The following is a 56,817-nucleotide window of genomic DNA, read 5'->3' as shown; positions in this document are numbered from 1 at the left end:
CAGCGCACGTCGTGCGCCCAGCCGAATTTTTCGAACAGCCAGATCAGCCGGGCGGACATGTCGATCTGCCCGCGCTTGACCCCGTGCCGGGCCGAGGTCGGGTCGGCGTGGTGCAGGTTGTGCCAGGACTCCCCGAAGGAGAAGATCGCCAGCGGCCAGAAGTTCGCCGAGCGGTCGCGCGCGGCGAACGGGCGCTCGCCGATCATGTGGCAGATCGAGTTGACCGACCAGGTCACGTGGTGCAGCACGCAGATGCGCACCAGCCCGGCCCAGAACAACGCGGTCACCCCGCCCCACAGCGACCAGGACAGCAGCCCGCCGAGCAGGGCAGGCCCGGCCAGCGTCAGCAGGGACCACAGCCAGAACAGGTCGTCCACCTTGCGGATCGCCGGGTCCTTGACCAGATCCGGGGCGAACCGGCTCTGGTTGCTCTGGTCCCGCTCGAACAGCCAGCCCATGTGCGCGTGCCAGAAGCCCTTCGCGATGGCCGCCGGCGAGGTGCCGTAGGCCCACGGGGAGTGCGGATCGCCGTCGCGGTCGGAGAACGCGTGGTGCCGCCGGTGATCGGCCACCCAGGTGATCACCGGGCCCTGCAGCGCGAGGCTGCCCGAGATCGCCATCACCACGCGCAGCCACGGCTTGGCCTTGAACGAGCCGTGCGTGAAGTGCCGGTGGTAGGCCACCGTGATGCCGAGCCCGCTGATGCCGTAGAAGGCCACGAACAGCGCGACGTCCAGCCAGCTCAGCCCCCAGCCCCAGGCGAACGGGACGGCGACGAGCAGCGCCACGATCGGCAGCAGCACGCCGAGGTAGACGGTGATCTGCAGGCCCATCGAGCGATGCCCGCCGATCATCGGCTTGGCGCCGTTCGGGGGCTTTCCGGCGGGCTGGGAACGGTCGAGGGTGGCCGTCATACGTTCACTTCTTCCTGCAGTATGGTCCTGGAAAGGGTGCCCTTACCTACGGTGTCGTAAGTTACGGTACAGGAGGTTTCCCGCACTGGGGAGGCCCGGAATGTCCGGCTCCGCGCCCGATCCGGACGGTTCCGGCGCGGAGCCGGGCGCGGGTGGATCACCCTCCTGCCACCACGGTCGCCGATCATCGCTATTCTGACCAGGTTCGATCCGCCGTAGTGTAATCGGCAGCACTTCAGATTTTGGTTCTGACAGTTCAGGTTCGAATCCTGGCGGCGGAGCTGTCCTGGCAGGGTGCACGACGGGCGCGGGCGATGGGAGTGGGCGGCTGAGCGAGGAAGCGAGCGGCGCCACGAGCGCTCGGCGCCCGACCCTGGCAGAGATGTCCGATGCGTGGCTGGTCGGTCGCGCACGGGAACTGATCGCGGCCGTGCAGCGCCCGGCACACGAAAGCCAGCTGGCGATCGTCGCGATCATGGACGAGCTGCTGGAGGAGACCCTGCGCCGCGGGGAACCCACGCTCGTCGCCGAGCTCCTGCGAGCCTCCGCCTTCTCCCGGCTGGTCACCCGCGGCCTCGCCGCGGAGGCCGAACCGCGGCTCGACGAAATGCTCGCGCACACCCGGCGCCACGGGCTGTCGCTGCTGCGCGCGGACGCGCACGCGCTGCGCGGGCGGCGGCTGGTGCTCGCCGCGCAGGAGGACGCCGCGCTCACCGAGATCGCCCGGGCGCTGGCGATCCTGGACGACTCGACCATCCCGGACCGCCAGGTGGGGGTGCGCAACTGGAACCGCATGCAGTCCAACGCGCTGATCGACTGCTGGACCGTGCTCAACCAGCTCGGCGTGTACGAGGCGGCGGAGGAGGTCATCGGCCGCGCACACCAGGCGATCCGGGAGAGCGCGAGCCCGCACGAGATCACCCTCCAGCTGATGAACCGGGTCAAGATGCTGCTCGGCTGGGGCCTGCGGCTGGAACGCGTCGAGCGCTACGACGAGGCGGCCGAGAAGTTCCGCACCGCCTCGTCGATGGCGGTCGCCGCGGAGGGGCCGTTCGCCGAATCGCTCTTCCCGCGCAAGGCCGGCGTCGCCGCGGTGGACCAGGTGGGCATTCTGGCCGCCGCACTCGCGCTGCACCACCCGGCCGCCGAACATGTCGAACGGTTGCAGCGGCTGTATGACGAACACCACTTTTCGGCCGAGCAAGATCTGGTCCTGGTCGCGCTCGGGCGTTGCCTGGACGAAGCCGGGCGGCGCACGGAGGCGCTGAGCTTGATGCGGGAGGCACAGCGGGAAATCTCCGAAACGCCTTCCCAGCCCTCGATGCGGCTCACCATCACGCGCGAGCTGGCCCGGCTCGACCCGGAGGCGTCGAACCAGTCCCTGATCGACTACGCCACCGCGCTGGAGATGGAGATGTGGTCGCTGCGCGAATCCCAGATCGCCACGCTCAACGCGCGCCGTGAGCACGAACGGCTTTCGGCCGAACACGGTGCGATCACCCAGCAGGCACTGCAGGATCCGCTCACCGGCCTGCCGAATCGCCGCGCGCTCGACGAGCGGCTGCGCGCGCTGTCCTCCTCGGCCGATGCCCAGCCGCTCGCCGTCGCGCTGGTGGACCTCGACGGCTTCAAGGGCGTGAACGACAAGCAGTCGCACGCGGAGGGCGACAACGTGCTGCGTGTCGTCGCGAGCACGCTCCGCGACACCCTGCGCGGAGACGACGTGGTCGCCCGCTACGGCGGCGACGAGTTCATCGCGCTACTTCCCGGCACGCCGGCGTCCGCGGCGAAGATGGCGCTCGGCCGGGCGGCGAGTTCCGTCGCGTCGCTGCCGCATCACCTTTCACACGGCGTCACCCTCTCCATCGGATTGGTCTCCCTGCGTCCGCAGGAGCGGGCCGAGCAGGTGCTCGCGCGCGCGGATGCGGCGATGTACCAGGCGAAACGGGGCGGCGGGAACCAGGTCGCCTCGGCCAACTCGATGGCCGGGGACGGGGCCGTCGGACACTCCGCGGAGAGCTTCGCGGCCGACCCCGCGTGGGCCGCCGAGGACCCCACGTAGGATTCTTGCCTGACGTCAGCCGTCCGGTGAATCGTTGGGAGCCTTGTGACCACCCCGCTGAGCACGTTGATCCTCGCCGCGGGTGAGGGCACCCGCATGCGCTCGTCCACCCCGAAGGTGCTGCACCCGATCGCCGGGCGGCCCTTGGTGGAGCACGCCGTCCGCGCCGCGGCCGGGCTGGGGCCGCAGCACCTGGTCGTGGTGATCGGCCACGGGCGGGACGCGGTCGGGGCCGAACTCGCCCGCGTCGGCACGGCGCTGGGCCGCGAGGTCGCCACCGCGGTGCAGGAGGAGCAGAAGGGCACCGGGCACGCAGTGTCCTGCGCACTGCACGAGCTGCCAGAAGGGCTCACCGGCACGGTGCTGGTCAGCTACGGCGACGTGCCGCTGCTGGACACCGAGACGCTGGGCGCGTTGCTGGCCGAGCACAACGGCTCGGGCAACGCGGTGACTGTGCTCACTGCCGTCGTCGCCGACCCGACCGGTTACGGCCGCATCGTGCGAGACGGCGAAGGCGCGGTCACGGCCATTGTGGAGCACAAGGACTCGACGCCGGACCAGCTGGAGATCACCGAGATCAACTCCGGCGTGTACGCGTTCGACGCGGCGATGCTCACCGAAGGCCTGTCGCGGCTGTCCACGGACAACGCGCAGGGTGAGCTGTATCTCACCGACGTACTCGGCATCGCGCGCGACGACGGCAAGGGCGTCGGCGCGCTGATCGTCGACGACCCGTGGGTCACCGAAGGCGTCAACGACCGCGTACAGCTCTCAGTGCTCGGCGCGGAATACAACCGCCGCATCGTGCGGCGCTGGCAGCGCGCGGGCGTCACCGTCATCGACCCGAACACCACCTGGATCGAGGCGGACGTCACGCTCTCCCGTGACGTACTGATCGAGCCGAACACTCAGCTCAAGGGCGCCACTTCGGTCGGCGAAGGCTCCGTCGTCGGCCCGGACACCACGCTGACCGACGTGAAGGTCGGCGAAGGCGCCTCGGTGGTCCGCGTACACGGCTCCGGTGCGGAGCTGGGCGACGGCGTGAACGTCGGCCCGTTCACATACCTCCGGCCGGGCACGAAGCTCGGCGCGAAGGGCAAGCTGGGCGCGTTCGTGGAGACGAAGAACGCGGACATCGGCACCGGCTCGAAGGTGCCGCACCTGACGTACGTCGGCGACGCGATCGTCGGTGAGCACAGCAACATCGGTTGCTCAAGCGTGTTCGTGAACTACGACGGGGTCAAGAAGTATCAGACCGTGGTCGGCTCGCACGTGCGCATCGGCGCGGACAACACGCTGGTCGCGCCGGTGCAGATCGGGGACGGCGCTTACAGTGGAGCGGGCGCGGTGATCCGCGACGACGTTCCGCCGGGTTCACTGGCGGTGTCGGCGGGCCCGCAGCGCACCATCGAAGGCTGGGCGGTCCGGCGCAGGCCGGGTACGCCCGCGGCGAAGGCGGCCGAGGCCGCGCTCGCCGCGCAGGACACCGTTGTGTCCGAGTCAGCAGCAGGAACCGACCGGGAGTCACCAGCATGAGTCCGAAGTCAGGGACGCCGAAGAAGAATCTGATGCTCTTCTCCGGCCGTGCGCACCACGAGCTCGCGGAAGAGGTCGCCAAGCACCTGAACGTGACGATCACGCCGCAGACCGCGCACACCTTCGCCAACGGCGAGCTTTTCGTGCGGTTCGAGGAATCGGTCCGCGGGACCGACGCGTTCGTCATCCAGGCGCACACCACGCCCATCAACGAATACGTGATGGAGCAGCTGATCATGGTGGACGCGCTCAAGCGCGCCAGCGCCAAGCGGATCACCGTGGTCATGCCGTTCTACCCGTACGCGCGCCAGGACAAGAAGCACAAGGGCCGCGAGCCGATCTCCGCGCGGCTGATCGCGGACCTGTTCAAGACCGCGGGCGCGGACCGGATCATGACCGTGGACCTGCACACCGCGCAGATCCAGGGTTTCTTCGACGGCCCGGTGGACCATCTGATGGCGCAGTCGGTGCTCGCCGACCACATCCGCGGGACCTACGGCAACGCCGACATCACGGTCGTCTCGCCGGACTCCGGCCGGGTGCGACTGGCCGAGAAGTGGGCGCAGCAGCTGGGTGACCGGCCGATCGCGTTCATCCACAAGACGCGCGATCCGGACAAGCCGAACCAGGCCGTGGCCAACCGCGTGGTCGGCAAGGTCGAGGGCAAGCTGTGCGTGCTGATCGACGACATGATCGACACCGGCGGCACGATCGTGAAGGCCACCGAGGCGTTGCTGGAGCAGGGCGCCGCGGACGTGGTGATCGCGTGCACGCACGGCATCCTGTCCGATCCGGCCACCGCGCGGCTGTCGGAGTGCAAGGCGCGCGAGGTCATCGTGACGAACTCGCTGCCGATCCCGCCGGAGAAGCGGTTCCCCGGGCTCACCGTGCTGTCCATCGCGCCGATGCTGGCCGAAGCGATCCAGCAGGTCTTCGAGGACGGCTCGGTCACCTCGCTGTTCGACGGCGCCGCCTGAGCCGCCGCGGGCACCCGGCGCGCCGGATGCCCGCCTACGCCGATGGTGAACCTGGTGCCGAATCCGGCCGGGGCTGGCTAGACTGTCTCGAAAGTGGCTTGCATGGCGGTGCGGGTAGCGGTGCCGGTTGACGGCCCACAGCAAGCGGCTCCGCCGCTTATAAAACAGAACCTAGTTTCGGCGGTATGAGCGAATTCACTTTCGGCGTGAGCCTGCTGAGCACCACCCGGTGGGCGGAAAAGTGCCGCCGGGCCGAAGAACTGGGCTACGACCACATCGCCGTGCCCGACCACCTCGGGCCGGGACGGCCCGCCCCGTTCCCGGCGCTGGTCGCGGCCGCCGCGGTCACCGAGCGGGTCCAGGTCGGCACGCTGGTGTCGAATGTGCCGTTCTACACCATGGCGTTGTTCGCGCGCGATGTGGCGAGCACGAACCAGCTCGCGGGCGGGCGGCTGGTGCTCGGCGTCGGCTCGGGCCACATGAAGCGCGAGTTCGACGACGCCGGCCTCCCCTGGCAGAAGGCGGCCGACCGGATCACCTACCTCGCCGAGGGGCTCGACGAACTGCGCACCCGGCTGGACGGCGAGGGCGGCATGCCTCGCCTGCTCATCGCCGGCAACAGCGACGGCGTGCTGCGGCTCGCGGCGGAACAGGCGGACATCGTGGGCTTCGCCGGGCTGCGCCAGAAGCGCGGCGCGGCGCCGGGCACGTTCGTGCTCGACAACGCCGAGGTGATGGACGAGCGCGTCCGGTATTTCCGTGCCCTGGCCGGGGAACGCGAGATCGAATACAACATGCTCGTACAACGCGTGGTGATCACCGACGATCGCGCGGCGGTCGCCGAAGAATGGGGGGCCGCCGACACCGAGCACACCGACGGGGCGGTCGAGGAGCTGCTGGAAACGCCACAGCTGCTGTTCGGCACCGAGGACGAGATCGTGGCTCAGCTGATCGCCCGGCGCGAACGATACGGGTTCTCCTACATCACGGTGTTCGAGCCGATGCTGGAGATCTTCGCCCCGATCGTCGCCCGGCTGCGAGGACGATGAACGCAGCGGCCTTGGCAGTGCCGGAGGCTGCCAACGCCGAGGAGTCAGTAGGCGACGGAGAACCGGGCACGCGGATGCTTCGGCTGCTCGATCTCGTCCAGGTAGGCGATCGCGAAGTCCGCGCCGCTGATCCGGGAGTGCCCGTCCGCGGCGGTCAGCAGGACATCGCCGCCCACGCGGAATTTGCCGGTGCGTTCGCCGGGGATCCAGGCACCGAACTCGGCGGCCGGGCTCACGTAGAACCAGTCGACGCCCTCCGGCAGCGCGCGCAACGCCTCCAGGACCTCAGCGTGGCTGCCCGCCTCGCCCTTGTACTCGGCCGGGAAGTCCGGCGTGTCGATCAGCCGCGGGCCGTTTTCGCTGACCCGCAACGAACCGGCACCGCCGACGAACGACAAGCGCGCGTTCGCCGCACGGGCTGCCTTCACGAGAGAGGGCAACGCGTCCAGCAGCCCCTGCCCCTGTTCGTCCGCGGCACCGTGGGTGGCCACCACGAGCACGTCCGCGCCTTTGGTCACTTCGGCGACGAACGTGGCGTCGTGAATCGACCCCGAACGCGCGTCGACGCTTTCCGGCAGCCCCTCTGCCTTGCGTGCCACCCCGACCACGGAATGCCCGCGCCGCAACGCTTCCTCGGTGATCAGGCCACCCGCGTAGCCTGTCGCGCCGAGCACCACCAGCTTGCTCATTTTCGCCTCCACTACCGAATATCCGCTTTCGACGGCGAGGGTAGAGACGAATCTTCGGCTACTTCAACGAAACTGACGCACCTGCGGGTGAGCGTGCAGGTCAGCCGCCGAGCGCGGCGAAGGTGGTGGCCAGCTTCGCCTTGAGCCCGTTCGGGTCGACCGGTACGCGGACTTCGCCGACGGCGGCCGGCTTCGCCTGCACCTGGTAGCTCGCGGTGCGATTCGGCAGGACGAACTTGACCGAGCAGGACATGCTGACGGTCGATCCGGCCGCGGCGTCGGTCTGCGCGGTGCAGGTCTCCACCCCGAGCGTCTCCGCGCTGATCTCCACGGAAAGCTTGAGATGCACCGTCGGCTTGCTGCCCGGCTTGCCGCCCACGACGTTGTTCGCCACGTCCACAGTGGTCTTGCAGGAACCCACGAAGTCCTGACAGTTCAGCTTGTCGCTCAGCACCGTCACGCTCGCCTGGGCGAGCCCGTCGAACGGCTGCCCAAGCCCGTCGACCGCGGCGTCGAAATCGGTGTGGAACTGCTTCAGCTCGGCCCCGGCGAGCGGCCGCACCCGGAACGCGGTGCCGAGCTTCGGCCCGCTGCGCGGATCCAGCAGCGCGGGCGAGAAGGAGACCACTCGGTGCGGTTGCGCCGTGCTCACCTGAAGCGCGCCGAGGCTGCCCAGCTCGTAGACCTCGGTACCGTCGGCCAGCTTCTGCCGCTGCGGCGGACCGGCGCGATACAGCGTGGGGAGCGCGTTGCGCAGCGCATCGGCCAGCTTCGGCGGAGACAGCCGCGCCGCCGGGTCCATCGGCAGCTCCGTGCCCACTGTCTGTACCCAGCCGGTGCCGAACTGTGTGCTGTTCTCCTCGAGGCCGTGCGACTTCCAGTACTCCGCGTCCGCCGAGAGGTACAGCTGTCCGTTCGGCTCGACGAGTTGCACCCGGCGCCCCTCGAACGGCAACGCACCCAGGCCGTCGCCACTGCGGGTGACGCGGAAGCCGAGTTCGGCGGGGTTGCCCGAAGCATCCTTGACGGTCGTGTCGTATTGCAGCGCCGGTGCCTTCGCCAGCTCCTGCAACGCAGCGTCCACAGCGGACTGCTGCTCCGCACGCTGCTGCGCGAGCTGCCGGTCGGCCGCGGACAGCCCGGCGGCACCCGTCACCGAAACCTGGCAGCCCGACAGCAGCCCGCCCAGCAGTACCACCGCCACCGCAGTCCATCGAGCACGCATCACGCCCCTCTTTCCGCGGGCATCATGCCACCCCGGACGCGCTCCCGTCCGGATCGGAATCGTGTCGTCACCGACCCGTTGGCGACGCTCGCCCACCCACCGCGTTTCGCCGGACCCGCGCTGGTCTACACTTGGCGAGTTGTCTCGGCGAGGCGGGCGCACTTTCGCAGTGCCCGGCGTGATCGACGCGGCGGCTCGAGAAGCCCCGTGGTCCGCTCACGCCCGCGAACTCGCCGCCGTGCACAACCGCCCCCGGGCAGAGATCGACGATCCCCGCCGCCTGCCGTACGTCTTTGTTGCTGAAGGAGTGCTAGACCGTGTCCGAGGTACGTCTTTCCGTCGAACCGCGCACCGAGTTCGGCAAGGGTGCTGCCCGCCGCACCCGTCGCGCCGGCAAAATCCCCGCGGTGCTCTACGGGCACGGCTCGGACCCGCGGCACTTCGCGCTGCCGGCCATCGAGTTCGCCCGCGTCGTGCGCGAGAACGGCAGCAACGCCGTGATCACCCTCGACCTGGAAGGGGCCAGCGAGCTGGCGCTGACCAAGACCATCGTGGTGCACCCGCTGAAGAACTACATCGAGCATGTCGACCTGCTGGTCGTCAAGCACGGCGAGAAGGTCACCGTGGACGTGCCGGTCGTCGTCACCGGCTCCGCCGCCCCGGGCACCCTGGTCGCGCAGGACCTGGACACCCTCCAGGTCGAGGTCGAGGCGCTGCACATCCCGGACCAGTTCGAGGTCTCCGTGGACGGCCTGGAGGCCGGCACCCAGATCACCGCCGCCCAGGTCACCCTGACCCCCGGCGCCGTGCTGGTCACCGACGGCGAAGCGCTGGTCGTCGCCGTCAACGAGGCCCCGCGCGGTTCCGCGGACGACGAGGCCGGCGAAGGCGAAGAGACCGCGGCCGAAGCCGCCGAATAAACTCACCGCGTGAGTCAAGACCTGCCTGGGGCCGGCGAGCTGATTCTGCTCGCCGGCCTCGGTAATCCTGGGCCGCAGTACGCGGGCAACCGGCACAACGTCGGGTTCATGGTGCTCGACGAGCTGGCCGGCCGGATCGGCGGGAAGTTCAAGGCGCACCGCAGCGGCGCCGAGGTCTGCGAGGGCAGGCTGGCCGGCCGCCGCGTGGTGCTGGTGAAGCCGCGCTCGTTCATGAATCTCTCCGGTGGCCCGGTGACCGGCGCGGCCCGGTTCTTCAAGGTGGCGCCGTCCGGGATCGTGGTGGTGCACGACGAGCTGGACGTGGAGTTCGGCGCGCTGAAGCTGAAGCTCGGCGGCGGCGACAACGGGCACAACGGACTGCGGTCGATCACGAAGTCGCTCGGCACCCGTGAGTACTACCGGGTGCGGTTCGGCATCGGCCGCCCGCCCGGCCGCCAGGATCCGGCCGATTTCGTCCTCAAGGACTTCTCCACCGTCCAGCGCAAGGAGCTCCCGTTCGAGGTGAGCCGGTGCGCGGACGCCACCGAGGCACTGGTCGCGCACGGGCTCGCGGCGGCCCAGAACGAGTTCCACGCGGGGTGAGCAGGCACTGCTCCCTCTGAGTGATGGACCATTGCGTTCCGTGGTTTTCTTCTCACTCGATGGACGGCTTTCCGCTCCCTGATCGAGTCGTCCGCTGCCCTGTGGGCTTCCGGGTGCCCGGCCGAGGGGTTAGGACGGATCAAGGAGTTCGTCCCATCCCGACCCGGAATCGGAGAATGATCCATGACGTTCACCGCCGAGGACCTCGCCGAGGTCGCCTTCGGTAACGCCCCGATCGGCCGCCGCGGCTACGCCAAGCACGAGGTCGACGACTTCGTCCGCCGTATCGCGAAAACGATCGCCGACCAGGACGATCTCACCGCCGCGGAGGTGCACCACGTGCTGTTCGGCAAGCCGCTGATCGGCAAGCGCGGCTACGACGAACGCGAGGTCGACGAGTTCCTCGACGCGGTGGAGGAGCAGCTGGCCAACCGGTCCGGCAAGCACGCGCCGCTCGTACCCGAAGCGCGGGCGGAGGCCGAGGCCACCGCGGAACGCGCTGCCCGGCCGTCCTCGGAAACCCCTGCGGAGCAGGTGCCCGGCCACTGACCTGCCGGGCAGGCCCCGGTCACCGCGGCTGGCACCGGCACCTTGAGGTGCGGGTGCCAGCCGCCACCAGTCACATCGTCACCACATTTGTCGAACTCCGTACAAACACCGTACATTGGCGGCATGACAACCAAGAAAGCCCGCTTGGACTTCCGGCTCGATCCCGAGGTCAAGGCCCGAATCGAGCGGGCAGCCAAGCTTACCCACGAGTCCACCAGCGGCTTCGTCGTGCACGCCGCCGCCGCAGCAGCGGATCACGTCCTGGCACGCGCGGACGTCACGATGATGCCGGCAGAGCAGTTCGACAGGCTCTACGCCGCACTGGACCTGGCCGACGAAGCGCCGAATCTGCGGAACTCGGCACGGCGCGAGCGGAAGTACATTCGCGAGTGACGGACTACACCTCGGTCGCCCTGAACGCCAACCACGAGCTGAGCAGCTTCGATTGCGGCGTGAAATCATTCGATGACTGGCTGAACGAGCAGAGCGTCCGAGCAATGCGTCAAGGGACGGCGAGAACTCAGGTCTGGGTCACACCGGAAAGTGACAAAGTCGTCGCGTATTACTCGATAACTCCTCATGCGGTGAGCCGGGCAGAACTGAGCAGCTCAATGGCCGGTGGCGCCACGACCATACCTTGCTATCTACTCGCCCGACTGGCCCTTGACCAGCAGATACAGGGCTTCGGCCTCGGCGGCGAACTACTTCACGACGCACTCGTGACGATCCTGAATGCAGCAGACCGCGCAGACGGTCGGCTTGTCGTGGTCGACGCGATTGATGACCACGCCGCAAAGTTCTATCAGAAATACGACTTCCAACCGGTCAAAGACAATCCGCGACGGCTTGCGATGAAAATCGCAACACTACGCAAAGCTCTGAGGTAAGGCACACCCGCGGGCTTCGATTCCCGGTTTTGTCACCGGTCGCCGCCGGTCAGGAATCCGCGTTCTTCGCGATCCGCTCGGCGTACTGCTGCGCGGTGGCGGCCCGCCGGACCTTGCCGGACGGTGTCTTGGGCAGGCTGCCCGCCGGCAGCACCACCACCGAGAACGGGCGCATGTCCACGGCGGCCCGCACCCGGGCCACGACCTCCTTGGCCAGCCGCCGTTCGGCCTCCACGTCCCCGGCCAGTTTGGACTCCACGATCACCGCGAACCGTTCACGCCGGCTGCCCGCGTCGAGCCGGACCGCGACCGCGTTGCCCGCGCGCACCCCGTCCACCGCGCCCGCGGCCCGTTCGATGTCGGTGGGGTACAGGTTGCGGCCGCCCATGATGATCACGTCCTTGCGCCGGCCGCAGACCACGATCTGGCCGTCCACCAGGTAACCGAGGTCGCCGGTCAGCAGCCAGCCCTCGGCGTCCTGAGTGGCCAGTGGCCCGTGCACGGTCAGGTATCCCGGTGTCACCGCCTCGCCGCGCAGCCGGATCTCGCCGACCTCGCGCTCCCCGAGCACGCTGCCCTTCTCGTCGACCACGTCCGCTTCCAGTCCGGCCAGAGGACGGCCCAGCATCGCGAACGACCGGACCGCCTCCGTGCCGCGGCGCGGATCGCCCTCGGGCACCGGCACCGCGCGGTTGTCCGCTTCGAGCGCTTCGGCTTCCACGACGTCGAGCGTGAGCCCGGTCAGCAACGGCGCGAACGAAACCGCGAGGGTCGCCTCGGCCATGCCGTAGGCGGGGAACACACATTCGGGCCGCATCTTGAAGCGCCGGCCGGCTTCGACGAAGGTCCGCACGGCCGCCTCGTCGACCGGCTCGGCGCCGTTGAGCGCGATACGCAGCGTGGACAGGTCGTACGCGTCGTCCTCGTCCACCCGGGCCATGCGCCGCCCGACGATGGCGTAGGCGAAGTTCGGGGCGGCAGTGGCCGTGCCGCCGTACTTGCTGATCAGCTCCGGCCAGATCAGCGGTCCAGTCAGGAATTCGACCGGAGTGATCTTGACCAGCTCGATGCCGTGGGTCATCGGCAGGGTCAGGAAGCCGACCATGCCCATGTCGTGGAAGGTCGGCAGCCAGGACACCATCACGTCGTGGTCGAGATCGAACTGCGCGCCCTCGATCATGGCCTTGACGTTGACGTGGAGGTTGCCGTAGGTGATCCGCACCGCCTTCGGCTCGGCGGTGGAGCCGCTGGTCAGCTGCAGCAGCGCGGTGTCCTCCTCGGTCGTGGGCACCGGGGCGGCCAGCGGCTCGCTCCCGGCCAGCTCGCTGATCAGCCGGTACCGGATGCCCTTCTCCGCCAGCACCGGTGCGAGCTGGTCGAACGGCTCGCCGAGCAGCACCAGCCCGGCGCCGATCATGCCGAGCACGGTCAGCGTGTCCTCGGCCCATTCGGCGAGATCGGTGCGCGCGGTCGGCTGGTGCAGCATGGTCACGCTGCCACCGGTCAGCCAGACCGCCTGCACGGCCGGGGCGATGAGCACCGGCGCGGCGGCCAGCACCGCCACCGCGCTGCCCGGTTCGAGACCGCCGGAGACCAGGCCGCCCGCGAACACGCGGGCCTGCTCGTGCACCTGCGCCCAGGTCCGGCGCACCGGTTCCTTCGGCTCCCCGGTGACCATCCCCCGCTGCTGACCCCGCCCCGCCGCCGTTGCGACGAGTGTGTCCACGAACCGACTCATGGGCGCAAGATTACTGTCTGGTTGTCAACGCCCGTCCGCGGTGGCGGGCACGGCGTCATTCCAGCGTTTCCGAGGTCTCCAGCCAGCGGGCCTCGACCTCGTCCTTCTCCACCAGCACGGCCTTGAGCTCGGTGTTCAGCTCGATCAGCCGCGCCGGGTCGGTGGCCGCCTCGGCCAGCGCCGCGTGCAGCTTCTCCTCGCGCGCGGACAGCTGATCGAGCTTGCGCTCCAGCCTGCCGAGCTCCTTCTGCGCGGCCCGGATCTCCGCGGCACTGCGCCTGGCCTCAGCCTTGCCCGGTGCGGCGGCCACCCGGCGCGGAGTCTCCCGGACGCTCGCGCGGCGCTGGAGATACTCCTCGATCCCGCCCGGCAGGTGGGTGACCCGGCCGTCACCGAACAATGCGTACGTCGCGTCGCAGACGCGCTCGACCAGGTACCGATCGTGCGAGACCACGACCATCGTGCCCGGCCAACCGTCGAGCAGGTCTTCCAGCTGCTGCAGGGTGTCGATGTCCAGATCGTTGGTGGGTTCGTCGAGCAGCAGCACGTTGGGCTCGGCCATCAGCAGCCGGCACAGCTGCAGCCGGCGACGCTCACCCCCGGAGAGATCGCCGACCGGCGTCCACTGCCGGGCCGCCGGGAAGCCCAGCTTCTCGCCGAGCTGCGAGGCGGTCATCTCCTGCTTGCCGAACACCACCCGACCGGCGACCTGCTCGATCGCCTGCAGCACCCGCAGATCGCCGGGCAGATCGTCGAGTTCCTGGCGCAGGTGCGCGAGCGCGACCGTCTTGCCCTCGATCCGCCGCCCGGTCGCGGTGGCGAGGTCACCGCCGAGCAGCTTGAGCACCGTGGTCTTGCCGGAACCGTTCACCCCGACCAGGCCGATCCGGTCGCCGGGGCCGATCCGCCAGGTCACGTGGTCGAGCAGGGTCCGCTCGCCCACCGAGATCGAGGCGTCCTCCAGCTCCAGCACGGTCTTGCCGAGGCGCCGCTTCGCGAAGGCCTGCAATTCCACCGAATCCCGCGGCGGCGGCACGTCCGCGATCAGCGCCTCGGCGGCCTCGACGCGGTAGCGCGGTTTGGACGAACGGGCCTGCGGGCCGCGGCGCAGCCACGCCAGCTCCTTGCGGGCCAGGTTCTGCCGCTTCTCCTCGGCGGTCGCGGCGAGCCGGGCGCGTTCGGCGCGGGCGAAGATCCAGTCCGCGTAACCACCCTCGTACTGCTCGACGCGGCCGTTCGCGACCTCCCAGGTGAGGCTCGCGACGGTGTCCAGGAACCACCGGTCGTGGGTCACCACCACGACCGCGATCCGGCGGCCGAGCAGGTGGTCGGCGAGCCAGCGCACGCCCTCCACGTCGAGGTGGTTGGTCGGCTCGTCGAGCACCACCAGGTCCAGCTCACCGGTGAGCGCGGCGGCCAGCGCGACCCGGCGGCGCTCCCCGCCGGAGAGGTTCGCGGTGGCCGTGTCCAGCCCGATCGCGGTGATCTCCAGACCGTCCACAATGGACCTGACGCGCGGGTCGGCGGCCCATTCGTGCTCGGCGCCGTAGCGCTGCAGCACGACATCGGCCACGGTGCTGCCCGGTGGCAGTTCGGTGCGCTGGGTGACCACCGCCATCCGCAGGTCGCGAACCTGGCTCACCCGGCCGGAATCCGGCTCGCTCAGTCCGGAAAGGACTTCCAGCAGGGTGGTCTTGCCACCACCGTTGAGCCCGACCACGCCGATCCGCTGCCCTTCGGCGACGCCGAGGGAAACCTTGTCCAGCAGCGGTTTCACCCCGTAGGACTTGCTCACCGACTCCAGGTTGACCAGATTGGCCATCCGCTTGGCCCGTTCCTTTCCACAGTGGACAGATTTACTCAGGCGTGCACGCGCGGGGGCGCGTTGCGCGGCGAGTCGTCCCCGCCTACCACCCGGGCACCGGGCACCGGGCCGTGCGCGACCCGCACCGTGCGGCACACCCCGGCGCCGGACAGCTCGGCGGCAATCTCGACCGCCGTCTCCGCGTCCGCGCAGAGGAACGCGCAGGTCGGCCCCGAGCCGGACACGCACCCGGCGAGCGCGCCCGCGTTCACCCCGGCGCGCAGCGTACGGCGCAGCCCCGGCCGCAGGGACACGGCGGCGGCCTGCAGATCATTGCCGAGCAGCAGGGCCAGCTGCCGTGGATCACCGGAGGCCAGCGCCTCGACCACCGGCGTATGCGCACCGATCCGCGGCGGTTTCCCCTCGGACCGCAACCGGTCCAGCTCACCGAACACCTTCGGCGTGGACAGACCCTTCTCATCGAAGGCCAGCACCCAGTGGAAGGTGTGCCGCGAGAGCACCGGCACGAGCCGCTCGCCCCGCCCCGTGCCCAGCGCCGTCCCGCCGTAGAGCGCGAAGGGCACGTCGCTGCCGAGCCGCCCGGCGAGTACCGCCAGCTCGTCACGGGTCACGTCGAGCTTCCACAGCGAGGCCAGCCCGACCAGCGCCGCGGCCGCGTCCGCACTGCCGCCCGCCATGCCACCGGCGACGGGAATGCCCTTGCGCAGCACGATCCGCACCTTTGGATCCCCGGCATCGGGACGGCCGACGTAGGCGGCCAGCTCGCGGGCCGCGCGCCAGGCGAGGTTGTTCTCGTCGGTGGGCACCACGCGCTCCCCCTCGCCGTAGACCTCCAAACCCGGCTCTTCGGTGACCGCGACGGTGACCTCGTCGGTCAGCGACAGCGCCTGGAACACGGTGACCAGCTCGTGGAACCCGTCCGCCCGCAGATCTCCGACGGCCAGGTGCAGGTTGACCTTGGCCGGGACCCGGACGGTGACTGGTGGTGGAACTACGGCGAGCACCCGTCCAGCCTACGTGGCCGGGTCGGCGGCCTTCTCACCAGGAGAAAACGTGCCGGAGGCGGGGCGGGGACTGGACAGGGGGTACTTTGGAAGTAGTTTTGAAGTATGACCATGACGGAAGTCAACATCTCCGAGCTGTCCCTGCATCCGCGCCGGGTCGTGGCCCAGCTCGAGCGGTCGGCGGAGCGGTCGGTGCGGATTCGCCGCCGGGAGAAGGATCAGCAGGATCTGCTGCTGATCACCGCCGAACGGGCGGAACAGGTGGTCGCCGCGGCGTCGGCGACCACGAAGATCTTCGTGGAGCTGCTGCGCCGCAGCGATCAGGCGGTCACCCTCGCCACCGAGGTGCTGCCGACCGCCTTCCCCTGGGTCCGGTACCTGCCGAAGGCGGATGTGCAGACCTTCGTGATGGAGCTGATCGAGACGCTTGAGCGCGCCGAATCCCTCGGCAACCCGGCGCCGGTCGCCATCCTGGTCGCGAAGTGGAAGCGGACCGCGGAGATCCACGCGGATCCCGAACTCGCCGCCATTCTCGGCCGGCCCGGCGAGGACCTCGGCGAAGTTCCGCCGCCCGGGCACCCGTGAGCCCGGCGACCGGCCGCGAACGGGCGATCCGGTTCGGCTGTGAAGGGTCCCTTCACGGACTCTGAGTCCGTGAAGGGACCCTTCACAGCTTTCAGCGCGTCCGGACGGCAGCCGGCGACAACTCAGGCAGCCACGCCCTGCGGGCCGCGGACGGACTGCGGCTGGGCCACATACGCGCCACGGTCGGCGATCCAAGCCAACGCGGCGTCGGCGCGCTCGCCGCGGACGCCCACGCGGAAGCGGGCGACCGGAGTGTCCCCGAGGCGAGTCAGGCCACCGCCGATGGTGGACAGCTCCACGTCGAAGCGGGTGGCCGCCTCCGGAAGCAAGGCACCGACCGTGGCAAAGCCGATCAGCACCACGTCGGCCGACCGGTCGTACTTGGCCGCCTGCGCCCGGCTCGTCTCGATCGAGGGCAGCACCGCCTGCGCGGTCCAGCTCGCCGGCGAGGAGATCAGGTCCAGCAGCGAACCCCGCTCCACCACGACGCCGTTGTCGAGCACCGCGACGTCGTCGCACACCCGGCGGACCACGCCCGCGTCCTGGGTGGTCACCACGACCGTGACACCCAGCTCCGCACGGGCCCGGTCCAGCACGGCGAGCACCGCGCCGGCGTCCTCGGGGGCGACCCCGGAGGTCGGGTCGTCGGCGACGAGCACGGCCGGTCCGGCGGCCAGCGCCCTGGCCACGGCGACCCGGCGGCGCTGCCCGTCGGTCAGCTCGCCCGGCTTCTGCCCGGCACGGGCGGTGAGCCCGACCAGGTCCAGCAGCGAGCCGACCCGGCTGCGGCGTTGCGGGCCGTCCACGCCGAGCTGTTCCAGCGGAGCGGCGACGTTCCCGGCGATGGTGCGCTCGGCGAGCAGCTCGGACTTGGCGCCGACGGCGCCGAGCCGGCGGCGGATCTCCCGCAGCCGGCGGCCGTCCAGGGTGCCGGTGTTGAGCCCGTCGAGCCGCACCACGCCGCGGTCCGGGCGCTCCTGCAGGGCAATGCACCGGGCGAGGGTGGACTTGCCGGAATCGGCCGGTCCCACCACGCCGAACAACGAGCCGGCCTGCACCTCGACACTCACGTCACGCAGGGCGGCGACTCGATTTCCGTTGAAAGGAAAGGATTTTGACACATTTTCGACAGTGATCACGAATATGCTCCAGGCAAGGGGCGCAGCACCGGTTCCGGGCGCACCAGGCGTCCTTGGATGACCGTCCTCAAAGGACGGTGTGGCGAATCGCGGAAAAGCGGATCAGGCGATGGCCATGGAGCGTCGACACGCACTTACCGTGCGGCGACCTTCGTCGACTACGCGGCGCCGGGTCAGCAGGAGCGGGCGGGCGAGCGTCTGCATCGGAAACGGCCTCCATCGGTCCTGGCGGTAGCACCTGCCCACCTTGCGGGTGGTTGCTGCGACTTCGGCGAGCCAGGTCTCTCAGTCGCTCGGGATGGACGTCTTCGAGTAAAGCCGATCCCACAGACTGAACGCAAGCACGTTGGTGCAGATCACACGAGTGGTCGCGGGCCGGTGGTGAAATCCGCGCCCGGCCTGCGGGGACCGGAAAGTTCCGCCACCGAACGGTCCGGCAGCCCGCGCTCACCCCGAGAATCCCTTGTGGACACTTGACAACCGCCTCGCACCGCCTTTTTCCTGCCGGGGATCACGCCAGCGACCGGATGAGCCTGCCCCGGGATAGTTCACAAAGATGAGCAAATCCGGTCTTCTTGGTACCGCTGTATCAGATACGCTCGTACCACCTCGGGAACGGAGAACGGCGGGTGCCTCAGCGGGTGGACCACGACCAGCGCCGCCGCGAGATCGCCGGAGCGGTCTGGCGGATCGTCGCGGATCGTGGGCTGGATTCCGTGCGCATGCGCGAAGTTGCCGCAGAAGCGGGCGTGTCACTGCGGCTGGTGCAGTACTACTTCGAGACCAAGCACAATCTGCTCGTACTGGCGCTGCGTTATCTCCGCGAGGACACCGAACGCCGGGCGCGGGAACGCATCGAAGGGCAAGCCGGCCAGAGCGCACGCGGCGTGCTGCGGGGCGTGCTCACCGGGCTGCTGCCGTTGGACATCGAGAGCGAGTTCGCACTGCGCGTGCGGCTCGCCTACTTCAGCCGCTCGTATCGCGAGCCGGGAGTGTTCCCGGACCGTGACATCGCGCTGGAAGACCTGGTCACGCACCTGCTCGAACAAGGCGAGCCGATGCCGGGCATCCGGCCGCAACACGAGGCGGACCTGCTGGTGTCCGGGATCACCGGCCTCGGCTTCGACATCCTGCGCGGCCGCCGGCGGACGACCGCCGTACTGGCCACGCTCGACTACCACTTGGACCGGATCTTCGGCCCCTGACCACCGCGGGTCAGACGTCGGCGGCGGCGATCCGGGCGAACGCGTGCACGTCGAGCTGTTCGCCGCGGCTGCGCGGGTCGATCCCGGCCGCGGCGAGCAGCTCCCCGGCGCGTTCCGCCGAGCCCGCCCAGCCGGCCAGCGCGGCCCGCAAAGTCTTGCGGCGCTGGGAAAACGCGGCGTCCACGACGGCGAACAGCCGAGCCCGGTCGACCGCGGTGACCGGATCGGTGCGTTCGAAGGACACCAGTGCGGAATCCACGTTCGGCACCGGCCAGAACACGTTCCGCGGCACCGGGGCGACCTTGCGTGCCGGTCCGTACCAGGCGAGTTTCACGCTGGGCACGCCGTAAGTGCGGCTGCCCGGCCCGGCGGCCATCCGGTCGGCCACCTCGGTCTGGACCATCACCAGCCCGCGCCGCAGCGATGGCAGCTCGGCGAGCAGGTGCAGCACGACCGGGACGGCGACGTTGTACGGCAGGTTCGCCACGAGCGACACCGGTTCCGCGGGCAGATCCGCGGCCCGCACGCGCAACGCGTCGGCACCGACCACGGACAGCCGTTCCGCCGCTTCGGGCGCGCGCTCAGCCGCCGTTTGCGGCAGCCGTGCGGCGAGCACCGGGTCGATCTCCACCGCGACGACCTGCGCGCCGGCGGAGAGCAGACCGAGCGTCAGCGACCCGAGACCAGGCCCCACCTCCAGCACGACGTCCCCGGGCCGCACCCCACCGAGTTCGACGATGCGGCGGACGGTGTTGGGGTCGTGCACGAAGTTCTGCCCGAGCTTCTTCGTGGGCCGGACGTCGAGTTCGTCGGCCAGCCCGCGGATTTCGGCAGCCCCCAGCAGTTCCACCACCGCACGAGCCTACCCACCACCGCCCGCGCCTCGACAACCCGGTAACGCCGTGAAGGGTCCCTTCACGGACTCAAAGTCCGTGAAGGGACCCTTCACAGCCTTCAGCTGTCCAAAGCCAACGGGACTCAGGCCTTGTAGCCGCAGCCCCAGGCGCTGTAGCCACCGCGGGCGGCGCGCACCTTCTCGGCCACCGCGATCTGCTGCTCGCGGGTGGCCTTGTCGGCGGTGGGGGCGTACTGGCCGCCGCCGTAGGCGTTCCAGGTCTGCTTGTCGAACTGGAGGCCGCCGTAGTAGCCGTTGCCGGTGTTGATCGACCAGTTGCCGGTCGACTCGCACTGCGCGATGCGGTCCCACACGCCGGTGTCGCCGATGGCGGGCTGTGGCGCCTGCTTGGTGCCGACCTTGATGATCTTCGGCTTGGGCGCGGTGACGACCTTCTCCGAGACATTCTCGCGAGAGACCTCTGCGCCGTTCTTCTTGGTGACCTTGTAGGTGACCACCTTCTTGCCCGGGGTACCCGGGTCCGCGACGCTCTGCTCGCCCTTGAGCTGCGTCGGGTCGTCGACCTTCTGCACCTCCGGGTCGATGGTCTCCTCCTGCTCGACCATCGAGACGCCCATCCGCGAGACGTGCACCTCGGCGCCGTCCTTGAGCGAGACGTCGAGACCACCGTCGATCGCGTCGTCCGGACCGAGGTTGAGCTTGAGGTCGGAGGCGAACTCCTTCGTGGTGACCGCGGTGGTGGTCACCTGGCGCGGCGCGTTGGTGCCGTCGTAGAGCGTGATGTGCTTCTTGGTCTTGACCTGCACCGTGGAGCCCTCAAGGGGCAGCGCGCCGGAGGAGGGCAGCGAGGTCCAGGCGCCCTGCGCGACAAGGTCGCTCATGCCGAGCTGCGTCAGCGCGTCGCCGAGGGTGGTGGCGCGTACCCACGAGGGCCGCTGCACGCCGTCCACGACCAGGTCCAGCTTGCGTCCGCGCTCAAGCTTGATGACGCCGCGGTCGCCGACCGCGGCCTGCGGGGAGGGCGAGAGCGAGTCGTGCTCGCCGACCGAGAGACCGGCTTCCTTGAGCACCTCGCCCACGGTGCCGCCGTAGCTGTGCACGGTGCGCTGCTGGCCGTCCACGTCGACGGTGATGCTCTTGTTCATCGCCAGCGCCGCGGCACCGCCGCCGCCGACGGTGACCATGACCGCGAGCACGGCGCCCTTGAGGAAGCGGCGCTTCCAGGTGCGGGTGGCCTCGCGCAGGCCCTCCTCCGCGGCGGCCTGCTTGGCCTGCGGCGTGGCGGTCGAGTCCTCGGCCAGCTCGTCGGGCAGGTACAGCGGCGGGAGCATGGTGGTCTCGGCGTTGATCAGCCGGATCAGCTCGTCAACGTCGACGTCGATCTCCGCCATCAGCATGTCGGCGTCGGGGCCGAGCGCGGTGAGCACGTCCTGCTGAGTCACATGCAGCTCGTCGGAGAAGTCCAGCTGCCCGTACGCGGTGTCTTCAAGCTCGCGGTCGAGGACCGCCACCGAACCCGCGGAGGAGAAGTAGTCGGGCTCCGCCTCGGGGCGTGCGCCACCCTGCCTGCTACCAGTCACCGGGTCGTTCCCTTTCCCAAGGCGACCGCGTGATCGCAGTCGCCTTTCGGTCGCGACGCATCCGAGGATGCGCCTCTCAAGTCCGACACCCCCAGCCAGCGCCATCGTCACGGTTCCGGGCCGTACCTGCCCCGGTTCCGCTTCCCCGACGTGCACTGACGTGACTGGTGGGCGTATCAGCCGGCATCCGCTGCGCGGTACCGACCGGCACGATCACGGGACAGTAACGGGTCTCGCGAGGTTGCGCAAACACCCCCCGGAGTGTCGTGACTTGAGTCACTCATCAGGTGGATGAACGGGCAGACCCGAACGTCGCAATCCGTGCAACCCGAAGTGACACAACGAGTTCACGTCACCGGGAGGCCGTACACCCGCTCGGCAGCGGATCGAACAGCGTTCGCCACTTCGTGCACAGCCTCGCCCCGCAGCGCCGCGAGCTGACGGACTGTGTAGGCCGTGCAGTACGGCTCATTGGGCCGCCCACGGAACGGGTGGGGCGTCAGGAACGGCGCATCGGTTTCGACGAGGAATTGGCCACGGGGCGCGATCCTGGCCGCTTCGTGCAGCCCGCGGGCGTTCTTGAAGGTGACTGTGCCGGCAAAGGACAGTACGTAGCCGTTGTCGAGACACTTGCGGGTCATCTGCTCGTCACCGGAAAAGCAGTGGAACACGACCGTCTCCGGCGCGCCCTCTTCATCGAGGATGCGAAGCACGTCTTCGTGCGCTTCGCGGTCGTGGATCATCAGCGTCTTGCCGAGCCGCTTCGCGAGGTCGATGTGCCAGCGGAACGCTTCCTGCTGGGCTTCGCGCGGCGCGTAGTCCCAGTAGTAGTCGAGGCCGGTCTCGCCGATCGCGACCACCCGTTCACTACGGGCCAGTCGTTCCACTTCGGACCGCTCCGGCTCGCCGAAGTCCTTGGTACGCGTGGGATGGAGCGCCACCGCGGCGTACACCCGCGGGTCCCAGGTGGACGCTTCGACCGCCCAGCGCGCAGCGGTGAGGTCGTCCGCGACGGTGACCACCCGGGCCACCCCGGCCCGCTCGGCGCGGTCGAGCATCGCGGTCACGTCGGCCGCGTCGACCGCACCACAGGCGTCGAGATGGGTGTGTGCGTCGACCACCGTGACGGGGAGCCGGTCCGGAATGGGAGGTAGTGCGCGCTTGTCTTCACCCATACCCACGAACCTAACCACCCGCCCCGGGCGCCTCACTCGCGCCCAAGGTCTGTGAAGGGACCCTTCACGGACGCTGCGTCTGTGAAGGGTCCCTTCACAGCTTTCAGTCGGTGACGATCGGGGCCCAGTCCGGGCCGGTTTCGCCCAGCTTCGGGTCCAGCTTGGTGAAGAGGGGGGTCGGCTTGGCCAGCGGACGGCCGATCTCGACGGGCTTCGACGCCCAGTGGGCCTGTTCGCTCGCATAGTCGCCGGTGAGGATCGGGTTGATCCGGCCGGGCACGTCGAGGTCCTCGACCTCTTGCAGCTCCGGCTGAGCAGCCCACACGCCGGTGCCGCCGAGCGCCTCGTGGACCTTCTGGGCCGAGTGCGGCAGGAACGGCGTCAGCAGCGTGTTGGCGTCGCTCACGACCTGCAACGCGGTGTGGAGCACGGCGTCGCGACGCTCCGGATCGTCCTTGAGCTTCCACGGTTCCTGATCGGACAGATACCGGTTGGCCGCGGTGACCACGCGCATCGCCTCCGCCGCGGCCAGCTTGAACCGGGAACGGCCCAGGTGCGCGCCGGCGGTGTCGAACGCCTGCCGGGACAAGGCCTTCAGCTCCTCGTCCGCGGGAGCGGGCTTGGCCGGCGCGGGGACCGCTCCGTTGTTCTTGTGCGCCATCGAGATCGACCGGTTGACCAGGTTGCCCCACTCGTTGGCCAGCTCGAAGTTGGTCCGGCGGACGAACTCGTCCCAGGTGAAGTCGGTGTCCTGGGTCTCCGGGCCGGCCACCGAGATGAAGTAGCGCAGCGCGTCCGGGCCGAACTCGCGCAGGAAGTCGTGCACGTAGATGACCGTGCCGCGGGAGGTGGAGAACTTCGAGCCGCTCATGGTGAGGAACTCGCTGGAGACGATCTCGTCCGGCAGCCGCAGCGCCCCGTACCGCCCCGGCTCACCGCCGCGGTCGCCCGTGCCGTTCTGGCCGAGCAGCAGCGCGGGCCAGATCTGCGCGTGGAAGGTGATGTTGTCCTTGCCCATGAAGTAGTAGGCGCGCGCGGCGTCGTTGGCCCACCACTCCTGCCAGGCATCCGGGGTGCCGTTGCGGCGAGCCCACTCGACGCTCGCGGAGAAGTAGCCGATCACCGCGTCGAACCACACGTAGAACCGCTTGAGCGGCTGTTCGCGCCAGCCGTCGAGCGGGATCTTCACGCCCCAGTCGAGGTCACGGGTGATCGGCCGGGGCCGCATGTCGTCGATCAGGTTGCGGGTGAAGTTGAGGACGTTCGGCCGCCAGTCGGTCTTGGTGGTCAGCCAGTCGCCGAGGGTCTTGGTGAAGGCGGGCAGATCGAGGAAGAAGTGCTCGGTCTCGACGAACTTCGGCGTCTCGCCGTTGATCCGGGACTTCGGGTTGATCAGCTCCGCGGCGTCGAGCTGGTTGCCGCAGTTGTCGCACTGGTCGCCGCGCGCGCCGTCGTACCCGCAGATCGGGCAGGTGCCCTCGATGTAGCGGTCGGGCAGGGTCCGGCCGGTGGACGGGCTGATCGCGCCGCGGGTGGTCTTCGGGACCACGTAGCCGTTGCGGTGCAGGGCGAGGAAGATCTGCTGGGTCACCTCGGCGTGGTTGCCGGTGGAGGTGCGGGTGAACAGGTCGTAGGACAGGCCCAGCCCGCGCAGGTCCTCGTCGATCTGGCGGGTGTACTTGTCCGCGGTCTGCTGCGGGGTCATCCCCTCCTTGTCCGCCTGGACGGTGATCGGGGTGCCGTGCTCGTCGGTCCCGGACACCATGAGCACCCGGTTGCCGGCCATTCGCTGGTAGCGGGAGAAGACGTCGGACGGGACGCCGAATCCGGACACGTGGCCGATGTGGCGGGGGCCGTTGGCATAGGGCCAGGCCACCGCGGTCAACACAGGGGTGCTCATACCTGTTTAGCCTACGGATGCGGCCTGCGCGGTGGTGCACGGGCCGGTCGCCACGCCGCGGGCTGTGAAGGGTCCCTTTACGGACGCTGAGGCTGTGAAGGGACCCTTCACAGCCCGCACGGGGGGCGAACCTGATCGGACTCGACCAGCGGCTCACCAAGACGCTGTCCGGTGGGCAGCGGCGCCGGCTGGACATCGCGATGGGCCTGATCCACTCGCCCGCGCTGGTCTTCCTCGACGAGCCCTCCACCGGGCTCGACCCGCAGAGCCGGGCCAACCTGTGGGAGCACATCCGCCGGCTGCGCACCGACCAGGGCGTGACGATCTTCCTCACCACGCACTATCTCGACGAGGCGGACGCGCTGGCCGACCGGCTGATCGTGATCGACGACGGCCGGATCGTCGCCGAGGGCACGCCGGATTCGCTGAAGGCCCGGGTCTCCGGCGACGGCGTGGCGATCGAGGTACCCATCGAGACCAGCGCGGCCGCCGCCGAGCTGGCCGGACGGCTCAGCGGCGCGCACGACCTCGAAGTCGACGGCGGCACGGTGCGGTTCCGGGTACCGCGCGGGGACACCGCGCTGCCTGAGCTGCTGCGTGCGCTCGACGGGCAGCGCATCCCGCTGACCGCCATGCAGGTCACCCGTCCGACCCTGGACGACGTGTTCCTGACTCTGACCGGCCGCTCACTGCGCGACGCCGAGGAGCAGCCTGCCGGGGAACCGGAGGTGTCCCATGCTGTCTGACATCTGGCTGATCTTCCGCCGGGACCTGACCGCCGCGCTGCGGAACCCTGCGTGGCTGCTGATCGGCATCATGCAGCCGCTGCTGTACCTGTTCTTCTTCGGGCCGCTGCTGGTCCGCGCGCTGAACGCGCAGGGGTTGTCCGATGTGGACGGCTGGATGGTACTCACCCCGGCATTGATCGCGCAGCTGGCCCTGTTCGGCAGTTCGTTCGTGGGCTTCGGCCTGCTGGCCGACTTCCGCTCCGGGGTGGTCGAGCGGATGCGGGTCACCCCGGTCAGCCGGGCCGCGCTGCTGCTGGGGAAGGTGCTGGCGAACGCGCTGCAGGCGGTGGTGCAGTCGGTGCTGATCATCGTGCTCGCCTACCTGGTGTTCGATCTGAACGCACCGGTCGCCGGGGTGCTGCTGATCGTGTTCCTGCTGGCGCTCACGCTGGCGTCCTGTTCGTACGCGCTGGCGCTCACGCTCAAGAGCGAGGAGTCGTTCCCAGCGCTGCTGAACGCGGTGCTCATGCCGTTGCTGCTGCTGTCCGGGATCCTGATCCCGATCACCGCGGGGCTGGCACCCAAGTGGCTGTACACGATCTCGCAGATCAACCCGTTCCGGCACGTGGTCGACGTGGAGCGCAACAGCTTCCGCGGCGACTTCACGATGGACGCGCTGTTCACCGAGAGCGTGGTGGTGCTGGTGATGGCCGTGCTCGCGGTGTGGTGGGGAACGCGCACGTTCCAGCGGGAAAACGCCTGATCACGCACACCGACACGCCGGGAAAGGTCACCTCGCGCGCCATCGCGGCACGTAGGGTGGCCTTTCACCCGTCGTGGGGCTTGTCAGGGGCGCGAATGACCGGACCGGAGAGCGAACGCGGGCTCACGCTCACACATCGTGAGCAGGTGCTCGATTGGTCAGCGGTACGAGCCGCCGAGATGCGGTTCGCGTCGGTGACCGTCAGTGAGAACGTGAACTGGCGTGCCACCGGCGCCGAGCGGATGGTGACCGCCGCGCAGGAGGCGGGCCTGCACACCGGCGCCCGGCACTACGCGCGGCCCGGCGCGGTCCACGACCAGGCCGAGCATTTCGTGCGCACGGCCAGCAGGCTCGGCGCGTTCGCCCCCGGTTCGCTCGCACCCGCGCTGGAGGTGGACGCCGAAAGCGTGGACGACCGGTTCGTCAAAGCGTGGATCAAGCACGTGCGGCATGCGGCACGGATCCGCCGGGTGCTGGTCTACGCCGGGCACGACTGGTGGTCGCGGCGGCTGAACCCGGACCGCTGGGCGGATCCCGACGTGGTGCTCTGGCTGGTGCGGCACAACGGGATCCCCGGCAGGCCCGGCTGGTTCCACGCGCGGCTCGGGTTGCATCAGCACGCCTACTCCGCGGACCTGCCCGGAGTGGGTGGGCCGGTCGCGCAGGACGCGGTGGTGTACCCGTTTACCCTCTCCGACCTGCTGCTCTGATCACTTTTCGCGCCGGCACCGCCCGGCCAAGGCTGTGAAGGGTCCCTTCACGGACTCTGGGTCTGTGAAGGGACCCTTCACAGCCCTTACCGACCGCGAAAGCGACAGGATCGGGTCACTTTTCCGGCAATTCGCCGAGGTACGCGCGCACAATGGCGCGATGCTCTCCCGTCCCCTGCGGATCGGCCTGTCGCCGGAACAGGTCGTGGTGCGGCTTGCCGCGTACGCGCGGAAGCACGACCTGGCGCAACCCGCCGCGGTGTGCGGTGAGTGGTTCGGCTCGCGGGCGGTAGTGGCGCCGTTCCTCGACGTGCGCGCCACGCCGTTCCCGGGTCCGGTCGGGGAGGCGCCCGGTGCGGGCGTCGGCGGTGGCTGGTTCGGGTACCTGGGCTACGACTCGGCCGATCCGTCCGGCCGCCGTGGCGCGCTCCCCGCGTCCGCTTGGGGCTGGGCGGACCATGTCCTGCGCTGGGACGCCGACGGGACCTGCCGGTTCGAAGTCCTCGAAGGCGGGCGTGATCCGGACGTCCTTTGGTCCACTGTGGAGCGAGCACTGGCGGTTCCGGCGTCGCTCACCTGGTCGGCGAGCCCGCTGCGCCGCCCGTCCGGGCACGAGCAGGCGGTGAAGGCGTGCGTGCACGAGATCGAAGCGGGTGAGCTGTTCCAGGCGAACGTGTGCGCGCGGTTCGTCGGCGGCTTCGACGGGGAGCCTGCCGCGCTGTTCGCCGAGGGCGTCCGGCGGCTCGCGCCGCGGCGAGCGGCCTACCTCGCCGGCGACTGGGGTGCGGTGGTGTCCCTGTCGCCTGAGCTGTTCCTGGCCCGGCACGGCCGCCGGGTGCGCTCGTCGCCGATCAAGGGCACGCTGCCGCGGCGCGGTCCCGAACACGACCGGAACGCCGACCTGCTGCGCCGGTCGGCGAAGGACGTCGCGGAGAACGTGATGATCACCGATCTGGTGCGCAACGACCTCGGCCGGGTGTGCCGGGTGGGCAGCGTGGTGGTGCCGGAGCTGCTCGCGGTGCATCCCGCGCCCGGGGTGTGGCACCTGGCGTCCACAGTGGAGGGTGAGCTGGCGGACGGGGTGACCGACGCCGGGCTGCTGGCGGCGGCCTTCCCGCCGGGTTCGGTGACCGGGGCGCCGAAGATCCGCGCGCTCGACCTGATCGCCGAGCTGGAACCGCGGGCGAGAGGCGTCTACACCGGAGCGGTGGGGGTGGTTTCGCCGTCCGCCGGGCTGGAGCTCAACGTGGCGATCCGGACCTTCGAGATCCACGACGGCACCATCGAACTCGGCGTGGGCGGCGGGATCACGGCCGATTCGGCCGGGGCGGCGGAATGGCAGGAGTGCCTGGACAAGGCTGACCCGCTCGAACAACTCCTGGCCACTCCGCCGGGGTGACCTGCCGGGGGTCGAGCACCGGCCTGCCGACCGTGCGGCGGGAACACAGCACATCGTGAGCGGGCGCGCTTCGGCGAGCGGGTACACGCCCCGCCACCCCGAGCCAGGTCGAACAACTTCTCACCACTCCGCCCTGGCTACCTACGCGAGTCAAGCACCGGCTTGCCGACCGTGCGGCGGGAACACAGCGTTTCAGGGGCGGCGGCGGGCTCGGGCGAACGGATTTACGCCACCCGCGACGGCCCGCCGCCGCGAACCAAGTCGAACAACCAACCACTCCACCAGAGCGGCCTACCTGCGCGGATCGAGCACCAGCACGCCGCCCCAAGCCAGGTCGAACAACTCCCGACCACTCCGCAAGAGCGGCCTACTTACGCGGATCGAGCAGCAACTTGCCCACCGTGCCACGAGAACGCAACGCCTCATGCGCGGCACGAGCCTCGGCAAGCGGATACTCACCGCCCGCGACGGCCCGCAATCCGCCGCCCCGCACCAGATCGAACAGCTCGGTCAGCGCGGTACCGAACACGTTGCCCGGCAACCGGAACACGTGCGGCAGCCACATGCCGGAGATCGCAGTGCTGTGCCGGAGCAGGCTGCTCGGCTTCACCGGTTCCGGCGCCTCCCGCCCGGCCATGCCGTAGAACGCGAGCCTGCCGAACGGTGCGAGCGCGGCCATGCTCTGGTCGGTCGTACGGCCGCCGACCATGTCCAGCACGATGTCCACCGACTTGCCGCCGTTGGCCTCGCGCAGGGTTTCGGTCAGGTTCTCCGCGCGGGAGTCCACCGCGACGTCGGCGCCCAGTTCGAGCGCCAGGTTCCGCTTCTGCTCGCTGCTGGCGGTGGCGATCACCCGGCCCGCGCCCCATGCCTTGGCCAGCTGCACCGCGATCGTCCCGACGCCGCCCGCCGCCGCGTGCACGACGACCGACTCCCCCGGCTCCAGGTGCGTGTTCTTGCGCAGCAGCACCCAGGCGGTCGCCCCCTGCACCAGCATGGCCAGCGCGTTGAGGTCGTCCACCCCGTCCGGCACCTCGAAGGTCGCGGCGACCGGGCCGACCGCGCGCTCGGCATACCCGCCACCGCCGTTGAGCAGCGAGACGACCCGTTTGCCGCCGGCGGTGCGGCCGACGACCTCGCCGCCCGGCACGAGCGGCAGCGTGCTCGGCGCGAGATAGCTGTTCTCCGCCTGGTGCGTGTCCGCGTAGTTCACCCCGATCCGGTCGACCTCGATCAGCACCTGGCCCGGACCGGGTTCGGGATCGGGTACCTCGGCCGGGGTCAGCACCTCCGGCCCACCGAACTCGGTCACCTGCACAGCACGCATCCAGCGGCCTCCTTCACAGCTCGTCGTGAGACATTCTGCCAGATGTCTCACCAAAGAAACACTCCGTGCTAACGTCTCACCATCGACACGCCGCTTGTTTCCCGTACCTCCCGCCCCGACGCCGTCGCGGCGTTCCGGCTCGCGCGCAGCCATTTCCTCGCCTGCCACCGGATCGACATGCGGGAACTGGCTGCCGAGCTGGGCATCAGCCGGGCCACGCTGCACCGCTGGGTCGGCAGCCGGGACCATCTGCTCGGCGAAATCCTGTGGGCGGAGGCCGCGGCCACGCTGGACAACGTGTCGTTCACCGGCCGCGGCGGCGAAGGACTGGCCGAGGCGATCGGCACCTTCGTGCACACGGTGAACACCTCGGCCCCGTTCCGGACCTTCCTGCGCAGTGAACCGGAGCGGGCGCTGCGGCTGCTCACCACGAAGGCCAGCCTGGTGCAATCCCGCACGATCGACAAACTGCGCGCACTACTGGCCGACGAGATCGCCGCCGGGCGGCTGCGCAGCCCGCTCCCCGTCGCGGACCTGGCCTATCTGCTGGTCCGGGTCGGCGAATCGTTCATCTACACCGACGTGATCACCGGCGACGAGCCCGACGCGGCCAAGGCGCGCACCGCGGCCCGGATGCTGCTGGAGGATCACTTCCGCGACGCGACAACCGCGTCGTAAAGCTCCTTTTTGGACACTCCGGCCGCCTCGGCCACCGCCGCGGCGGCGATCTTCAGCCGTTCCCCGCCGGCGACGCGGGCGCTGACCTCGGCGACGAGGTCCTCCACGCGAGCCTCGACGCGCGCCGCGCCTTCGAGAACCACGGTGATCTCGCCGCGTACCCCGTCCGCCGCCCATTCGGACAGCGAGGCCAACGTGCCGCGTTTGACCTCTTCGTAAGTCTTGGTCAGTTCCCGGCACACCGCGGCCCGACGCTCGCCGCCGAGTGCCGTGGCGGCGTCGGCGAGGGTCGAGGCGAGCCGGTGCGGCGACTCGAAGAACACGGCGGTCCGGCGTTCGGTGGCCAGCTCCGCCAGCCACTTCCCGCGCTCCCCCGGCTTTCGCGGGGCGAAGCCCTCGAAACAGAACCGGTCGCACGGCAGGCCGGACAACGCCAGCGCGGTGGTCACCGCGGACGGCCCCGGCAGGCAGGTGACCGGCAGCTCCTCGGCGACGCACGCGGCCACCAGCCGGAATCCGGGATCGGACACGCTGGGCATTCCGGCATCCGTGACGAGCAGGACGTTTTCCCCGCTGCGCAAGGATTCGAGCAGCTTGGGCAGCCGCGCGGTCTCGACGTCCTCGTAGAAGCTGACCACCCGCCCGGACGGCGACACGCCGAGGGCCGAGGCCAGCGTGCGCAACCGCCGGGTGTCCTCGGCGGCGATCACCTCCGCCGAACCCAATGCCTCGACCAGGCGGGCCGAAGCGTCCCCGGGATCGCCCAGCGGGGTAGCGGCGAGCACGAGCCGTCCGGGCGCAGAGATCATGCGGCCCAGCCTACCGACCGCTGCTACCCGATGTATCGGTCAGAGGACTTCGACTGTGTCCCCGGTGTGTGCCCGCAGCCGACCACGGGTGTCCAGCAGCAGCCGAGCACGCCCGATGAGCGTCGCCGGATCGTACTCGCGGTGCGAGGTCACCACCAAGGTCAGATCAGCGGCTTCGAGTGCTTCCTCCAGCCGGGATTCGCAGCGCACAGTCCGGCCGCCGACCTGCCAGGTGCCGACATACGGGTCATGGAACCGCACCTCGGCACCCAGGCGGTGCAGCTGTTCGGCGATCGGTTTCGCCGGAGTCTCGCGCAGATCGGCGATATCGGCCTTGTACGTGATGCCGCACAGCAGCACGGACGCGCCCGACAGCGCGTGACCGTGCCGGTCGAGCAGCTTCCGCGCGCGTCCGGCGACGTAGTCCGGCATCTGCGCGTTGATCTGCTGCGCCAGCTCGGCGATGCGGAACGAGTGGCCCAGCGACCGCACCCGGTGCGTCAGCAGCACCGGATCAACCGGAATGCAGTGGCCACCGACCCCGGGTCCCGGATGGAAGGTCTGGAACCCGAACGGTTTCGTGCTCGCACAGTCGATCGCGTCCCACAGGTCGATGTCCAGTTCCCGGCTGAACATCGCCATTTCGTTGACCAGCGCGATGTTCACCTGGCGATAAGTGTTCTCCAGCAGCTTCGCCAGCTCGGCCTCCCGGGTTCCCTTGGCCTGGTGCACAGACGAGACGAATTTGCCGTAGAACGCGGCCGCGGCGGCTCCGCAGGCGCCGGTGTGCCCACCGACCACCTTCGGGATCTTCCGCACCGGGTGCGCGGTATTGCCCGGATCGATACGTTCGGGCGAGAACGCCAGGTGGAAGTCCCGGCCCGCGAGGAGGCCGGACCGTTCGAGGATCGGACGCACGATCTCGTCGGTGGTACCGGGAAAGGTCGTCGATTCCAGCACCACCAGCACGCCCGGACGCAGGTTCGCGGCCACCGCCTCGGCGGCGGCGCGGATGGCACCCAGGTCCGGCTCCCCGTCCCCGGTCAGCGGGCTGGGCACGCAGATCACCACGGTGCCTGCTCGGCCCAGCACCCTGGGATCGGTGGTCGGCCGGAAACCGGCGCCGAGCATTTCGCGGACCTCGCCGCCGGAAATGTCGTCCACATGCGACGTTCCGGCGCGCAGGCCTTCGACCACCGACGGGTCGCTGTCCAGGCCGGCCACCGTCAGTCCCACCCGGCACGCCGCGGCGGCCAGGGGCAGCCCGACATAGCCGAGTCCGATGATCGCCAAGTCCACGGCGTTATTCCCTTTCGAGTGCGAGCGTATTCAGTAACCGGCGCGACGCTAGAGGCGGTTCAAGAAGTGATAGCCGGCGTACTCGGCGACCCGGCGCAGCCTGCCGATCCGGGTCGGCTGGGAACCAATTCGGTAAAGCCATTCCAGCCCGGCGCGGCGCCACACCAGCGGGGCACGCCGCACCTGCCCGCTCACCACGTCGAAAGTGCCACCCACGCCCATGTAGAGCGCTTCCGGATGGATTTCTCGGCATTGCGCGGCAAAAATCTCCTGCCGCGGCGAGCCCATCGCAATGGTCACGATGGCCGCTTCACTGTCCCGGATCCGCTGGAAGAGATCCGGCCGGTCGGCGTCATCGAAAAAGCCGTCCTGACTGCCGACGACGTCGACCTTCCACTCCGCGGTGATCTTCTCCCGCACCGCCTGCAGTACCCGCGGTTTCGCCCCGACGAGAAAGACTTTGGCCTGCTCCCGGCCCGCCCGCTCCATCATGCTCTGCCACAGGTCCACCCCGGCGATGCGGTCGAGGTCGACGCCGTACTTCCGGCGGATCGAACGGACTACGCTGATCCCGTCCGCGTAGGGGTAATCGGCCTGGTCCAAGACCGCGCGCAGAACGAGGTCGCGCCCGGCGGCGACGATCTTCTCCGCGTTGACCGCCGCGAGCATGCCGGTCCGTACTCCGTGCGGGCCGAAAAGGTCGTCGAGGAACGCGGACTCGTCCGGGTACCCCAACACCCGCACCCCGCGAATCGGGTAGCCGGGAACGCTGCTCATGCACGGACCTCCGGTTTCTGGAACTGGCGGATCTTGAACACGGCCTTCGCCGCGAGGAAACACAGGCCGAAGACGGCCAGGTAGATGACGAATCGGGAACAGAACGAGTCCAGCCCCTCTCGAACCAGCACGACGAGGGTGAACAACGTGCCGAAACAGAACGCCTTGGCCACCGCACCGCCGGACCCGTCCGCCCCGGCGCCCCGGTGAAGCCGGTCCAGCCCGCGAATGATCAGGCCGGCTGCGGCACCGGTGAGCGGCACCGCGAGCAGCCCGCCCATCAGATATGACGAGCCGATCATCGTGGGTGAGATGGTCAGCCCGGGACCACGGCCGAGCACGGCGCGGGAGAAGTAGTTGGCAGTGTTGAGCACCACCTCCGGACGGTCCGGCCAGATCGAGCGCGGAACGTAGACGGAGAAATCGCGGGCGATCGGCGCCAAGCCCTGGAATTCGATGGTCGAACGCCGTTCCAGGACGAGCGCAAGGTTCTCCCAGGGGGAAAGCGAATCGCGGGTCAGGTACAGGAAGTAGTAGAGCTGCCTCATCCCGGAGGCATGCAGCCCGTAGCGGGCCAGCGCGAGCAGGAACATTCCGGCCACGCCGAGGAAACCCAGCGGTATGAGCAGCTTCGGCTTGAGATACCCCTGCGCCAGGCCGATGAAGAGGAACAGGGCGAACGCCAGCGCCAGGTTGGCCCGGGTGCCGCCCACGGCAACGTAGCCGAGCAGGCCGAATCCGGCGGTGGCCGCCAGGAAGATCCACCAGCGCCGCACCCTCGGGCGCAGAAAGTACCAGATCAGCGCGGCGGGGATGAAGAAGTACGAGAACCGTTTGAGCGCCTGCCCGGACACATCCTTCGTGAACGCCTGGCTGTAGGTGTCCACTTTGAACAGAAGAAGCCCGTTCTGCGCGATGAACACCACGAGAGTGCCGACCGCGACCGCCGCCAGCAGCACCGCGGTCAGCCCGGCCACCCTCTGGTTCGCGGCAAACCACCGGGCGGGGCGGGGCGGCGCGGAAGCGGACCTGCGTGTCGAGCGGGCGAGGTGGTAGACGCCGTAGCACACCATCGGCAACAGCAGTGCGCCGGCCAGCGACGACGTGGACACGATCCGTTCACCGAAACCGACGACAAGCGCGACGGAAAGCGGGAACCCCAGATAGCAGGTGATCAGGAAAGCGACCGAGAAGCAGAAGTCGAAGCTGAATCGTTGCGCACGGAACTTTCGGCAGATCACCAGACCGAGCGTGGCGACGCACAGCGTCCACAACGCGGCCAGCAGAACCAGCTCACCGACCGGCATCGGATGCTCCCTCCGTCAGCGCGCGCAGCCAGCCGGGCACGCAGTTCTCGGGTGTGAAGGACAGTTGCGCCCAATCCAGCGCGGCGAGCTGCCGTCGGCTTCGCTCGACCTCCGCCGGGGTGATCCGGTCCTCGTGCACCAGCACCGGAACGTGCTGCCCGGTCAGATCTCGCAGGAACGGATTGTCCTGGCTGAGCACGAACGGCACCTGCGCGCGGATCAGCATGGACAGCGTCCCGATGCCCTGCTGCCGCCGGAAAATCAGGTAACCGAGATCGCATTCCGCCAGCAGGTCCGCGTACTGCCGGTAATCCAGCAGATCGGTGAGCAACCGGACGTTGCCCGGCGGGAACAGCCGGTGCGCCTCGGCCCGGATCGCGCGGAGATAGGTTTCGTTCCCAGCGGGATAGCCGCAGGGAAGGACGACCCGGGTCTGCGCGCCAAACCGTTCCCGCACTGCCCGCAACGCGGTGACGTGACGGTTGCTCGCGTCGCCGGAATTGCCGATCAGCACGGTCAGCGAGGATCCGGGCCGGAGCCGGGCGAGTTTGGCGTCCGGCCCCTGCGTCCGGCTTGGGAAATAGAGGACGGTGCTCCGGGTGCGCGGATGCCGGCGCCGGTAGTGGCCGAGATCGCCGGCCGTGCCGAGGACCCGGCCGACCCGCCCTTGCGCGATCCGCCGGAGCCGGTAGAACAGCGCGGCCCGCGGGCCGGCCGCGACCTCGTAGAGGTCCGCGCCCCAGATGTGCCAATGCGCCTGGTGCGGCCGGATCGCGCCGGTCAGCAGAGCCAGCCAGATCCGCGGGGAGAACTGGCCGTGCAGGAAGAAGGTGATGGTGCGGTCACGGCGCGCCGATCGACGCGCCGCGGTGGCCAGCTGCCGGCGATCGCGGTACCGGATCAGGTCCAGATTCGGGTACTCACCGGGCGACTCGGCGGAAACGACCCAGAACACCGGCCGGCCGGGCAGCTGGGCGGCCAGCACATCGTTGAAAAACCGCAGAACGGTCGTGTTGTGGTGCGGGATGTCCGAACCGAGTACGTGGATCATCATCGGCGTGCCTTCCGCCGCCACAGCAAGAAGACCGCACAGCACAGCGTGAAGTGGGCGACGTAGGTCACGAGGTAGGCCTGGGTCGCGCCCACCGCGCCGTGCGCGGGTATCAGGATCAGAGAAATTGTGCAGAGCAGGACGAACTGACTGACCTCGGCCAAGACGTAGAACCGCAGTGAAGCACGAGCCAGCACGAAGTACCCGAAGACGTAGGCGCCCACTTTCAGCACGTCTCCGCACAGCTGCCAGGCGAACAATTCCCGCATGGCGGTGAACTCGCCGGAGTACAGCATCGCGATCACCAGGTCACGGGTGAGCCACAGCCCGAGCGCGACCACGCCGGCCGCGACGAGCACGAACCGCAGCGCGCGGCCCACCTCGCGCGAAATCTCCCCGGCGTCACTGAGCCTGGACAGCGTCGGCAGCAGGTACAACGACAACGGCGCGGTGAGCAATTGCAGGTAAGAGTCGGAAATCTTGCTCATGCCCTGCCAGATGCCAGCCTCCCGCAGGCCGTGCGCGTCGGCCAGCAGGTGCCGCAGGAAAATATGGGCGGAGGGCAGCAGTGCCGCGGTGACCGCGACCATGATCGCGAATTTCCCGAGCCGACGGGCTGTCTCGGTATCCCACGACGGCCGCAGCATCCGCAGCGAGTCCCGATCGCGGTGGCGAAGGACCAGGTACGAGGGCACCACGGCCAGCGCGGGAAGCAGGCCGAGCCCGATCAGCGCTCCGGAATACCCGCCGAGCACCCCGCAAATCCAGTACGCGCTCGCACCGAGCACGCTGCCACCGATGACCGACAACGCGGTGCCAGTGGCATCACACCGTCCTTTCAGGATCGACTGATACAAGCTCGCGTATGCCAGTCCGAATTGGACCACCGCCAGCGCGCGTACCGTCCCGGCGAAGCCATCCCTGCCGAAGAGCAGCAGGCCGATCGGGTCCGCCAGTACGAGCAGTGCCACACCGACCAGCAGCGAGCAGCCAAGCACCACGGTCGCCGACGTGCCCAGCACCCGGCGCCTGCCGTCCTCGGGCAATGCGGCGACATACTTGGTGACACCGTTGTATATGCCACCGCCGGCGAACGTCGTGAGCACGGTGACGAAGGTGAGCAGGTTCCCCGCTAGCCCGACGCCGACCGGCCCATAGGACACCGCGAGCAGCTTCATCACCAGCAGGCTCGCGGCCAGCTTGAGGACGGTGGACACCGCCGTCCAGGCCGCCACCCCGGTCAGGGACTTGGCCCGCACGGCGGCAGGGTCAGCCAAAGTAGCCGAGCACGGCGTCGATCACGGCGCGGTGCTGCTCGTCGGTCAGGTTGTAGAACAGCGGCAGCCGGACCAGCCGTTCACTTTCCGTCGTGGTGCAGACGTCTTCGCCGTGGAAACGGCCGAACCGCAGGCCCGCCGGGCTGCTGTGCAGCGGGACGTAATGGAAGACAGTCAGGACACCGCGGCCTTTCATGGCGTCGATGAAGTCGTCGCGATGGCCGGCGTCCCGCAGTTTCAGGTAGAACATGTGTGCGTTGTGCCGTACCCCGGGGGGAATCCGCTGGACCTGCACGGTGCCGTTGGCCGCCAGGTGCCCGAACGCGGCGGCGTAGCCGTCCCAAAGCTCACCGCGTCTGCGGTCGATACGGTGCGCGGATTCCAGCTGGGCCAGCAGGTACGCGGCCTGCAGCTCGGACATGAGGTAGCTGGAACCGAGATCCCGCCAGGTGTACTTGTCCACGTCCCCACGCCAGAACTCGAGGCGGTTGGTGCCCTTCTCCCGCAGGATTTCCGTACGCGCCACGAATTCCGCGTCGTTGACCAGCAACGCGCCGCCTTCGCCACCCGCCGTGTAGCCCTTCGTTTCGTGGAAGCTGAAACAACCGAAATGGCCGATGGTGCCCAGCGCCCGGTCGCGATGGGTCGCGAGCATGGCCTGTGCCGCGTCCTCGACCACCCAAAGCCGGTGCTTCCGCGCAATGGCCATGATCGTGTCCATGTCACAGGCCACCCCCGCGTAGTGCACCGGCACGATCACGCGGGTGCGCTCGGTGATCGCCGCCTCGATCTTCCGCTCGTCGAGGTTCATCGTGTCCGGCCGGACATCGACGAAAACGATCCTCGCGCCACGCAGCACGAAGGCGTTGGCCGTGGAAACGAAGGTATAGCTGGGCATGATGACCTCGTCGCCCGGTCCGATCCCCAGCAGGAGGGCAGTCATCTCCAGCGCCGCTGTGCACGACGGGGTGAGGAATGCCCGGCGAGCGGAAAGCTCGCGCTCCAGCCACGACTCGCACGCGGCAGTGACGCTGCCACCGCCTGAGAGCCCTCCACTGCGCACGACCCTGCGCACATAGTCCATTTCGGTTCCGACGACCGGCGGGCTGTTGAACGGGATCATCGATACATCCACCGGGCCTTCGCGGACACGACACCGCCGTGTGCCTGATAGCAACGGATTGCGGCCAGGTTGCCCGGTTGGGTGACGATGGTGAGCCTGCGCACGCCACGCGCCGCACACCAGTGCTGGGCAGCGGCCACCAGTCGCCCGCCGATACCGCGCCCGGTCCACCCCGGCGCCGCTGCCAGCAGGCCCACCCGCGCCGAATCTTCGCCAGTTCGGCGTACCGTCACGTACCCCGCGATGTCCCCGTCCTCGCGCACCAGCAGGCATTCGTCGTCGTAGCTGCCGTGCACGGCGTTTTCCAGCCATTGCCGGTAGAAATCGTCGCGCTGCGCCTCGGTGTACCAGGGCGGGCGGAAGCGACTGGTCCGGAACACTCCGGGGACGATCTCCCGCAGCCGGGGAATGTCGGCCGCCCCGGCGGGCACGTGGTCACTGCCGGTTTTCCCCGGAACCGGCAGCACGAAATCCACCGCGCCCTCGACGTCCCGGAAACCCAGCGCTTCCAGCGCGGCGGCGGTCCCCGGCCGATCGGCGCCGATCTTCGCCTCCACGACGTCGAACCGCCGCAACGCGGGCAGTGTCAGCGGACCGGCTTTCGCGGAAAAGACCAGGCGGGCACAACGCATGGCGAAGAACTCGCTCGCCCAGTCCAGCGGGACCACCTCGGCGTGCACCCCCATCAGAGGCGCACCACGCCGGACTCCGGCACCGCGAGCACGCGTTCGTAGACCTCTGCGATGCGGTCGGCCGTCCGGCCGTCCCAGCGCTCGGGCACCCGCCCGGGCTTGCCGCCCCCGTCCAGTACCGCGAACGCGGCCGCCCTGATCGCCGCGGGGTCCGTGCCGACCAGGGTGTTGGTCCCCTGCTCGACAGTGATCGGGCGCTCGGTGTTCTCCCGCAGGGTCATGCACGGGACACCCAGCGCCGTGGTCTCCTCCTGCAGACCCCCGGAATCGGTCAGCACGAGGCGGGCCCGCATGGTCAGGGCGAGGAATTCCAGATAGCCGGCCGGCGGCACCAGCAGCAACCGCGGTGCGCGTTCCCGTGCGGCCTTGAGCCGTGGCCTGTCCAGCATCGCCCTGGTACGCGGGTGGCTGGGGAAAACCACCGGAATCCGCGCGGACAGGTCGATGATCGCGCCGAGCAGCGCAAGCAACCGCTCTTCGTTGTCCACATTGGATGGACGGTGCAGGGTGCACAGGGCATACCCGCCGGGCACCAGCCCGGCCGGTACCGGCAGCCGTTTCGCCCGCGCCGCGAACCGCAGGAGCGTGTCGATCATGACATTCCCCACGTGGTGCACCCGGTCCTCGCCGATCCCTTCGCGCCGCAGATTGCCGAACGCGTCTTCGGAGGGGATGAGCAGAACCTCCGCGAGGTGATCGATGAGCACCCGGTTGAGCTCCTCGGGCATCGCCCGGTCGTAGCTGCGCAGCCCGGCTTCCACGTGGGCGACCGGAATTCCGGACTTGGCAGCGGACAACGCGGCCGACAGCGCCCCGTTGGTGTCACCCACCACAGACACGAGCGAAGGACGGTGGGTACGCAGCGTCTCCGCCAGACCGAGCACGACCTGTCCGGTCTGCTCCGCGTGACTACCGGTACCCACGCGCAGGCGGACGTCGGGCGCGGGCAGGCCCAGCTCGCGGAAGAACACGTCACTCATGTCCGCGTCGTAGTGCTGTCCAGTGTGGACGACCAGTTGCCGCAGCCGCCCCCGCCGGGCAATGGCCCGGTGAATCGGGGCTACCTTGACGAAATTGGGACGCGCGCTGACCACGTGCAGGACCGTGGGCGCCATTAATTCATTTCCTCCGCAATAACCGAGCAAGCCTGGATAATTCGCCGTATAGATGATTTCGCGGATAGCTCCAGCTTCGGACGGCTGATTCGGACGATCAGGAACCTACAACGTCACCGGATACGGAAAAAGTACCAAAAAGTTCGTAAGAACGGGCAAAATCCCTGCGCTGGCGCAGAATTCTCCGATCCGGAACCGGGCACCATTCATTGTCCGGTGACCAGTGTCACCCGAAAGGTTGACCCGAATGGATCAACGGGGCAGTGGTCCCCCGTCTTCAGCGGACGGTCAGGACGGGCGGTTGTCCCGGCGGCCGCGAACCGCCCGGCAGGGTCCGGGCGCGCTTCGGCACGTAGTATCGGGCCCCGTGACCGCACTGCTGACCCGTGCCGACGACGAAAGCGCGCGGTCGGGATCGGTCGGCACGCTGCAGCCGCCGACCGACCGCGAGGCCGCCCTGCTCGGCCGCGGGATGCCCACCGACCGGCTCCGCGGCTGGATCGTCACCCTCGTGCTCACCGCGATCGGCGCGGTCGTCCGGCTGCAGAACCTCGGGCTGGCCACGGACAAGGGCACGCCGGTCTTCGACGAGAAGCACTACGTACCGCAGGCCGCGCAGATGCTGCGCAACGGCGGGTACGAGGACAACGCCGGGTACGAGCTGATCGTCCACCCGCCGCTGGCGAAGGACTTCATCGCGTTCGGCGAATGGCTGTTCGGCCACAACGCGTGGGGCTGGCGGATCATGGCCGCGGTCGCGGGCACGATCATCGTGGCGCTGACCGTGCGGATCGCCCGGCGGCTGACCCGTTCGACGCTGCTCGGCGGGATCGCCGGCGTGCTGGTGATCTGCGACGGCGTGCTGCACCTGCAATCCCGCATGGGCATGCTGGACATCTTCATCGCGCTGTTCGTGCTCGCCGCGTTCGCCTGTGTGCTCGCCGACCGCGACCAGGTACGGCAACGGCTCGCGGTGGCGGTGCGCGGGGGCTGGATCGACGAATCGCAGTGGGGCCCGAAGCTCGGCTTCCGCTGGTGGCGGTTCGGCACCGGGCTGATGATCGGGCTGACCTTCGGGGTCAAGTGGTCCGCGCTCTACTACATCGCCGGGTACGGCCTGCTCACCGTGTTCTTCGACGTGGCGGCCCGGCGCGCGGCCGGGGTGCAGCGGCCATGGCTGGGCACCATCCGGCGCGACGTGCTGCCCGCGCTGTGGGCGATCGTGGTGGTGCCGCTGCTGATGTACCTGGCCTCGTATTGGGCCTGGTTCGCCAGCGAAACGGCCACCGACCGGCACTACACCGAGATCAAGAACGTCGCCTCCGGGATGTTCGGCTGGCTCCCGCCCGCGCTGCGCTCGCTCGGCGACTACACCGCCAACGTCCTGCATTTCCACGAAACCCTGCTGACACCCAAGAACAATCCGCATCCCTGGGAGTCCAAGCCGTGGACCTGGCCGATGGGCCTGCGCCCGATGCTCTACTACTACGACGGCTCGGTAACCGGCTGCGGTGAGTCCCGCTGCATCGGCGCGACCATGCTGATCGGCACGCCCGCGATGTGGTGGCTGGCCGGGCCGGTGCTCGGCTGGGGGCTGTGGCGCTCGATCTTCCGCGCCGACTGGCGTTACGCCGCGGTGCTGGCCGGGTACTTCGCGGGCTACCTGCCCTGGTTCACCAACATCGACCGGCAGATGTACTTCTTCTACGCCACTCCGCTCGCCCCGTTCCTGGTGCTCGGGCTGGTGCTGGTGCTCGGGCAGATCCTCGGCAGTGCCAGACGCGGGTTCGAACGCCGGGGCACCGGTCTGCTCGTGGTCGCCCTCTACACCGGGCTGGTGGTGGCCAACTTCGCCTGGCTGTGGCCGATCCTCAACGGTATCCCGATCACCGACGGCCATTGGCAGGCGGAGATGTGGCTGCCTTCTTGGCGCTGACCGTGGCACTGAAGTAGGCACCGGGCGGCACACCGACCGCCCGGTGGAACGCGGCCACGAACGCGCTCGCGGTCGCGTAGCCCACCCGGTGCGCGACCGTGGCCATCGGCAGTCCGGCGGCCAGCAGCGGCAGCGCGGCACGCAACCGGACCTGGGTCCGCCAGGTCCCGAAGGTCATCCGGCAGTCCCGCACGAACGCTCGCGCCAGCGTCCGCTCGCCTGCCCCGACGACCCGGCCCAGTTCGGCCAGCCCGCGGTGGTCCGCAGGGTCGGCGAGCACCTCGGCCGCGACGTCCCGGGCCCGCGGATCGACCGGCATCGGCACCGTGATCGTGGTGACTTCGAGTGGTTCCAACAGGTCGAAGGCCACGGCCTCGGCCCGCTCGCGTGGTTGGGCGCCCAGCTCGCCGGTGGACAGGTACTCCAGCAGCTCCCGAAGCAGCGGGCGCACGGTCACCAGCCGCGGCTCGGGCCAGCCGACCGGGCACCGGTCCGGATCGGCGTAGATGCCGCGCAGCTCGGCCTGCCCGATCGTGCCGGTGCGGTGCCACACGCCGGCGGGCAGCCACAGCGCGCGGGTCGGCGGCAGCACCCAGTGCGCGTCTTGCACGGTCACCGCGGCGACCCCGCGCGCGGACCAGATGAGCTGGTGCACCGGATGCTCGTGCCACGGGAACCAGGCGCCGGCGGGCAGCGGAAGCTCGCCGATCAGCATCGCCCCGGCGTGACCGTAATCGAACATAAAGTGGCAGCCTATCGACTTCCGGTCACCACCGCGGCCACCTAACGTCGGGAACATGCCAGTTCGCTCGCTACCCACCCCGGACCAAGGCTGTGAAGGGTCCCTTCACGGACTCAGCGTCCGTGAAGGGTCCCTTCACAGCATTCGCGGTCGAGCGGGGCTCAGCGGGGTGTGTGGCGCGGGACGATCTGGGTGACGGGGCCGTCGGTCGACTTTCCGGCCCGGCTGAGCCAGCCTTCCACCTCACGGCGCACGGCGTTGAGCGTCGGACGGCGGCGTGGCTCCGGGTCGAGCGAAGCGGCGAGGATGCGGGCGTGCGCGGACCGGCGCGGCAGGTGCGACACCGGATCGGCGCGGGCGGCGGCCATCAGTGCGGCCATCGGCGTCTCGCGGGTACCGCGCGGCGGCTGCCCGGAGAGCGCGTAGCTGACCGTGGCGGCGAGCTGCCAGGCGTCCGACGCCGGGCTCGCCGGGGCGCCCATCGCCTGCTCCGGCGCCACGAAATCCGGGGTGCCGATCATCATGCCGGTGGCGGTCATCTTCGCGTCGCCCTGACTACGCGCGATACCGAAGTCGATCAGGTGCGCCATGCCGGCCGGATCGAGGATCACGTTGGACGGCTTGAGGTCGCGGTGCAGCACGCCCTTCTCGTGCGCGGCGGCGAGCGCACCGGCCATAGTGGCCCACAACCGCCCGGCGGCCACGTCGTCGATCGGGCCCTGCCCGTCGACCACGTCGGCGAGCGGGCGGCCCTCCAGGTACTCCATGACCAGTGCGAGCCCGTCCGGCTCCTCGACGAGGTCGTAGACCCGCACGCAGTTCGGGTGGTTCACCACGGCCAGCGCCCGCGCCTCGCGCTGCATACGCTCCGCCGTGTCGTGGTCGGGCGCGTGCGCGATCTTCAGCGCGACCGTTCGGTTCAGCTGAGTGTCGACGGCTTGCCAGACCGTGCCGAAGCCACCTTGACCGAGCCGCCGGGTACGCCGGTAGCGGCTGCCACCGGCTCCGCGGGACCCGGGTGGCGGCGGGACCGGCCCCGGCATGGCGGCGAGCTGCCCCGGCGGCTCCGGTGGAGCAGAGAGCGAGGTGGCCGGGTAGGGCTTGCTCACCGGCGGCGGCTCCCGGCGCGGGGGCGGCTCCTCCCGGCGCGGCTGCGGCCGGTTGATCACCGACCAGGGCGGTGGCCCGACCATCGCGACCGGAATCAGCCCGAGCACGCTGAAGGGCAGGAACCCGAGCCAGAAGTGCACCGCGACGTTGGCCGTCATCCCGACACTCGCCAGCACCAGCACCACGAACGGGATCCAGAAGAACCGCGCGGGCCACTTCGGGCCGCGGCGGAACGCGGTCCGCGCCTGGAGCATGACGAACAGCAGCGAGCCCGCCGGCAGCACCGTCAAGGCCAGCAGGTACAGCGCGTAGGAGAGCTTGAGGCCCTGGGGGTAGAGCAGCGTCTCGAAAACGTTCGGGCCGCCGCCGAGGTAGGTCTTCTGCACCCCGACGAACGTGCAGAATTCCTGGTTCAGCGTCTGCGTCTCGGACGCCGAAAGCCAGGTTATCGCACCCCTCACCGCACCCTGGAACAGCTGGGAGACGCCGGAGGACAGCAGCCACGGCAGCACCAGCACACTGACGACACCAATCAAGCCGAACACGCTGAGTGTGGTGGCGTCGTAGCGATTGCCGGTGCCCTTGCGGACCAACGCGACGATCAGCGCACCCAGCGCCGGGATGAGCGCGACGAGCGCACCCGCCGTAGTCGTCGCCCACACCCAGTCACCGGGGCAGAAGCCCGGCCCGAACAAGGCGTGCGCAAGCGAGAGCAGCGCGCTCGCCAAACCCGTCACTACTGGTGTCCCCTCGTTCTCGGTACCGCTCCGGGTGCCGCCGTGCGGCCCGAATCACCCGGTCAAGCTTAGGACGCATCGGGGTTCGGCGGGGTTGCCGGGGCAGGACGGCAATATCCGCAGGTCACGCGCATTGCATGACATCCTCCCCGGAGGCGATCTCGATCATGCTAGGTTCGGCGGCCCCGCTCGCCCCTCGATCCTGTTCGGAGCCAACGGAGTGACTCAGCCCGTTCCACCGGCACTCGACGACAGCACCCGGTATCTGGCCGCCGGCGCGCACCTGGACCGCGTGTTCGCGGAGAACGCGGTGCGGGAATTCCTGGTCGAGCCGACCCGGCAGATCCCGCCTTCGCAGGGCGTGGACACCGCCACCGTGCTCACCGAGGCACTCGCCGCTCGCACCCGGCGCAAGTATCGGGACGGCGCGCTGATCCTGCTCGGCCTGGTCTTCCTCGTCTTCGGCTCGGTGACCGGGCAGGCCGCGGGCTGGATCGCCGCGGCCGCGACCGGGTATGCGGTGCGGACCTGGCTGCGGGACCGCGACGGCAACCGGATGCATCGGCTGCTCGGCCTGGCGAAGATCTGCGCGCTGCTACTGGTGACGGCGGTGGCCGGACTGTTCAGTCTCGCGACCTTCAGCTTCGGCCCCACGCTGGGCGGCTTGTTCGAGAGCCACCGCAGCTACAGATACGAGTACGGTGACGACTACGGCTCGGACGGCTCCCTGTTCACCGTCGCCTGGCTGATCGCGCTGCTGTGCAGCGTGCTCATGCTCGTCATCCTGATCGCGGACCGGATGGTGGTCTGGCGGGTCACCACGGGCTACTTCGGCCGGCGGGCGCGCTTTCCCGGCCAGATCGGCCCGCCGCCCACGGACCGGATGTCGCTTTCGCTCGCCCCGCAACGTTTCCGGCAGCAGCTGGCGCGACACCGGCTCGGCAGGCAGTCGTCCGCACCCGACGCCGCCTGGGTGCCGGTGACCGTCTTCCGCGGGCGGAATCCCTTCGTGGGTGCCGGAGAGAGCACCACTCCGTGGTCGATGGCGATCCCGCTGGAGCCGAGCGGAACTGCGACGACCGACGAACCACTGACGGTGGCGCGGCTTTACGAGTGCGTCGCGGGCAAAATGAAGGACCTGTGCGAAACCGGGACGCTGTCACCGGACCAGCGGCTGCGCGACCTGCGAATCGAGGGCGCCGTCTTCGTGCCCGCCGAGGAACTGCTCGACCATCTGCACCTCCCCGAGGCGCCGGCCTATCTCCGGCGGCTGGAGCTGCCGCCGGAGACCCACCTGCCAGCGGCCGAGGCGAACCGGATCTTCGAACAGCCCCGGGAATGGTCGCGCTACTACCTGAGCATGGAGCTGGAGACCTGGGACCGGGAGCTGGTCGTCTCTGCGTTCCTGCATGCCGCGATCGACCGGAACGCGCTCTACCTGGAGTGGACGCCGTGCGTGCTGGCACCAATCGCCCAGCGGTACCGGAACGTGGACAAGATGGTGCGGGGCGGTCCACGTCCGCTCGGCGAAGGGGTGCTGCGCTGGCTGATGCTGCCCGGCACCGCATTCGGCCGGCTGGTGAACGCCTGCCGGATGCTCTCCCCGCTGCCGTACGGCGGCTACCAGCTCAACGCGGACCGGTACGGCACAGCGCAGACGCTGCGTGAACTCGCCGCGATGCCGGAGCCACGCGACTACTTCCAGGCGGTGGACGCCCAGCGGTACACCAAGCTGCTGGAGAGCAGGCTGGTGCCCGCGATCGTGGAAATCCTGCGTGCGCACGGGCTTTCCAGCGTCGCCTTCGAGCAGCAGATCACCATGATGACCAGCAACAAGGTGACCATCAACGGGAGCAACAACGCGCCGCTGCTGTTCGGCGGCACCGTGCACGGCGACGTCACCGGCACGTCTGCCACGGGAGGGAAACCGTGACCGAACCAGGCAACCACGTGCACATCTCCGGGGACAGCAACGGCCCGATGATCTTCGGCGGAGTGGTGCACGGCAATGTGAGCGGCGGGACCGGAAACACCGGGGAAACCGAAACCGCGGCCGAACTTCGCCGGCTGGTGGCCGAACTGCTCGTGCTCGTCCGCGAAAGCGAAGTCGCCAAACGGGAAGTCATCGAGGACAACCTCGAAGAGCTGGCGGACGCGGCCGGCTCCGAGGTGGACCCGGCGGTGCCGGTCAGCCGCTGGGAGAAGGTGCAAAAGCTGCTGAACGGCACCGCGGAGCTGGCCGGGCTCACCGTCCGCATCTCCGAGCAGGTCACCAAGCTGTGGCCGGACTGACCTGCACAGCGCCGGTCCCGGCGCGATGATAGGGACGAATCCTGGTCATCGACGTCGAAGGAGACCTCGTGGGCGCGTACGCGGAAACCTACCGGCGCAGTCTGGACGACCCGGAGCAGTTCTGGCTCGAAGCAGCGAGGACGATCGACTGGACGAAGCCGCCCACCCGTGCGCTGGATTCCTCGCGTGCTCCGTTCCACCGGTGGTTTCCCGATAGCGAGCTGAACACCGCGTACAACGCGCCGGACCGGCACGCCGACGGTGGCCGCGGTGAGCAGGCCGCGCTGATCTGGGACTCGCCGGTCACCGGTCAGCAGCGCCGCTACTCCTATCGGGAGCTGCGCGACGAAGTGGCGACCTTCGCCGGTGCGCTCGCCTCGCTCGGGGTCGTCCGTGGCGACCGCGTGATCGTGTAGGGCGTGGTGCGCGACGCGGACGGCCACGCGGTCGCGCTGGCCTGGTCGATGGGCGCGATCTACGACATCCGCGCCGACGACGTCTGATGGACCGCCTCCGACGTCGGCTGGGTCGTCGGCACTCCTACATCGTGTATGCGCCGCTGTTGGTGGGTGCGACAACCGTGCCGTACGACAAGAAACCGGCTGGGTGATTATACGAAAAGACTGGCAACGTCATGAAGGCTGGCTGACAAGGCGCTCGATCTCGTCTCCGCGACGGGCGAGCCGGGTTGAGTTCACGTCGGGCACCGTCGTCCGTGCCTTCTCGATGACGCCGCGTGCCGCGTCCAGTTCTCCCGCCCATGCGTAGGACTCGGCGAGCCATGTCCGGTAGTAGAACTATTCAGCCGTCGCTAGGTAGACATCCGAGTCTCCCCGGCTGAACACCCCCGTTCGGGGTGAGCTTCGTTGAACCCTGCCTTTTTCCTCCCGTACTGTGATCGGTTGACCACAGAAGGGGGACCCATGGGGTTCACGACAGTGCCGGACGCCCTGAGAGCGGCAGGCCGCAGCGCGAGCGCCGCGATGGAGGCGCTGCGCAGCGCGGACTGCGGCACGCCGGTCAAGGCGGTGGCGGGGGCATTGCCAGGGTCGACGGCTGCCGGAGAATCGTCCACGTTCGCAGCCGATTGGAAGGCGACGCTCGACTCGTGGTGCAGCGATGCCGGCCAGCACGCGGCGGCCTTGGACACGGCAGCGAGCACCTACACCGCCGCGGACGGCAACGCGCGCGCAGCGCTGCCGGATCCGCACTCGATGCACGGACCGCGCTGATGGTGTCGATCAGCGACGTGAAACGGTGGAACCCGGCGACGCTGAACGAGGCTGCGACCACCGCGCAGCAGCGCGAGCAGACCCTGATCCACTCCGGAGACGACTACGGCAAAACCATGCCGATCGAGGGCTGGACCGGTGGCGCGGCCGACGACGCGCTGTCAGCGCACCGGCTGCTGATGTTCCGTCTCGAGAAACTCGCGGCCAACGCCAACGTCGTGCACAAGGCCCTGATGCAAGCCTCCGACGCCATCCCGCCGGTGCAGAACGCCATCCATGCAGCCGAAGAACTCGCCCGCAAATACGGCTACTCAGTCGACGACGCGGGCGGCATCATCGACGCCTTTGCCGGCCGGGAACCCTCTCCGGAGATGCATCCCGAGGACCGCGCGCGAGCACGCCAGCAAGTCGCGGACGACCTCGCCCAGGCCCTGCGGACAGCAGAGGACATCGACGTCGACCTCGCCACAGTGCTGCGCCGTGCCGGACAGGGCGAATTCGGCTCCGGCAACGACGCCACCGTCGCCGCCGCGGCGGCAGCGGCCGAGATCGCGAACCCCGGACTGACGTTGCCCGAGCCGCCGCCGAACGCGACGGCAGCACAGAACGCCGCCTGGTGGGCCACCCTCTCGCCCGCCGGGCAGGGCATCCTGCTGCGCGACCATCCGGACTGGCTCGGCAACCGCGACGGACTCCCCGGTGCGGTGCGATCCCAGGCGAACACGGCCCGGCTGCCGGGCGAACGAGCGCGGCTGGCGCAGGAACAGGCGGGGGCGCAGAGGATGGTGGACGCTGCGAAGGCGGTGTACGACCCGTCCGGGGGCGTGATGGGGGCGGCCCTGACCCGCTTGCAGGAGGTGAACGGCAAGATCGCCGCACTCGACGCCGTCCAGACCACGATGGGCAAGGGGAACCGGCAATTGCTGTTCCTGGACACCACGCATCCCCGGGTTGAAGCGGCTATCGCGGTCGGCAACATTGACACCGCCCGCAATGTAGCGGTGTTCACTCCTGGGTTCACCACGACTGTGAACGGCGACCTCGCCCAGTACGACAGAAACATGGACGACCTGAGGAACAACGCTCACGACATCGAGCGTCGGCATGGTGGTGGGCCGACGGCGGCGGTGACCTGGATCGGGTACCAGGCTCCGCAGTGGGACGGGATCGGAGACCCGGGCCAGTCGGTCCTCGCGCCGCCCGCAGCGCAAGCCGGAGGGGACAGCCTCGCCAAGTTCTACAACGGGATCGGCGCCGGGCACGACGCGTCCGGCACGCCGCTGCACTTGACCGCGCTCGGCCACAGTTACGGGTCCACGACCACTGGGTACGCCCTCGGCCACGACACCCCGGTCCAGGACGCGATGCTGTTCGGCTCCCCGGGCCAAGGCGCAGAGCACCTCAAAATCCCCGAAGGCCGCCTTTACTCCGAACACAACGCCGGGGACACCCTCGTCCCCAGCTACGGCAACACTGGCGCACTCGGCCCCAGCCCCTACTTCAGCCCGGACGCGAGCCACTATCACCAGATGTCCACCGACGCGAGCGTCACCGAAGCAGGGCAGCTCAACGCCACCAAGGACCACTCCGGCTACCTCGATGCCGGATCGACCAGCATCCACAACATGGCCGCGATCACCACCGGACACCCCGACCTCGCCCAGTACAAGGGCACCGTCCTCGCCGATGGCCCCCGATGACCCGGCGAACCGGCAGCCGTCGACCCGCGGCAGCGCTGGCCACGGCGCTGCTCGTAGCAGTCCTGACCGCATGCAGCGATGCCAAATCGCCCTTTCCAGGAGACAACGTGGACCGAGACCCGGCAGAAGCCTGGGCCGCCTTGATGCGGCTGCCCGACACCGACCAGGCCCGCCAGCAGTACCAGCACCTCGACGCCGAACTTCGCAACGCCCTCACCGCCGCCGTCCCCAAACTGTCCCCCTGGACTACCAGTGACGACTACACCGGCTCTCGGGCCGGGTGCGGTGCGCGGTTTCCCGGCGTCAGCAACGACGGCGAACGCGAAAGCCTGCCAGACCACGCCGTAGCCGGGAACCTGCCCGACGCCGACTACGAGAGAGCCCTCGCCGTCATCGGCACCATCGCGCAACGCTACGGATTCACCCCACGACCCCAACGGCTGCACGACGCGCCCGGATCGCACGACGCGGTCTTCCACAATGAGACCGACGAAGGAGAAATCTCCTTCGGCACCGCCCTCAACACCAGCCTGCGACTACAACTCGGCTGCCATCTGTTCCCCGCCGCCAAACAACGCGGCACACCCTCCGCCACTCCCTAGCCGATCTGGCGCCCGGCCCGAGCACGCTGCCCGAGACCGACAGAACAGCGTGTAACACTCAGCGTGCGGAGAACGACCCGACGTGCAGGAAACCCGGCAGAAGGAGCGCGGCGGGATGGGGTTTATCCCGAAGACGCTGATGCTGAGCACCGGCGGCCTGGTCCGCGGTTCCTCGAAGAAACAGCGCGTGGCAAAGCGCAGCTCAATGAGCTGAAGAAGCAAACGCAACTCGCGCAGCAGCAGGCCGACGCGGGCGGACAGCAGGGTTCGGGCTACGCGCCTGGGACGCTCGGCGACCGCCTGTACCAGCGCCGCCAAGCGAAGGAAGCTCCGCCCGCGCCCGCTCCGCGTACCTCTGTCTTCTGCGCAGCTCGTCCAGCTGCTGCTCGGGAGTTCTCGACGGTGAACACGGGGACCAAATTCCCGTCGGCATCCTCGTGCAGATGCCGTTTCTTCCCACCGTTCGACACTCGCAGGTAGGGGCGGAGCAGCAGCAAGTCCCCGAACCCGACGGGCGTTTCGAGCGCTGGCCGAACCAGAGGATTCGAGGGTCTTCGCAGGTCAGGAGGGTGCGATCTCGCTGAAGCTGCCGCTGCCGCCCGGTTCGCTACCCACGTTGTGGGGCGACGACGAGCGTTACCGCGAGGCGTATCTGTCGCGGTATCCGGGCTACTACCTCACCGGCGACTCCGGCTACTTCGACGAAGACGGCTACCTGTTCGTCATGGGCCGCACCGACGACGTGATCAACGTGGCCGGGCATCGGCTGTCCACCGGGTCGACGGAAGCGGCGCCGGCGGGCATCCGGCAGTGGCGGAATGCGCGGTGATCGGCGTGGCCGATCAGCTCAAGGGCCAGGTACCGCGCGGGTTCGTGGTGCTGAAGGCGGGCGTGGACGTGGCCGAGGAGCAATTGCGGGAGGAACTCGTGGCCTTGGCGCGCCGTGCTGCGGCCCTGAGCACCGGCGGTTGCCCCGGAACCCACCGGTGGTCTATACCTCTTAAGGGACCCTCGGAGGTGCGCTGTGCGGAAGTCGTGGACAACGATCGTGCTCGGAGTGGCGGTGGTGGGATTGGCGGCGCTCGGCGTGCCTTCGGCAGCGTCGGCTGTACCGACCGGGCCGGAACGGCAGGTCACCGACCTCGTACCGGCACCAGTGGCGGCGAAGGCCGATCCGGGGGCGAGCTTCGAAATCACCGCGGACACCGTGCTCGAAGCCGCGCCGGGCGCCGGGGAGGTCGCCACGTATCTGCGTGGGCTGCTGAAGCCTGCGACCGGATACGAACTCCCCGTCGTATCGGCAGGCACACAAGCTCCCGCGATCTCGCTTGAGCTGGGGAATGCCGATCCACGCGTTGGTGGCGAGGGGTATCAGCTGGCGGTCACGAAGTCCGGCGTCCGGCTCCAGGCGACTACCGCGACCGGGCTGTTCGAGGGCGTCCAGTCGCTGCGTCAGCTGTTGCCGTCGGCGATCGAGGCGCAGACGGTGCAGCAGCAGACTTGGACAGTCTCCGGCGGGACCGTGCTCGACTACCCGCGCTTCGGCTACCGCGGCGCGATGCTCGACGTCGCCCGGCACTTTTTCAAGCCCGAACAAGTCAAGCGGTACATCGACCAGATCGCCCAGTACAAGATCAACACCCTCCACCTGCACCTGTCTGACGACCAGGGCTGGCGGATCGAGATCAAGAGCTGGCCGCGGCTGGCCACCGAGGGTGGCAAGACCGCGGTGGGCGGCGACCCCGGCGGCTACTACACCCAGGACGAGTACCGCGAACTCGTTGCGTACGCGGCATCCCGGCACATCACCGTCGTACCCGAGATCGACATGCCCGGGCACACGAACGCAGCGCAGGCCACCTACGCGGAACTCAACTGCAACGGCGTCGCAGTGCCGCCGCGCACGGACACCCAGGTGGGCTACAGCTCGCTGTGCATCAACTCGCCGGCGACCTACCGGTTCGCCGAAGACGTGATCCGCGAACTCGCCGCGCTCACTCCCGGCAAGTTCCTGAACATCGGCGGCGACGAGGCACACTCCACTTCGGACGGGGACTACCGCGCCTTCTACGCGAAGGTCAGCCCGCTGGTCGCCAAGTACGGCAAGCAGATCACCGGCTGGCACGAGATCGCCAAGACCGGGCCGCCCGCCTCGGCGGTGCCGCAATACTGGGGCCAGGGCGGCGAAAACGCCGATCTGGCAGCCGCTGCAGCGCGGGGCAACAAGATCCTGATGTCCCCGGCCAATCACGCGTACCTGGACATGAAGTACAACGCTTCGACGCCGCTCGGCCAGTCCTGGGCCGGACTGGTCGAGGTACGCGACGCCTACGAATGGGACCCGGCGAACCTGGTGCCCGGCATCGGCGAACAGTCGGTGGCCGGGGTCGAAGCTCCACTGTGGACCGAAACCCTCAAAAACAGCGACAACCTGGAATACATGGCATTTCCCCGGCTGCCGGGAATCGCTGAGATCGGCTGGTCCCCGCAGACCGCCCGAAACTGGGACGACTACCGGGCCAGGCTGGCGAAGCAGGCCCCGCGCTGGCAACAGCAAGGCATCGGCTTCTACCGCTCCGCCCAGATCGTCTGGCCCTGATTCCCCGAGTAAGCCCGCGAGACGCGCCCGCCAGCGGTCCACTGTGGACAACGGCCGCCGGCATAGGATTCGGCCAGCGCGGGTGTGGAGAGGATCCGCTCGGCCAGCTCCAGCGCGGGCCTGACCCGCTCCGCGTAGTTCACGTGCGTGACCAGCGCCACCTCGGCGACCGTCGGCCCGCCGCGGCGCTCGACCACCCGACCGGGCCGGAGGTGGGCACCGTGCCGGGTTCGAGTACCCGCAGGTACCAGCCGCACCGGCCGGTGTCGATCATCGCCGGGACGACATCCTTGCGCCCGGTGCGCATGGCCAGCTTGAAGCACGGGCTTCGCGGCTGCGAGACCTGCACCCGCGCCTCGCCCCAGGCCCACACGTCCCCGATCCGCACCTCGTCCTCTGCCACACCGGACAACGACAGGTTCTCGCCGAAGTCGCCGAGCGCGACTTCGTACCCGTCGGCCCGCCAGTCCCGGTAGTGCTCGGCCGGGTAGGCGTAAACCGCTTTGTCGACATCGCCGTGCACGGTCGGGTCGGCCTGCTCGTCCCCGTCCAGGTTCAGCTCGGACAGGGCCAGCTCCGGCTGCTCGACCCTGGCCTTGCCGATCGCGCTCAGCACCGGCAGACCGCGCCGGTGGCCGAGCAGCGCCGGCCGTCCGATGTAGACGCTCTCCAGTGACACCATGCCGCGAAACCAACACGGCCGTCCTGCCGCTCACCGGCAACTACGAAGCCGGTGAGCGGCCCGAAGGTCAGCCGTTCAGCCTCGCCGATTCCTCGTCGGTCAGCAGCCGGGAGCGGATCAGGAAGCGCACCCCTTCCGGGGCCTCCAGGGAGAATCCGCTGCCCCGGCCCGGCACCACGTCGATGGTGAGATGGGTGTGCTTCCAGTACTCGAACTGCGGGCCGGACATCCACACCGGCACGTCCTCGATCCCGTCCACGAGCAGGTCACCGAGGTGCACATCGCGTACGCCGACCTTGAATTCGCCTATCGGGTAACACATCGGGGCGCTGCCGTCGCAGCATCCGCCGGACTGGTGGAACATCACCGGCCCGTGCGCGGGTACCAGCCGCCGCAGCAGGTCCGCGGCGGCCGGCGTCAGGTCGACCCGCTCACCCATCAGAAGAAGCCCAGCGCCTGATCGGAGTAGGAGACCAGCATGTTCTTCGTCTGCTGGTAGTGGTCCAGCATCATCTTGTGGTTCTCCCGGCCGATCCCGGAGGCCTTGTAGCCGCCGAAGGCCGCGTGCGCGGGGTAAGCGTGGTAGTTGTTCACCCACACGCGCCCAGCTTGGATGTCGCGGCCGGCGCGGTAGGCGGTGTTGCCGTCCCGCGACCAGACACCCGCACCGAGGCCGTACAGCGTGTCGTTGGCGATCTTGAGCGCGTCCGCGTAGTCGTCGAACTTCGCCACGGACACCACCGGGCCGAAGATCTCCTCCTGGAAGATGCGCATCTTGTTGTCGCCCTCGAACACCGTCGGCTGCACGTAGTAGCCACCGGACAGGTCGCCGCCGAGGTCGGCCTGCGCGCCGCCGGTGAGCACCTTCGCGCCCTCCTGCTTGCCGATGTCGATGTAGGACAGGATCTTCTCCAGCTGGTCGTTGGAGGCCTGCGCACCGACCTGGGTCTCGGTGTCGAGCGGGTTGCCCTGCTTGATCCGCTTCACGCGCTCGACGCCGTCTCCGAGGAACTGGTCGTAGATGCCCGCTTGAATCAGCGCGCGCGACGGGCAGGTGCAGACCTCGCCCTGGTTCAGCGCGAAGAGCGCGAAGCCCTCCTGCGCCTTGTCGTAGAACGCGTCGTTGTGCGCGGCGACGTCGTCGAAGAAGATGTTCGGGCTCTTGCCGCCGAGTTCCACGGTCACCGGGATGATGTTCTCGCTGGCGTACTGCAGAATCAGCCGCCCGGTGGTGGTCTCCCCGGTGAACGCGACCTTGCGCACCCGGTTGCTGGAGGCCAGCGGCTTGCCCGCTTCGACACCGAAACCGTTGACGATGTTCACCACGCCCGGCGGGATGAGGTCGCCGATGAGCGACATCAGCAGGTGGATGGAGGCCGGGGTCTGCTCGGCGGGCTTGAGCACGATCGCGTTGCCCGCGGCCAGTGCCGGAGCCAGCTTCCACACGGCCATCAGCAGCGGGAAGTTCCACGGGATGATCTGCCCGACCACACCGAGCGGCTCGTGGAAGTGGTAGGCGACGGTGTTCTCGTCGATCTGCGAGATCCCGCCCTCCTGGGCCCGTAGCGCGCCGGCGAAGTAGCGGAAATGATCGATCGCGAGCGGGATGTCCGCGGCAAGGGTCTCCCGGACCGGCTTGCCGTTCTCCCATGCCTCGGCGACCGCGATCTTTTCCAGGTGCTGCTCCATCCGGCCGGCGATCTTGAGCAGAATGCCGGAGCGCTCCTCGATAGAGGTGCGGCCCCAGGCCGGCGCCGCCCCTTCCGCCGCATCGAGCGCCTTCTCGATGTCGGCCGAGGTACCGCGGGCGATCTCGGTGAAAGTCTTGCCGGTCACCGGCGTCGGGTTCTCGAAGTACTGCCCGCCCGCGGGGGCGACGTACTCGCCGCCGATGTAATGGTCGTAGCGGCTCTCGTAGCCGACCACGGAGCCTTCGGTGTTCGGTGCGGCGTAAACGGCCATCGTCCCCTGCCTCGTTGCTGGTTTGGTGCCGATCGCGGCGACCGTAGGCCGGGCAAGGTTGCACGGACGTTGCAGAACTGTGAACTGGGTCTCTACGCTGGGACGAGTGCTGGAACCGCCCGAGTCCGACCTGCTGCGCGATCCGGAGTCGTACGCGCGGCTGCTCGAACGCGTCCACGACGCGGTGCTGACCGGCCTGCCCACCCCGCGTTCGCCCCGTTCGGTGATCTCGGAGTCCTGGCAGCGTTCGCTTGCCGCGCAAGTGGATCCGGACGAGGGCGAGGCCCCGCTGATCGTCGAGCAGGCCGAGCTGAACGACCTGCGTGCCGAGCATCCGCTGGCGGCGGTGCTCCCAGTGCTGCGCGAAACGCTGGTGAGCATCGCCGACGACGCCGAGCACATGATGATCGTGACCGACGCGGACGGCCTGATCCTGTGGCGCGAGGGGGCGACCGGGGTACTGCTGAGCGCGGACCGCGTCACGCTCACCGAGGGCACCCGATGGAGTGAAGAAGCCATCGGCACGAACGCGATGGGCACCTCACTGGCCACCGGCTGCCCGGTCCAGATCTACTCCGCCGAGCACCTCGTGCGCCGCTATCACACCTGGACCTGCGCAGCCGCCCCGGTGCGCGATCCGGACACCGGGGCGCTGGTCGGCTCGATCGACGTCAGCGGCCCGTTGCGCACCGTCCACCCGGCCATGCTCGCGCTGGTCACGGCCACCGCGCAGCTGGCCGAGGGCAGGCTGCGGGCGCAGCTGGCGGTGCGCGACGAGAAGACGCGCCGGGCCAACATGCGGCATCTGACCGCACTGCGCGGCCGCCCCGGCGCGCTACTGTCGGCGGGCGGGCGGGTGCTGGCCACCGAGTCCTGCCTGCTTCCGTCCACAGTGGAGGTTCGACGGGGCGGCGGCACGGTGACCCTGCCGGACGGCCGGATCGCCACCGTCGACCCGCTGGACGAGGGATACCTGCTGCGGGTGGCCACGGCGGGTTCGGCGCCACGGCGCAAGCTCACCCTCGAATACCTCACCGACGGCGCCGGATCGACCACTGTGGACAGCCGGGACATCCCGTTCACCTTGCGCCACGCGGAATTGCTCACCTTGCTCGCCCTGCACCCGCGTGGACTCTCGGCCGAGCAGCTGGCCCTGCAGCTCTACGGCGAGGCCGGCAACCCGGTCACCGTGCGCGCGGAGATCCATCGCCTGCGTACGCAGCTGGGCACCGGCGTCGTGCAAACCCGCCCGTACCGGCTGGCCGCCGACATCGACGCCGACTTCCTGCGCGTACAGACCGCGATACGGCAGGCGAACGCCCACGCCGCCACCCGCAGCTTCCACGGCCCGCTGCTGGCCGATTCGGAGGCACCCGCGATCCTGCAGGAGCGCGAATCGCTCACCGTGCAGGTCCGTCAGCTGGCATTGAACAGCGCCGACCCGGACACGCTCTGGTCGTTCTGGGAAACCTCTTGCGGCGCAGACGATCTCGAGGTGCTCGACGCGCTGTGCGCCGCCCTGAGCCGTACGGACCCGCGGCTGGCCGTCGCCCGAGCGCACCGGACGCGGCTGCTCTAGGGCCGCGGCTCGGCTGTGAAGGTGCCCTTCACGGACTCTGGGGCCAGGGTGTCGGCAAAGTTGGTCGGGGACCCGGCAGTGGGCGATGCGGAGGTGTGTGTGCGACCACCTCGTGGCGTGCGCCGGACCGGTTTCGGGTCTGTGAAGGGACCCTTCACAGACTCAGAGTCC

51 protein-coding genes, 1 tRNA gene, 3 pseudogenes and 1 riboswitch (1 of these 56 only partly in view) are annotated in these 56,817 nt (G+C 69.2%); of the genes and pseudogenes, 28 read left to right on the top strand and 27 right to left on the bottom strand.

The window, feature by feature from the left end; genetic code table 11:
* Positions 1-914 carry the 5' portion of an acyl-CoA desaturase gene (locus D5S19_RS06775; RefSeq protein WP_120022456.1) on the bottom strand. Its footprint begins 46 nt before the window's first position, so the window shows 914 of its 960 coding nt (coding positions 1-914); it begins with the start codon at positions 912-914; its stop codon lies off the left edge, out of view.
* Positions 915-1,123: 209 nt separating this feature from the next.
* On the opposite strand from D5S19_RS06775, the gene D5S19_RS06770 reads away from it, so the two are divergent.
* The 5 genes from D5S19_RS06770 (at position 1,124) to D5S19_RS06750 (ending at position 6,538) form a co-directional block, all read left to right on the top strand.
* Positions 1,124-1,195: transfer RNA gene (locus tag D5S19_RS06770), tRNA-Gln, on the top strand.
* Positions 1,196-1,296: 101 nt separating this feature from the next.
* Entirely contained in the window at positions 1,297-2,976 is a 1,680-nt protein-coding gene (locus tag D5S19_RS06765; protein ID WP_120022455.1) for a GGDEF domain-containing protein, read from the top strand.
* A 45-nt stretch (positions 2,977-3,021) separates the two neighbouring features.
* A complete protein-coding gene (gene glmU / locus D5S19_RS06760; RefSeq protein WP_120022454.1) occupies positions 3,022-4,512 on the top strand; it encodes a bifunctional UDP-N-acetylglucosamine diphosphorylase/glucosamine-1-phosphate N-acetyltransferase GlmU in 1,491 nt (496 codons plus the stop codon).
* On the top strand, positions 4,509-5,489 hold the full coding sequence (locus D5S19_RS06755) for a ribose-phosphate diphosphokinase (RefSeq protein ID WP_120022453.1): 981 nt from the start codon (positions 4,509-4,511) through the stop codon (positions 5,487-5,489). The genes glmU and D5S19_RS06755 overlap by 4 nt, the downstream gene beginning before the upstream one ends.
* Positions 5,490-5,674: 185 nt before the next feature.
* Positions 5,675-6,538 (top strand): TIGR03621 family F420-dependent LLM class oxidoreductase, encoded by an 864-nt coding sequence (locus D5S19_RS06750; RefSeq protein WP_120022452.1) that lies wholly within the window; start codon positions 5,675-5,677, stop codon positions 6,536-6,538.
* 44 nt (positions 6,539-6,582) lie between these two features.
* On the opposite strand, the gene D5S19_RS06745 is transcribed toward D5S19_RS06750, so the two are convergent.
* Together D5S19_RS06745 and D5S19_RS06740 are read right to left on the bottom strand one after the other, a co-directional pair.
* Positions 6,583-7,227: an NAD(P)-dependent oxidoreductase gene (locus D5S19_RS06745; RefSeq protein WP_120022501.1), complete on the bottom strand. Its 645-nt coding sequence runs from the start codon at positions 7,225-7,227 to the stop codon at positions 6,583-6,585.
* A gap of 100 nt (positions 7,228-7,327) precedes the next feature.
* A complete protein-coding gene (locus D5S19_RS06740; protein ID WP_199730379.1) occupies positions 7,328-8,452 on the bottom strand; it encodes a hypothetical protein in 1,125 nt (374 codons plus the stop codon).
* A gap of 317 nt (positions 8,453-8,769) precedes the next feature.
* On the opposite strand from D5S19_RS06740, the gene D5S19_RS06735 reads away from it, so the two are divergent.
* From D5S19_RS06735 to D5S19_RS06715, 5 genes are all read left to right on the top strand, one after another.
* The gene (locus D5S19_RS06735) at positions 8,770-9,372 is read left to right on the top strand and encodes a 50S ribosomal protein L25/general stress protein Ctc (RefSeq protein WP_120022451.1); all 603 of its coding nucleotides are present in this window, start codon (positions 8,770-8,772) and stop codon (positions 9,370-9,372) included.
* Between the two features lie 9 nt (positions 9,373-9,381).
* Positions 9,382-9,975, top strand: coding sequence for an aminoacyl-tRNA hydrolase (gene pth / locus D5S19_RS06730; protein WP_120022450.1), 594 nt, complete (start codon positions 9,382-9,384; stop codon positions 9,973-9,975).
* Positions 9,976-10,158: 183 nt separating this feature from the next.
* Entirely contained in the window at positions 10,159-10,524 is a 366-nt protein-coding gene (locus D5S19_RS06725) for a DivIVA domain-containing protein (RefSeq protein WP_120022449.1), read from the top strand.
* Positions 10,525-10,647: 123 nt separating this feature from the next.
* Positions 10,648-10,917 (top strand): type II toxin-antitoxin system TacA family antitoxin, encoded by a 270-nt coding sequence (locus D5S19_RS06720; RefSeq protein WP_120022448.1) that lies wholly within the window; start codon positions 10,648-10,650, stop codon positions 10,915-10,917.
* Complete coding sequence (locus D5S19_RS06715; RefSeq protein ID WP_120022447.1) at positions 10,914-11,411, top strand: GNAT family N-acetyltransferase; 498 nt, start codon at positions 10,914-10,916, stop codon at positions 11,409-11,411. Before D5S19_RS06720 ends, D5S19_RS06715 begins: the two co-directional genes overlap by 4 nt.
* A 49-nt stretch (positions 11,412-11,460) precedes the next feature.
* Here D5S19_RS06715 and D5S19_RS06710 read toward each other — a convergent pair whose 3' ends face one another.
* Genes D5S19_RS06710 through D5S19_RS06700 form a run of 3 tightly spaced genes read right to left on the bottom strand, consistent with a single transcriptional unit; the run spans position 11,461 to position 15,978 of the window.
* Positions 11,461-13,149 carry a fatty acyl-AMP ligase gene (locus D5S19_RS06710; protein ID WP_120022446.1) on the bottom strand — a complete coding sequence of 563 codons (1,689 nt, stop codon included), beginning with the start codon at positions 13,147-13,149 and terminating at the stop codon, positions 11,461-11,463.
* Positions 13,150-13,204: 55 nt separating this feature from the next.
* Complete coding sequence (locus tag D5S19_RS06705) at positions 13,205-14,971, bottom strand: ABC-F family ATP-binding cassette domain-containing protein (RefSeq protein ID WP_120022445.1); 1,767 nt, start codon at positions 14,969-14,971, stop codon at positions 13,205-13,207.
* A gap of 38 nt (positions 14,972-15,009) precedes the next feature.
* Positions 15,010-15,978 (bottom strand): 4-(cytidine 5'-diphospho)-2-C-methyl-D-erythritol kinase, encoded by a 969-nt coding sequence (locus D5S19_RS06700; protein ID WP_120022444.1) that lies wholly within the window; start codon positions 15,976-15,978, stop codon positions 15,010-15,012.
* A 105-nt stretch (positions 15,979-16,083) separates the two neighbouring features.
* Here D5S19_RS06700 and D5S19_RS06695 point away from each other — a divergent pair, with 105 nt between their 5' ends.
* The gene (locus tag D5S19_RS06695) at positions 16,084-16,563 is read left to right on the top strand and encodes a hypothetical protein (protein WP_120022443.1); all 480 of its coding nucleotides are present in this window, start codon (positions 16,084-16,086) and stop codon (positions 16,561-16,563) included.
* A gap of 122 nt (positions 16,564-16,685) precedes the next feature.
* On the opposite strand, the gene D5S19_RS06690 is transcribed toward D5S19_RS06695, so the two are convergent.
* Positions 16,686-17,702 (bottom strand): methionine ABC transporter ATP-binding protein, encoded by a 1,017-nt coding sequence (locus D5S19_RS06690; protein WP_120022442.1) that lies wholly within the window; start codon positions 17,700-17,702, stop codon positions 16,686-16,688.
* Positions 17,703-17,915: 213 nt separating this feature from the next.
* A riboswitch (SAM riboswitch) is annotated at positions 17,916-18,007 on the bottom strand.
* Between the two features lie 324 nt (positions 18,008-18,331).
* On the opposite strand from D5S19_RS06690, the gene D5S19_RS06685 reads away from it, so the two are divergent.
* Positions 18,332-18,907, top strand: a complete 576-nt coding sequence (locus D5S19_RS06685; protein WP_120022441.1) for a TetR/AcrR family transcriptional regulator — start codon at positions 18,332-18,334, stop codon at positions 18,905-18,907.
* A gap of 10 nt (positions 18,908-18,917) precedes the next feature.
* On the opposite strand, the gene rsmA is transcribed toward D5S19_RS06685, so the two are convergent.
* The 4 genes from rsmA to metG all read right to left on the bottom strand — a co-directional run bounded on the left by rsmA (position 18,918) and on the right by metG (position 24,418).
* Complete coding sequence (rsmA, locus tag D5S19_RS06680; protein WP_120022440.1) at positions 18,918-19,760, bottom strand: 16S rRNA (adenine(1518)-N(6)/adenine(1519)-N(6))-dimethyltransferase RsmA; 843 nt, start codon at positions 19,758-19,760, stop codon at positions 18,918-18,920.
* A 125-nt stretch (positions 19,761-19,885) separates the two neighbouring features.
* On the bottom strand, positions 19,886-21,343 hold the full coding sequence (locus D5S19_RS06675) for a transglycosylase family protein (RefSeq protein ID WP_407641724.1): 1,458 nt from the start codon (positions 21,341-21,343) through the stop codon (positions 19,886-19,888).
* A 347-nt stretch (positions 21,344-21,690) separates the two neighbouring features.
* A complete protein-coding gene (locus tag D5S19_RS06670) occupies positions 21,691-22,518 on the bottom strand; it encodes a TatD family hydrolase (RefSeq protein WP_120022439.1) in 828 nt (275 codons plus the stop codon).
* A 103-nt stretch (positions 22,519-22,621) separates the two neighbouring features.
* Positions 22,622-24,418, bottom strand: coding sequence for a methionine--tRNA ligase (metG, locus tag D5S19_RS06665; RefSeq protein WP_199730378.1), 1,797 nt, complete (start codon positions 24,416-24,418; stop codon positions 22,622-22,624).
* A gap of 116 nt (positions 24,419-24,534) precedes the next feature.
* On the opposite strand from metG, the pseudogene D5S19_RS06660 reads away from it, so the two are divergent.
* The 4 genes and pseudogenes from D5S19_RS06660 to D5S19_RS06645 form a co-directional block, all read left to right on the top strand.
* Positions 24,535-25,164: pseudogene (locus D5S19_RS06660) on the top strand (ATP-binding protein DrrA1-3 family domain-containing protein); the annotation flags it as partial.
* Entirely contained in the window at positions 25,154-25,909 is a 756-nt protein-coding gene (locus tag D5S19_RS06655) for an ABC transporter permease (RefSeq protein ID WP_120022437.1), read from the top strand. The pseudogene D5S19_RS06660 and the gene D5S19_RS06655, both read left to right, overlap by 11 nt.
* A gap of 95 nt (positions 25,910-26,004) precedes the next feature.
* Positions 26,005-26,619 carry a glycoside hydrolase family 25 protein gene (locus D5S19_RS06650; protein WP_120022436.1) on the top strand — a complete coding sequence of 205 codons (615 nt, stop codon included), beginning with the start codon at positions 26,005-26,007 and terminating at the stop codon, positions 26,617-26,619.
* 160 nt (positions 26,620-26,779) lie between these two features.
* Positions 26,780-28,018, top strand: coding sequence for an aminodeoxychorismate synthase component I (locus tag D5S19_RS06645; RefSeq protein WP_120022498.1), 1,239 nt, complete (start codon positions 26,780-26,782; stop codon positions 28,016-28,018).
* Positions 28,019-28,385: 367 nt separating this feature from the next.
* On the opposite strand, the gene D5S19_RS06640 is transcribed toward D5S19_RS06645, so the two are convergent.
* On the bottom strand, positions 28,386-29,345 hold the full coding sequence (locus tag D5S19_RS06640) for a quinone oxidoreductase family protein (protein WP_120022435.1): 960 nt from the start codon (positions 29,343-29,345) through the stop codon (positions 28,386-28,388).
* 177 nt (positions 29,346-29,522) lie between these two features.
* Here D5S19_RS06640 and D5S19_RS06635 point away from each other — a divergent pair, with 177 nt between their 5' ends.
* Entirely contained in the window at positions 29,523-30,023 is a 501-nt protein-coding gene (locus tag D5S19_RS06635; protein ID WP_120022434.1) for a QsdR family transcriptional regulator, read from the top strand.
* Here D5S19_RS06635 and rsmI read toward each other — a convergent pair.
* Genes rsmI through wecB form a run of 9 tightly spaced genes read right to left on the bottom strand, consistent with a single transcriptional unit; the run spans position 29,993 to position 39,473 of the window.
* Complete coding sequence (gene rsmI, locus D5S19_RS06630; protein ID WP_120022433.1) at positions 29,993-30,832, bottom strand: 16S rRNA (cytidine(1402)-2'-O)-methyltransferase; 840 nt, start codon at positions 30,830-30,832, stop codon at positions 29,993-29,995. The genes D5S19_RS06635 and rsmI overlap by 31 nt on opposite strands.
* 39 nt (positions 30,833-30,871) lie before the next feature.
* Entirely contained in the window at positions 30,872-32,131 is a 1,260-nt protein-coding gene (locus D5S19_RS06625; protein ID WP_120022432.1) for a nucleotide sugar dehydrogenase, read from the bottom strand.
* A 48-nt stretch (positions 32,132-32,179) separates the two neighbouring features.
* The gene (locus D5S19_RS06620) at positions 32,180-32,908 is read right to left on the bottom strand and encodes a WecB/TagA/CpsF family glycosyltransferase (RefSeq protein ID WP_120022431.1); all 729 of its coding nucleotides are present in this window, start codon (positions 32,906-32,908) and stop codon (positions 32,180-32,182) included.
* A complete protein-coding gene (locus D5S19_RS06615) occupies positions 32,905-34,215 on the bottom strand; it encodes a WzyE family oligosaccharide polymerase (RefSeq protein ID WP_120022430.1) in 1,311 nt (436 codons plus the stop codon). Before D5S19_RS06615 ends, D5S19_RS06620 begins: the two co-directional genes overlap by 4 nt.
* Positions 34,202-35,269: a TDP-N-acetylfucosamine:lipid II N-acetylfucosaminyltransferase gene (locus D5S19_RS06610; protein WP_120022497.1), complete on the bottom strand. Its 1,068-nt coding sequence runs from the start codon at positions 35,267-35,269 to the stop codon at positions 34,202-34,204. The genes D5S19_RS06615 and D5S19_RS06610 overlap by 14 nt, the downstream gene beginning before the upstream one ends.
* Positions 35,266-36,525 (bottom strand): lipid III flippase WzxE, encoded by a 1,260-nt coding sequence (gene wzxE, locus D5S19_RS06605; RefSeq protein WP_233573751.1) that lies wholly within the window; start codon positions 36,523-36,525, stop codon positions 35,266-35,268. Before wzxE ends, D5S19_RS06610 begins: the two co-directional genes overlap by 4 nt.
* A 10-nt stretch (positions 36,526-36,535) precedes the next feature.
* Positions 36,536-37,666: a dTDP-4-amino-4,6-dideoxygalactose transaminase gene (gene rffA, locus D5S19_RS06600; protein ID WP_120022429.1), complete on the bottom strand. Its 1,131-nt coding sequence runs from the start codon at positions 37,664-37,666 to the stop codon at positions 36,536-36,538.
* Positions 37,663-38,352 carry a dTDP-4-amino-4,6-dideoxy-D-galactose acyltransferase gene (rffC, locus tag D5S19_RS06595; protein ID WP_120022428.1) on the bottom strand — a complete coding sequence of 230 codons (690 nt, stop codon included), beginning with the start codon at positions 38,350-38,352 and terminating at the stop codon, positions 37,663-37,665. The genes rffA and rffC overlap by 4 nt, the downstream gene beginning before the upstream one ends.
* Positions 38,352-39,473, bottom strand: coding sequence for a non-hydrolyzing UDP-N-acetylglucosamine 2-epimerase (gene wecB, locus D5S19_RS06590; protein WP_120022427.1), 1,122 nt, complete (start codon positions 39,471-39,473; stop codon positions 38,352-38,354). The genes rffC and wecB overlap by 1 nt, the downstream gene beginning before the upstream one ends.
* A gap of 367 nt (positions 39,474-39,840) precedes the next feature.
* Between wecB and D5S19_RS06585 the strand changes: the two genes are divergently transcribed.
* Positions 39,841-41,409, top strand: coding sequence for a dolichyl-phosphate-mannose--protein mannosyltransferase (locus D5S19_RS06585; RefSeq protein ID WP_120022426.1), 1,569 nt, complete (start codon positions 39,841-39,843; stop codon positions 41,407-41,409).
* Here the strand turns inward: D5S19_RS06585 and D5S19_RS06580 are convergent.
* Positions 41,360-42,124: an AraC family transcriptional regulator gene (locus tag D5S19_RS06580; RefSeq protein WP_120022495.1), complete on the bottom strand. Its 765-nt coding sequence runs from the start codon at positions 42,122-42,124 to the stop codon at positions 41,360-41,362. The genes D5S19_RS06585 and D5S19_RS06580 overlap by 50 nt on opposite strands.
* Before the next feature lie 188 nt (positions 42,125-42,312).
* On the bottom strand, positions 42,313-43,998 hold the full coding sequence (locus D5S19_RS06575; RefSeq protein WP_120022425.1) for a serine/threonine-protein kinase: 1,686 nt from the start codon (positions 43,996-43,998) through the stop codon (positions 42,313-42,315).
* A 220-nt stretch (positions 43,999-44,218) separates the two neighbouring features.
* Here D5S19_RS06575 and D5S19_RS06570 point away from each other — a divergent pair, with 220 nt between their 5' ends.
* From D5S19_RS06570 to D5S19_RS06525, 9 genes and pseudogenes are all read left to right on the top strand, one after another.
* The gene (locus D5S19_RS06570) at positions 44,219-45,931 is read left to right on the top strand and encodes a hypothetical protein (protein WP_120022424.1); all 1,713 of its coding nucleotides are present in this window, start codon (positions 44,219-44,221) and stop codon (positions 45,929-45,931) included.
* A complete protein-coding gene (locus tag D5S19_RS06565; RefSeq protein ID WP_120022423.1) occupies positions 45,928-46,290 on the top strand; it encodes a hypothetical protein in 363 nt (120 codons plus the stop codon). The genes D5S19_RS06570 and D5S19_RS06565 overlap by 4 nt, the downstream gene beginning before the upstream one ends.
* Positions 46,291-46,358: 68 nt before the next feature.
* Positions 46,359-46,897 (top strand): annotated as a pseudogene (locus tag D5S19_RS06560) (acetyl-coenzyme A synthetase N-terminal domain-containing protein); the annotation flags it as partial.
* 316 nt (positions 46,898-47,213) lie between these two features.
* Entirely contained in the window at positions 47,214-47,522 is a 309-nt protein-coding gene (locus D5S19_RS06550) for a hypothetical protein (protein ID WP_120022422.1), read from the top strand.
* Positions 47,522-49,222: an alpha/beta hydrolase gene (locus D5S19_RS06545; RefSeq protein ID WP_120022421.1), complete on the top strand. Its 1,701-nt coding sequence runs from the start codon at positions 47,522-47,524 to the stop codon at positions 49,220-49,222. The genes D5S19_RS06550 and D5S19_RS06545 overlap by 1 nt, the downstream gene beginning before the upstream one ends.
* Positions 49,223-49,329: 107 nt before the next feature.
* Entirely contained in the window at positions 49,330-49,824 is a 495-nt protein-coding gene (locus tag D5S19_RS06540; RefSeq protein WP_233573750.1) for an LppA family lipoprotein, read from the top strand.
* A gap of 82 nt (positions 49,825-49,906) precedes the next feature.
* The gene (locus tag D5S19_RS33525; protein WP_267901073.1) at positions 49,907-50,038 is read left to right on the top strand and encodes a hypothetical protein; all 132 of its coding nucleotides are present in this window, start codon (positions 49,907-49,909) and stop codon (positions 50,036-50,038) included.
* A gap of 342 nt (positions 50,039-50,380) precedes the next feature.
* Positions 50,381-50,769 (top strand): annotated as a pseudogene (locus tag D5S19_RS06530) (AMP-binding enzyme); the annotation flags it as partial.
* 79 nt (positions 50,770-50,848) lie between these two features.
* Positions 50,849-52,423: a beta-N-acetylhexosaminidase gene (locus tag D5S19_RS06525; RefSeq protein ID WP_120022419.1), complete on the top strand. Its 1,575-nt coding sequence runs from the start codon at positions 50,849-50,851 to the stop codon at positions 52,421-52,423.
* On the opposite strand, the gene D5S19_RS34055 is transcribed toward D5S19_RS06525, so the two are convergent.
* The 4 genes from D5S19_RS34055 to exaC all read right to left on the bottom strand — a co-directional run bounded on the left by D5S19_RS34055 (position 52,393) and on the right by exaC (position 55,067).
* Positions 52,393-52,584 (bottom strand): hypothetical protein, encoded by a 192-nt coding sequence (locus D5S19_RS34055; RefSeq protein WP_407641723.1) that lies wholly within the window; start codon positions 52,582-52,584, stop codon positions 52,393-52,395. The genes D5S19_RS06525 and D5S19_RS34055 overlap by 31 nt on opposite strands.
* Positions 52,563-53,105: an MOSC domain-containing protein gene (locus D5S19_RS06520; protein WP_407641722.1), complete on the bottom strand. Its 543-nt coding sequence runs from the start codon at positions 53,103-53,105 to the stop codon at positions 52,563-52,565. The genes D5S19_RS34055 and D5S19_RS06520 overlap by 22 nt, the downstream gene beginning before the upstream one ends.
* 67 nt (positions 53,106-53,172) lie before the next feature.
* Entirely contained in the window at positions 53,173-53,544 is a 372-nt protein-coding gene (locus tag D5S19_RS06515) for a DUF779 domain-containing protein (protein ID WP_120022418.1), read from the bottom strand.
* The gene (gene exaC, locus D5S19_RS06510; RefSeq protein WP_120022417.1) at positions 53,544-55,067 is read right to left on the bottom strand and encodes an acetaldehyde dehydrogenase ExaC; all 1,524 of its coding nucleotides are present in this window, start codon (positions 55,065-55,067) and stop codon (positions 53,544-53,546) included. Before exaC ends, D5S19_RS06515 begins: the two co-directional genes overlap by 1 nt.
* 106 nt (positions 55,068-55,173) lie before the next feature.
* Between exaC and D5S19_RS06505 the strand changes: the two genes are divergently transcribed.
* A complete protein-coding gene (locus D5S19_RS06505; RefSeq protein WP_233573749.1) occupies positions 55,174-56,646 on the top strand; it encodes a helix-turn-helix domain-containing protein in 1,473 nt (490 codons plus the stop codon).
* Positions 56,647-56,817 lie beyond the last annotated feature (171 nt).

It is taken from the genome of Amycolatopsis panacis, from assembly GCF_003600245.1.
GTDB lineage: Bacteria > Actinomycetota > Actinomycetes > Mycobacteriales > Pseudonocardiaceae > Amycolatopsis > Amycolatopsis sulphurea.
Note: the sequence above shows the minus strand (reverse complement) of the source record. Positions and strands in the feature narration are given on the sequence as shown.

Bases quoted from the DNA above. Each gene is read 5' to 3' on its own strand.
- D5S19_RS06765 (WP_120022455.1), top strand. From the start codon at position 1,297: ATGTCCGATGCGTGGCTGGTCGGTCGCGCACGGGAACTGATCGCGGCC.
- D5S19_RS06755 (WP_120022453.1), top strand. From the start codon at position 4,509: ATGAGTCCGAAGTCAGGGACGCCGAAGAAGAATCTGATGCTCTTCTCC.
- D5S19_RS06750 (WP_120022452.1), top strand. From the start codon at position 5,675: ATGAGCGAATTCACTTTCGGCGTGAGCCTGCTGAGCACCACCCGGTGG.
- D5S19_RS06745 (WP_120022501.1), bottom strand. From the start codon at position 7,227: ATGAGCAAGCTGGTGGTGCTCGGCGCGACAGGCTACGCGGGTGGCCTG.
- D5S19_RS06740 (WP_199730379.1), bottom strand. From the start codon at position 8,452: ATGCGTGCTCGATGGACTGCGGTGGCGGTGGTACTGCTGGGCGGGCTG.
- D5S19_RS06725 (WP_120022449.1), top strand. From the start codon at position 10,159: ATGACGTTCACCGCCGAGGACCTCGCCGAGGTCGCCTTCGGTAACGCC.
- D5S19_RS06720 (WP_120022448.1), top strand. From the start codon at position 10,648: ATGACAACCAAGAAAGCCCGCTTGGACTTCCGGCTCGATCCCGAGGTC.
- D5S19_RS06710 (WP_120022446.1), bottom strand. From the start codon at position 13,149: ATGAGTCGGTTCGTGGACACACTCGTCGCAACGGCGGCGGGGCGGGGT.
- D5S19_RS06705 (WP_120022445.1), bottom strand. From the start codon at position 14,971: ATGGCCAATCTGGTCAACCTGGAGTCGGTGAGCAAGTCCTACGGGGTG.
- D5S19_RS06695 (WP_120022443.1), top strand. From the start codon at position 16,084: ATGACCATGACGGAAGTCAACATCTCCGAGCTGTCCCTGCATCCGCGC.
- D5S19_RS06670 (WP_120022439.1), bottom strand. From the start codon at position 22,518: ATGGGTGAAGACAAGCGCGCACTACCTCCCATTCCGGACCGGCTCCCC.
- metG (WP_199730378.1), bottom strand. From the start codon at position 24,418: ATGAGCACCCCTGTGTTGACCGCGGTGGCCTGGCCCTATGCCAACGGC.
- D5S19_RS06655 (WP_120022437.1), top strand. From the start codon at position 25,154: ATGCTGTCTGACATCTGGCTGATCTTCCGCCGGGACCTGACCGCCGCG.
- D5S19_RS06650 (WP_120022436.1), top strand. From the start codon at position 26,005: ATGACCGGACCGGAGAGCGAACGCGGGCTCACGCTCACACATCGTGAG.
- D5S19_RS06645 (WP_120022498.1), top strand. From the start codon at position 26,780: ATGCTCTCCCGTCCCCTGCGGATCGGCCTGTCGCCGGAACAGGTCGTG.
- D5S19_RS06640 (WP_120022435.1), bottom strand. From the start codon at position 29,345: ATGCGTGCTGTGCAGGTGACCGAGTTCGGTGGGCCGGAGGTGCTGACC.
- D5S19_RS06635 (WP_120022434.1), top strand. From the start codon at position 29,523: ATGCGGGAACTGGCTGCCGAGCTGGGCATCAGCCGGGCCACGCTGCAC.
- rsmI (WP_120022433.1), bottom strand. From the start codon at position 30,832: ATGATCTCTGCGCCCGGACGGCTCGTGCTCGCCGCTACCCCGCTGGGC.
- D5S19_RS06620 (WP_120022431.1), bottom strand. From the start codon at position 32,908: ATGAGCAGCGTTCCCGGCTACCCGATTCGCGGGGTGCGGGTGTTGGGG.
- D5S19_RS06615 (WP_120022430.1), bottom strand. From the start codon at position 34,215: ATGCCGGTCGGTGAGCTGGTTCTGCTGGCCGCGTTGTGGACGCTGTGC.
- D5S19_RS06610 (WP_120022497.1), bottom strand. From the start codon at position 35,269: ATGATGATCCACGTACTCGGTTCGGACATCCCGCACCACAACACGACC.
- rffA (WP_120022429.1), bottom strand. From the start codon at position 37,666: ATGATCCCGTTCAACAGCCCGCCGGTCGTCGGAACCGAAATGGACTAT.
- rffC (WP_120022428.1), bottom strand. From the start codon at position 38,352: ATGGGGGTGCACGCCGAGGTGGTCCCGCTGGACTGGGCGAGCGAGTTC.
- wecB (WP_120022427.1), bottom strand. From the start codon at position 39,473: ATGGCGCCCACGGTCCTGCACGTGGTCAGCGCGCGTCCCAATTTCGTC.
- D5S19_RS06580 (WP_120022495.1), bottom strand. From the start codon at position 42,124: ATGCTGATCGGCGAGCTTCCGCTGCCCGCCGGCGCCTGGTTCCCGTGG.
- D5S19_RS06550 (WP_120022422.1), top strand. From the start codon at position 47,214: ATGGGGTTCACGACAGTGCCGGACGCCCTGAGAGCGGCAGGCCGCAGC.
- D5S19_RS06545 (WP_120022421.1), top strand. From the start codon at position 47,522: ATGGTGTCGATCAGCGACGTGAAACGGTGGAACCCGGCGACGCTGAAC.
- D5S19_RS06520 (WP_407641722.1), bottom strand. From the start codon at position 53,105: ATGGTGTCACTGGAGAGCGTCTACATCGGACGGCCGGCGCTGCTCGGC.
- D5S19_RS06515 (WP_120022418.1), bottom strand. From the start codon at position 53,544: ATGGGTGAGCGGGTCGACCTGACGCCGGCCGCCGCGGACCTGCTGCGG.
- exaC (WP_120022417.1), bottom strand. From the start codon at position 55,067: ATGGCCGTTTACGCCGCACCGAACACCGAAGGCTCCGTGGTCGGCTAC.